The organism is Enhygromyxa salina (genome assembly GCF_002994615.1).
GTDB lineage: Bacteria > Myxococcota_A > Polyangia > Nannocystales > Nannocystaceae > Plesiocystis > Plesiocystis salina_A.
In genome coordinates this window covers 113,953-160,519 of record NZ_PVNK01000108.1, presented here as the reverse complement: position 1 = coordinate 160,519, position 46,567 = coordinate 113,953, and the positions used below count along the sequence as shown (strand labels likewise).

Genomic DNA, 46,567 nt, shown 5'->3' with positions numbered 1-46,567 from the left:
CTCGAGGCTGGCCTCCGCCGCCACCCGCTCGACCATCGCGTCGATGAACACCCGCGTCTTGGCCGGCAAATAGCGCCGCCCTCGATACAGCGCCTGGACCGGATACGCGTCAAAGCGATGGTCGCTCAACAACGCCCGAACCCGACCCGCAGCGATCGAGTCCGCAAACGCCCACAGCGGACCCAGGAGCACCCCTTGGCCCGACTCGACCAGGCGCACCAAGGTCACGACGCTGTTGACCGTAAAGCGCGGGCGAAGCTCGACCTCGCGCGCCTGACCGTCGGGGGTCTTCATCCGCAAGATGTTGACGCCGGTCGAGCTCCGGTAACCCAAGAAGCAATGCGCCGGCAGCTCGGCGGCGGTGCTCGGCTCGCCGTGGTCACGCAGGTAGCCCGGTGACGCGACCAACACCCGAGGCACCCGCCCGAGTCGACGCGAGCGCAGGGCCGAGTCGCGCAGGGTTCCGATCCGAATCGCGACGTCGATGTCCTCGGACGCGAGGTCGTAAAACCCGGTGCCGAGCGCGAGCTCGACGCTCAGCTTCGAGTGCTCGCGCTGCAGCGACTCGAGCACGGGGACCACGAAACGAACGCCAAACTCGGGCGGCGCGGTCACGCGCAAACGCCCCTGAGCTTCGTCGGTCGCCGACGCGAGCGCGGCCTCGAGCGCGTCCTGCTGCGCGACGATCTGCGCGAGCCCTTCGTAGTAGCGCGCGCCCACCTCGGTCGGCCGCGAGCCCCGGGTCGAGCGACGCAATAACTGCTGACCGAGGCGAGCCTCGAGCGCGGCGAGCCGTCGGCTGACGGCAGAGGGATCGGTGCCGAGCTGCTCGGCCGCCGCCTTGAGGCTGCCCGCCTCCACGATGCGCAGAAACAGGCGTTCGTCCGAATCAGGCGGGTCGAAGACCATTACTTGCGATTTTTGCATGTACGACTTGATAAATCGATGGATACCGTGCCTATGGCGCACGAAATAGGGTCTCCACACCATGCAGGCCAGCACGACAGCCCCCAGCACCAACCTTCGCCACAAGACCGCGCTCGTCACCGGCGGCAGCCGGGGCATCGGGCGGGACATCGCCCTGCGCCTGGCAGAGGCCGGCGCCGACGTGATCCTGACCTACCGCGATCGCTCGGACGCCGCCGCCGAGGTCGTCGAGCAGCTCCGCGGGTCGGACCGGCGAGCCGAGGCCGTCGCGGTCGACCTGACCGGCACCAGCCAGATCGCCAGCCTGGTCGAGCGCGTCACGAGCGTGCTCGCCAGCTGGAAGGTCAACGCCCTCGACATCCTCGTCAACAACGCGGGTGTGTCCTCGCACCAGGCCTTCGCCTCGATCACCGAGGCCGAGTTCGATCGCGTGATCGACATCAACTTCAAGAGCGTCGTGTTCTTGACCCAGGCCTTGGTGCCTCAACTCGCGGACGGGGGACGCATCATCGCTATCGGCTCCGGGCTGAGTCGGTTCTCGATGCCCGGGAGGAGCCTGTACGGCTCGCTCAAGGCCGCGGTCGAGCGCTACATGGCCTACCTCGCGACCGAGCTCGGCCCCCGCGGGATCACGGCCAACGCGATCTCCCCGGGTGCGCTCGACACCGACTTCAACGCCGCGGCGCTAAAAGACAACCCGCAGATGCGCGGCTACCTCGAGTCGGTCACGGCCCTGGGGAGGCTCGGGGTCGCCGAGGATGTCGGCGGCGTGGTTGCGATGCTGTGCTCCCCGGCGGCGCGCTGGATCACCGGTCAGCGCATCGAGGTCTCGGGCGGGATGTTCTTGTAGCGTCGAGATCCACCTCGTGCTCGGCGCCCCCACGCGTCGCCTCCCTCGGCGCGGGGCCGCTCAGCCAGGCCCCGGTCGTCGGGTCGAGGTCGAGCTCGGCTTCAGGCCAGCCGCGCGTCGGCCAGGGCCCGCGCGGCCTCCGACAGCAACTCGCGCGGGGTCCCGCTCGCGTCGATCGTGTTGAAGCGACACAGCAGCGGGTCGATCGGCGACCACTTGTCCCGCAGCCCCTGATAGATCGCCCAGGTCGCGTCCGAGGGGTCCCCCTTGCGCGCCGCGAGCCGCTCTTTGATCAGCTCCGGCCGCGCGCTCACGACCAACATGTGGACCGGCACCCCCCACGCGATCGCGGCGTTGACAAAGGCCTCGCGCCGCGAGCCATCGACGAAGGTCGCGTCGACCAGCGCCCGCCCGCCGCCAAGGCAGACCTCGGCGGCCCGCTCGAGGCACGCGGCGTAGGTCTTGTCGCTCCACTCCCGCGTGTAGATGCCCTCGTCGAGATCGCCGCGCTGGCTCGTGAAGGGGTTGATCCCGGCGAGCCGCTTGCGAACCTCGTCGGCCCGGATCCACGTGAACCCGGCGGTCTCCCGCAGGCCCCGGGCGAGCATCGACTTGCCCGTGCCGGGCAGCCCGGCGACCAGGATCATGCACGGGCGCTCGCGCGGCGTGGACAGCTCGACGAGCGCGAGGCGGGCCCGGGCCTCGGCCTTGGCCCGGGCCTTGGCGCAGGCCTCGTCGCCGAGCGCGGCCTCCGACGCCGCCATCGCGGCGACCTTGGCCCGGACCGTCGCGCGGTAGCCCGTGTAAAAGGGCAGCAGGCGATCGACGTCGGGGTCGTCGCTGGCCGAGATGAAGTCGTCGGCGAAGCAGCGCGCGAGCTGCCACGCGCCGCGGGCCTCGAGATCCATCACGAGAAACGCGATGTCGGCGATCGGATCGGACCAGCGAAAGCGGTCCGCGAACTCGATCCGATCGATGATCAACAGCTCGCGCCGCCCGGTCGCGTCGAGCAGCTCCTCATCGACGAGGTCCGCGTCCTCGCTGCTGGTGTAGCCGAGGTTGTAGACGTGATCGAGGCGCAGGTCCCCGTGGGTGTCGCGGACCTGCCCGGCCTCGAAGCGCGCGCGGATCAGCCCCCGGACCCGCTCGAACTCGGCCTCGCTCACCTCGCGCAGGCGCGTGAGCAGGTCGCGATCGATCGGCTCGGGTCGACCGAACTCCCGGGCGACGTCGACGATCGCGTCGAGCTGGGCGAAGTTCTCGCGCATGTTCTCCTCGACCGTGGCGAGGTCACCGAGGCGCGCGAGCTCGGGGTTGGCGGCCGCGCGCTCGGCCCCGTCGCGGTAGAAGGCGACCAGAGTCGCCGCCAGGCCCCACAGCTGCGGGCGCCCGAGCTGGCCGCGCGCGAGCAAGCCACTGAAGGTCGCCGAGTCCGGCAGCCGCCGCATCCACACGGCCCACTCGAGGACCTGGCCGCTGTCGTCGACAGGCTCACGATCGATCTGGACCACTCCATCGCGCTCGACGACCGCGACCACGCCCCGGTAGACCCCCGAGGCGAGCTCGCGGTTGACCTCGACCTCGGCCTCGCAGTCGATCCGGCGATCCTCGAGGGTCGTGAAGTCCAAGAACCCAAAGTCGACGGGCTTGTGGATCTTGAACACCTCGCGGCCGATCAGAAACACGACCGAGATATGGGTCTGGATGACCTCGACCTCGGCCGCGCCGGGGTCGTGCCACGGGTAGGCGGCGGGGCTGCTCAGGGCCTCGATCAGCGCTTCGAGTTCCACGCGCTCCCCCTAGCGGCTGAGCAAGACGTCGATCACGCTCGGGCCCTCGGTCTCGGGCCCCGCGAATGACGCGCTGCGAAACCCGAGCTGACCGGCGCTGAGGCGCTGGCCAACGAGCTCGGGCAGGTTGTGCTCGCCAGAGGCAAAGCTGTTGAGCCGCGCGTGGACGTCGTTGGAGGCCTCGGCCCACAGGACCTCGTCGGGCGTGTCGACGCTGGTCAAGACCAACATCCCGGGGCCCGGTCGCGCGAGCCGGTCGATGTTCTCGACGGTCAGAGGCAGGGTCGGCGTCCAGCTGAGCCCGCTCTCGGGCTCCTGGTGGGGGAAGGCCGGGGGGTGCGAGGCCGGGAGCCCGACGAGGCCGCGGACGACGTCGAGCAAGGACACGAAGCCGGTCACGCAGCCGCGCGCGTCGACGACGACGAGGTGGTGGTACCCGAGCTGGCCCATCTCGCGCCCGGCCTCTTCGACCGTGGTCTCGCTCGTGACCGTGGCCGCAGGCGTGGTCATGTGCTTGGACACGGGCTCGTCGCGCTTGGCCCTCGCGAGGTTGCGGAGCGAGACCAGGCCCAGGGGCACGCCTTGGTCGTCGACGACGGGCGCCGCGGTGATTCCGAGGGTGAGGATCATACCCAGCACCTCGCCCGACGGCTCGTGGGCGCGCACGGTGTAGACCTCATGGTTCATGATCGTCTCGACGGTGTCACTCATGCCGGCCGCCGCAGCGTAGCGCATCTGCACGATCCGCGGCACCACCAGCGCTTTGCGCCGGGCCGCGCGAGGGGGTAAGGACTCGCTCATGCAAGGTCAGCCAAAGGCGATCGCAGTGCTCACGAGCGGCGGCGACGCGGCGGGAATGAACATGGCCATTCGCGCCGTCACCCGCAGCGCCCTCGCCCGCGGGTGGGCCGTCTATGGGGTCCAAGAGGGCTTCGCGGGCCTGATCGCCCCGCCCGAGGAGGGCAAGATCAGCCGGCTCGAGGCCCGCGACGTCGGCGGGATCCTCGGGCGAGGCGGGACGGTGTTGGGCAGCGCCCGCTGCAAAGATTTCCACGACGAAAAGGCGCGGGCCCGCGGGATCGACAACCTCGCCGCGCTCGGCGTCGACGCGCTCGTCGTCATCGGCGGCAACGGCTCACAGACCGGGGCCCACGCGCTTCACGAGCAGGGCCTGGCCGTCATCGGGATCGCCTCGACGATCGACAACGACCTCGAGGGCAGCGACATCACGCTCGGGGCCGACACCGCGCTCAACGTCGCGGTCGACGCGGTCGACAAGCTCCGCGTGACCGCGAGCTCGCATCGGCGCGCGTCGATCGTCGAGGTCATGGGCCGGCACTGCGGCTACATCGGGCTCGCGGTTGGGCTCGCGACTGGGGCCGAGGCGATCGTCTTGCCCGAGAACGACGTCAGCCCCGACGAGGTCGCGCAGCGGATCGTCAACGCCTACGAACGCGGCAAGCACCACGCGATCGTGATCGTGGCCGAGGGCGCGCGCCACAACGCTCAGGCCCTCGCGGCGATCCTCGAGCGGGACCATCGCGAGCGGGTCCGCTTCGACATGCGTGTGACGGTGCTCGGCCACATCCAGCGCGGAGGCACGCCGACGGTCCAGGATCGTCTGCTCGGGGCCCGCTTTGGGGCTCACGCGATCGAGTGCCTCGCCCGGGGTGAGCATGGCGTGCTGGTCGGGCTGCGCGGATCCGAGGTCGTGACCACGCCGCTCGCGGAGGTCATCGGCAAGCAAAAGCCCCTCGACCTCGACCTCGTCGAGCTCGCCCACGTGCTCGCGCAGTGAACGAACCCCGGCCCCGCCGCCCGGGTCACTGCTTGTCGCGGAAGCGGGCGTTGACCTTCTCGTTGGTCCGGGCCGCGCTCTCGATGATCGCCTCATAGATCGCGTCGCCCTCGAGGCCCTGCTGGCGGTTCTTCTCGACCAAATACTCGAAGCTCGGCCCGTCCGGATCGCCGTATTTCGCCCGATCCCGGGCGCGCAGCTGGGCGACCTCGAGCTTGCTCGACATCATGGCCCGGGCCTCCAACCGAGCCTCATGCCGGATCGTGTATGCGCGATGCGCTCGCTCCTCGGCGCTGAGTCCCTCGAGCAGCCATATCTGGTTCTGGTCGGGGATTGTGGAGACTTGTGCGTTGTACCACGCGCGGACGTCGGGGGTGGTCCTGGTCAGGCCCTGGCCAGACCCGCCGACACAGCCGCCGCTGCAGCCCGGGCCGCCGAAGCTCAACAGCGCGACGAAGACCAGGGCGCAGACCGACGCGAAGCGCGAGCGAGCTCGGACCGGAGGCATCGCGCGAAGTATACTGGGATCCTTTGAGCCCCCGCAGGCGTCAGCGACTCAGCCACGCACGGCCGCACGCGGCTGGTCGGTCGGTCGCTGCACTCCCTCCCTCGGTGGGCTGGTATGAGCTTCGCCCTGGTCTGCGTGGCCCCCTAGAAGGGGACTCATCTCAGGGGAGGGGTCATAGGTACCAAAAAACGGGCTCTCAGAGCCCGCGCAACGACTGCGCTTAGGGCGGCCTCCCTGTGGCCTCCAAAAGTCACAGGTCCATCAGCTCAGCCCAGCGCAGGCGGTCAGGGACGACCAGGTGAACATACGCCATCGTAATGTCCAGCTTGGCGCGGCCCATCCACTCCTCGATGGTGAGGGCCGGCACTCCGCGCCGAACGCACTCCGAACCAAACATGTGCCTCAGCATGTGCGTGTGCTGTTCGACGGCGAGGCCACCGAATTCGAGTCCGCGACCAAGCCTGCGCCCCGTCCCCCCTGGGCTTGGTTGCTTCAGCGAGTGTTCGCGGCCGAGGTCATGATCTGCCAGCGCTGCCGTGGGCGAATGCGCTTGGTGAAGATCGCTAACGAGCCCGACGACATCGCCAAGGCGCTCGCCGACGTCGGGCTCGGACCCCGCCCCCGCCGCGACCGAGGCCCGCCCTGCCCGGCCAGCTCGAGGTCGACCTCGCTGCCTGATCGACGCGCCCGCCTGCGGCCGCAATGACTTCGGCGTGCCGGGCGTTGTTCTGCGTGGCGGTGACCCGGGCGAAGCCGGGGGCGCTGTTCACGACCCACGGGGAGCGTTCGAGGCTGCTTGGTTGATCCCCCGACGATGTATGGGGCTGGGACTCCCGTATAGTTTGCCCACATGTTCACCCTGACCCAAGCGCTGCCCTACATCGACGAGTTGCTCCCCGGCGTTGTCGAGCAGCTCCGGGGCGCCACGGCCGCTGAACTCGCCGAGTTGGAAGAGCTCGCCGAGCGTCCCCTCGTCGCCCCCCATCGTGAGCTGCTCGAGATCATGGGCAACGACACCGGGCCGCTGTTCGCGTCCATGATCGCCGGTGATGTCCGGGTCGCGCGGCTAGTTCGCTACTACCGGGAGGTCGGATGGCGCCCGTCCGAGCGCTTCTCGTTGATCGGGCGTGAAAAGACCCTGCCTCACTCCTTGTTCCTCGACGCCGACAGCACGCCGGCCTTCGCGGTGGCGGGCTTCGACATTCCCCTGAAGCCCCAAGCTCATCGCACCCAACCGTGGGTCCACGCGAAGACCTACGCCGCGTCCTTGCCGGAGCTAGTGGCTTGCAACGCCTTCGAGGCGTTCAGCTGGCTCAACTTCGAGCTCGAAGCCTACGCCACCATTGAGCCGCAGCCGGAGTTGCTCGGTCGCCTCGACGCGGCCCTGATCGAGCTCGGATACGGCCGACACCCCCTCAGCGGCGGCTTCACGGGGATGTACGGGCGAGAAAGTGTCGCAACCGCCGTGACCTCGCACGCCGATCCTCACGGCGTCGGCCTGCTTCACATGAGCACCGACGACCGGGCCGAGGTCGAGCGGGTCATTGCAGCCCTCGAGCAGCAGCTGACGATTCAGCTGCACTGGCTCGAGAACCCGGATCACCTCCGCCCCTATGTTCGCGAGCTGCGCGCCACATATGGTTGAGCGCCATGCTCACCGGTTCCGATGAACCAACCCGACATGGTGATCGAGCAGCGCATACAACCGCTCGACTCCTGTTCCATCTCGACCACTGATGCGAACCCCCAGTCCGTAGCCTGGCGGCTGAGAGATGGCGGCGGACAACTCAGGCGTGTAAAAGTAGGCGTATCCTCCGCTCGAACGAGGGTGTTCCGGTAGCCCATATCGGCGGACGACATCTACGGCGCGCTCGAATGATCCATCGAGGTGTGTCACCTTGCTGGCTTGTACGACTGCAGGGCAATTCGAAAGATGTCGAACCATGAAAAACATGGAGAAGATGTAGTCGGGAAGGGATGCCGATTCGAACTCAAAGTCATTCGGATCGGCATCCGGCGCCGTCGGGTCAGTTCCGAGCGGGAAACTCACCACAGCTTCACGGCTACCTCGACCGTCGAGAAAGTAATCCTGGCTGTTCCCGAAGTTGTCCATCCCGATCATCGTGAACGGCTCGGGAGGGCGCCACGCAATTTTTTCATAGTAAGAAACGATGCGACAGGCCGTGAAATCCGTACGCGGAAGTTCAATTCCCCACGACTCCCCCATGTGTCGCAAAAAGTCCCGGTAGACTGCAGGAAGAGGCCGCCCATGAAGCTGCTCGAGACGCTCGATCAACGCCCTGTCCACGCCACGAATGTCCTCTCGAAATTCGGGCTCGATCTGGCAGATTTCGTCGATGATCGCGGAGATGGGATTTTCGGTGGTCATTGTTCCTCCCCAGGGGGCTCGGGGCAGAGCATCGCAGGAAGCATATCTTTGCAGGTCTCGCATGACTCAGCATGGTTGCCGTGGCTAAAGGGGGCTCCACTCGGGGGCGAGCGACCATGCCATGACTCCGTCAACGCCACGGGTGTGAGGCCCTTGACGCGGGCATGAAAGATGAGCTTGGGCGCGGCGCAGTTCCCGGGCCGTGAACTCCCGTCGACCTTCTCGGCTTTGTATTTTCGACCGCCCAGGCTCTTGCCAAATCGCCCGGGGTTTTGGAGGCTGGGGATCTTTGCTCCAACGGGCTTGCCCGAATGTGCGGTCAGCATCACAACCCGGCCTTTGCTGTCCTTGCACTTCATCGCCCCGATCATGTATCCGTACTCGTCCCCCGGGCGCGAGACTGGCTCGGTCTCGTGAAGCCTGGCGATCTCGGCCTCCGTGTCTTCGTCGGAAGGCAGCGGGTGCCCCTGCGGGGCGCCGCACAGTGGGCAGGGCGCGTCACCACCGTAGCTAAGCCCCGGCGAGCCCGTGTTGGGCTGCCCGCCGGTGTTGTCCGTGTTCCCGTTGTGCAGGCAGACATCGAGGAAGCGGACGACCCCCTTGCCCTCGAACTTGACGTCGGCGCTGGCGCTCGCCCACTTCATCTTGCCCTTGGTCTTCGACGAGACCAGCCCACCGCCGGCGGTGCCCGCCTCGTTGCCGGTGCTGGTCTTGATGTGGGCGCCCTTGATCGCAACGGACTTGCCCTCGATCTTGACCTTCTTCGTGCCCTTGGCGAGGTCGCTCGACTTGGCGACGTTGACGTAGGGCACCGTCACGGGCGGGCCTCCGGGCGAGGGGGTCTTGCACACGTCAGGGACCGGACAGGTCTGGACTCCGCCGTCACCTGCGTGGACGATCGAGCGTCCGTTCGCAAAGGACTTGGTCACGGCGCCGCGCCTCCGTCGAGCTGGGCGCGGGCCTGGCGGAGCACGTCGAGTTGCTCGACGACGGGCCAGGTCATGCCGAGCCTGAGGGGAAGCGAGGCTCGGATCCGCAGATCGAGGAGCGTGTGCCTCCGCGTGGCCGGGGAAAGTCGGGGATCGAGGAGCTCGTCGACGAGCGCGAGGGGGCCGGCGATCCGACCACGGCGATAGCATCGGCCCGCATCGAAGCGGGCCTGGTGCTCGTGCCACCACGCCGCCCAGCGCTCGGGATCGACGCTCACCCGCTCGACGAGCTCCGGGGGCTCGTCGGGATCGACCAGGACCTCGACCTCCTCGTACAAGCCCGCGCCGCAGACTCGCTCGAGGGCCTCGGCGAGTGTGCTTGCAACATCGGGCTCGGCCGACTGCCCCAGGGCCGAGAGCAACACGGGGACGCTCCGCCCGAGGCCGATGCGACCGAGCGCCTCGAACTCTTCGGCCCGCAGATCCTCCGCGGCGCGACTCTGGATGAGCTCGGTGTCTCCAGCACCTCCAAGGACAGCGAGGTAAGGGGCGAGGGCCCGGGCGAACTCGTGGCCCTGACGCAGATAGGCACGCAACGCCTGCAGAGGCTCAAGGTGGCCGATCCACAGCGCGGCTTCGATGGTCGGGCCGCGCATGGTGAGCGTCGCCAGCCGCTCACGCACGACCTCGGGCTGCTCGCCCCAGCGCGCGACGTGTAGCAGGGCGAAGTCATGATCGACAGAGCCCGGCTCGAGCTGGTCGAGCCAGCGAAGCGTTCGGCCGCTGTCGCACTGGCAGCATCGGTCGAGCAGACGCATCCCGGCCAACGCCACGGTCGCGTCGGTGGTGTCGAGCATAGCCGCGAACTGGTGCAGGGTCTCGACCGACCATCGTCCACCCCAGACGAGCGCGTCGGTCCACCGCGGGCGCTCGTCGGGCTCGATCTCGCCGAGGGCAGCGACGAGCCGGGCGCTGTCCTCGACACTCGACGAGTTGCTCGCCGCCAGCGCTGCACCGGCAGCGAGCTCGGCATCGGAGCCTGCCAACGCAGCGTTTGCCACGCCGCGGGCGAGCTCACCGTAGTGGGCGAGGGCGCGCCTGCGCGCGACCATGCGCTGCTCGAGCTCCTCGACCCCACGCCAGCCCATGTCGGGATCGCGCAGCAGGTCGCTGCGCAGCTCAAGCAAGATGCCGAGCTCTTCGAGGTGCTCCTCGCAGCGCTCGCGTAGAAACGACGGTACCTCCGGGTGCTCGCGCAAGGACAGACGCGCGCTCGCACGACGCCCCTCGTTGGGACTGCGCTCGAGACGGGCCGGCTCCCCAGAGCCGAGCACACAAGCTCCCGACTCGCCGCCATCACCAACCCCGAGCACGAGGGTGACACCGTCCGCACGCGAGGCCAGAGCCAGGGCGAGCGCTCCTGCAGCCGCCCCCGTGTCACCAAGACTCTCGGCGATGGACTGGGGCTCGAAGGGCTCGGGACACAACGACGCGTTGCGTAGGTAGGCCCACGCCAGCTGCGTCGCCCAGCGCGTCTGGTTTGGCTGGCACGAGAGCAAGCGGTCCACGCGCACGCCTTGCAGGTGAGGCGCGAGTCGGAGCTGGCGCAACGCCGCCGCGAGGCCTTCGGCCCGGTCGGGTTCGCGGCTGAATCCCGATCCGTCGTGGTCAGCGACATCCAGGATGCGAGGGGGAGCCGCCGCTACCGGAGCGCCTGACTTGGCGGCCAGCCAGACGAAGCCCGCCCCCTCCCCGGCGATTCGACCGTCGATGTTGTCGAATCCCAACAGTTGTCCTCCGATGCTCGCGTCGACGAGCGAAGTCGTGTCACACGAGCAGTCGATACCTCCGACGAGAACATCCCCTGCCCCGCGGCTAACGTGGGCCACGGCATCTCGCAGGGCCATGAAGACTGCGGCACGCCCGTAGGCGTAGACGCCGCCCTCAGGCAGGGCCAGCTCCAACGGCGCCACCGCCTGACGCAGGGTCTCGAGCACGTGGCCGACGTCGTTGGCCGGGAGCTCGCTCGTCGGGGGCAGCCCGAGGTAGAGCGTGATGCGTCGTTGTCCGGCGCGCTGTATCGCCGCGGCGAGCGCCGTCAGGGCCGTCGCTCCCAGCAGTCCCATCCGTCGCCTTCGACTCGCACCGGGGAGCAGCAGCGGCATCCGAGCCGCGCGCACGCCAACCCCGTCTGCTGCCAGCACCGGCGTCTCCTCGAAGGGGCAGACCCCCGCCTCAAGTTCGACCGCTGTGGCCTCGAGCTCAAGCCCCACCGAAGTGCAGACGTCGGCGGCGAGCACGAACACCGGCGCAGTGCTCACGGCTCGACCTCCCAGGCCTCAAGCTCGCGAATGCTCGTCGATTCGTGGTCCGTCGGCGTGACCGGAATCGTCGCGCGCCAGATCATCATCAGCGTCCCCTCTCCGAAGTGCAGATCGACGACATCGAGGATCATGCGCTGGCGAACGAGCCCGGCGCGGGAAGTCGTTCGAGCGAGCATGCGAGCGCTCGGGAGCTCGAAGCGATAGTCGCCGTCCGGCGACCAACCACTGGCGACGACCGGCTGGCCTCCGCGCAATTCTCCGGGAGCGATCAATCCCTCAGACGCGGCCGAGAAGGAGCGAAGGTCCAGATCTTCGGGCCAAAGCGGCGCCTGGGTCTCGACCCAGCTCTGGTCGTAGGTGCCCGACCAACCGACGCGGGGCTGCCAGTGGCGCGGGATCGGCCCGAAGCCCACAGGGGGCGGCCGACTCGCCAGGCCCGTCACGCGGGCGTCGACAGCCTCGATGTTGGGCAAGAGCTGCCCCACGGCCTCGGCTGCGCTGGCGTGGAGCCCCCGACCGACGGGATTGCGCGCGCAGGCTTCGCTAGCCGTCGTTCCACCGAAGGCCCGCTCGTAGACGACGGGCAGCAACTCGAAGGGCGCCGGCTTCGAGATGCGCAGACCGACGGCGCCCTGCTGCCACACGCGCTCACCGGTGACCACGGCCGCCTGCGTGCACGGGCCGACGCGCAGGCCGAGGGCGAGTGACTCGACGGCCCGCCCCCGAGGGGCCCATGCGTCGCCCGAGGCCCAGATCTCCGTTCCCAGGCGCGTGTAGGCCGACATTCCCTCGGCGCGCAAGCTCGACACACCCGGCTCGCCCCAATGCAGATCCTCTCGAGGTGGAAGCGGCTGCTCGACATGGGCACGCAGGGGCCCTGCCGCGGGACGACCCGCTGCAGGCAGCACGAAGGTCTTGGCCGCGAACACCACGACCAGCGGTCGGCCGTGACGATCGAAGCTGGGCAGCCCGAACGCCCCGAGCTCTCCAAGCACTGCGACCTGCATAACCAGCTCAGTTGATGTCCACGCTGCCGCCGGTGATGCGCTGGCGCCGGCGAGCGAGGCTCTTGATGTCCCGGCCGCGCAGCTTGATCGTCCCGTCGGCGCACAGCTCGATGGCCGCGCCGCCGCAGCGCAGCTCGATACGCTCGTGGCCCTCGAGGACCACACGGCGCCCGTCGAGCCGCGCCTCGAGGGGTGCGTTGTTCGATGCGAGCGCGGGCGGTCGCTCTGCGGCGGGGGTCGAGCACAGCGAGAGCACCAGCGGCAGGGAGGGATCGCCGTCCTCGAACACCAGCACGACGCCCGACGGCCGGCCAGCTGCCTGACACAGCGCTTCGTCGGGGATGACGCCGATGCGACGGGCGCGGGTGGGACCCCTGCGATTGCCGGGGAAGTCGACGAGGATCTCGCCGTCGGTGCCTACACAGACCACTCGGCCGAGGATCGCCGCCGGGCGAAGCTCGGTTGGCTCGGTGTTGGCCGGCGGTGGCAGAGGGGGGATGCTCTTCGCAGCAGCTCTCGACATCGGAGAATGATGGCACAGGCGTCCGGGCGTGCATAGCGCCTGGTCGATACGGCACTGGCCCGGTGAACCTCGATGCCATGGTCGTACTCGATCTCGCTGCCGTCTTTCTCGAAGTCGAAGACGAGAGCGCTTCGAGTGAACACGAGGCGGTACCCGTCCTCGACCGAGCGGAGCAAAAAGCGTGCCTCCTCATGGCTTGGAGCTCAGAGCTCGGAGCTCGATGCGGGCGGCTCAGCTCAGCGCCTTGACGGCCACGCTCGCGCAGGCAAACCCGAAGCTGCCAGTCACGAAGCCCGCTGTCCCGTAAATCAAGTTGCGTTGGTCACAGGTGTGCTTGCCGTTGTCGCCTTGCGGGCACACGCAGCGAAAGCCCTGGCCCTCGTCGTAGGCGAGCTCGATGGGAGCCGACGGGGGCTCGAGCGAGTGGACCGTAGGCAGGTCCCAGCCCCGGGCGCTCGGGAAGTCGTGACGCTGACGAAGCAGCTTGCGCAGCGACGCCAGGAAGGGATCACCCGCGACACGGCTCAGATCACTCACGCGGATCTGGGTCGGATCCATGCGCCCCGACGCGCCGCCAGACACGACCACCGGGACCCCGCGGGCGCGGCAGCTTGCGATCAGGTGCGCCTTGGCCGTGAGGTTGTCGATCGCGTCGATGATCATGTCGGGGGCGCGCGCGAACAGGGCCTCGCTGGTCTCGGCCTCGTAGAAGCTGCGCACGGCCTCGATCTCACAGGTCGGGTGGATCGCCTGGAGCCGCTCGGCCATGACCTCGGCCTTGGGCTTGCCGGTTGTCCCGCGCATCGCGTGGAGCTGGCGGTTGGCGTTGGTCACACACACGAGGTCGAAGTCGACCAGGCTCAGGCGCCCGACCCCCGAGCGGGCCAGGGCCTCGGCCGCCCAGCTGCCGACGCCGCCGAGACCGATGACCATCACATGGCTCCCGAGCAGCTTGCGCATCGCGGCGTCGCCGACGAGGCGACCCATTCGATCGAAGCGACGGTGGAGTCGGTAGCTGCCCTCGACATCGCTCGTTGGCGCGGGCTCGGGCTCGGGCGCTCGCTCGCGACGAAGCGTGAGCAGCCCGGGCGGCTCGGATGTCGCGAGAGGCTCGCTCAGCCACGGCAGGCGCGGGGGCGTCGGAAGATCGGCCATCGGCGCGGCAGTATAGCCACGAGCCAGCGCGCGGCTCGAATCACGGCAAAGCATCGGTTGGGGGCGCGCTCGGGCGCGCTTCGGCGTAGAATCCGCTAAGCGCGCCGCAGCGCCCGGCCCAACGAGACCGCCCGTGAGTGATCCAAGCCCCGAGTCCCCCGCCGCCCCCCAACCTCCCGCACGCCCGACCCGATCGCGCAGGTCCAGGTCCAAAGCGGGCGTGATCGTGCTCGCCAGCGTGCTCGGCCTGCTCGGCGTGGTGTCGAGCTCGTGCCAGACCGAGGAGATCCCGAGCGAGGCCCCGAGCCTCGGCGCCAGCCTCGAGCTCGCGTCGGGCGAGGTCGAGCTGATCGGCGACGAGGGTGAGACGACCCTGCTGTCGAACACGCCGCTGCCGCTCGGCGCCACGCTGCGCACGGGCACGGGGGCGCGCGCGCTGGTCCGGCTCGGCGACGGGACCCGCGTGTTCCTGCGCGACGAGACCACGGTGACGCTGACCGACGGGCTCGAGCTCACCAGCGGCCAAGCCTGGATCGAGGCGCCCCCGATCGAGCAGGGCCAGCGCGGGGTCTCGCACACCCTGGGCGCCGTCCAGGTCTCGGTCAGCGACGGGGGCGCCAGCCTCACGCGCAGCGGGGACGAGGTCGAGATCTACGTGGCCGAGGGCCTCGCAATCGTGACCGCGCCGGGCGGCCGAACCGAGGTCGACCCGGGCGAGCGCGCGACGATCTCCGGCGCGGGCGCGCCCGTGGTCGAGCCCGTCAAGTTCTGGGACGACTGGACCGGCGGCATGGGCGATCACAGCGCGACCGCCACGTCCCCGTGGGTCGGGACCGGGAGCGTCTACGCGATCGATCACATGGCCGGGTTCGGAGCCGAGGCGCTGCCCCTCGCTATCCAGCGCCAGACCGTCGAGGTTGCGATCGACGAGCAGGTCGCCGAGACCGAGGTCGACCAGGTGTTCTTCAACCCGTCCGGGAGCGAGGTCGAGGGCTGGTACTGGTTCACGGTCCCCGAGGGCGCGATGATCGTCGGGTTCGCGCTCGAGACCGACGGCGAGCTCGTCGAGGCCGAGGTCGTCGAGCGCACCCGCGCCACCCAGACCTACGAGGCCACGATCCGCCGCCGCGTGGACCCGGCCCTGCTCGAGTGGATCGACGCCCGGACCGTGCGCGCGCGGATCTACCCGATCCCCGGCGCCGGGACCCGGCGGATCGTGCTGCGCTACCAGCAGCTGCTCAGCGAGACCGAGGGCAAGCTGCGCTACCGCTACCCGATGGCCGCGCCGGTCGGACGCGACGCCACGACGATCGAAGATTTCGCCCTCGAGCTCTCGCTGCGCGGCGAGATGATCGAGCGCTACGGCCTCGCAACCCGGACCGACGCGCGGATCGAAGGTCGCGACCGCAGCCGCGTGACCATGCGCCGCAGCGGGTTCACGCCGCGCGCCGACTTCGAGCTCGAGCTGACCCGCAAGCGCCCGAGCGGCAAACAAGACGACGCCGCCAGCGAGGCCCTGCGCGTCAACGTGTTCGAGCCCGGCAAGGACCAGGCCGACTACGTGATGCTGCGCTGGACGCCGGACATCGAGTTTGGCGAGGCCGCGGCGCCCAAGGGCGAGGTCGTGGTCGTGGTCGACACCTCGGCGGGCAGCGATCCGGCCGAGCACCAGGCCAAGCTCGCCGTCGCCGAGGCGCTGCTGCGCTCGCTCAGCGCGGCCGACAGCTTCGCGCTCGTCGGGGCAGATCTCGGCGCCGAGGTCCTCTACCCCGACGCGGGCATGGCCGAGGCCACGCCCGAGGGGATCTCCGAGGCGCTCGAGCGCCTCGCCCAGCGCGGCGCGGGCGGGGCCACGGATCTCGGCGCGATCTTCGAGCAGTCGCTCGAGCGCGTCCACGGTCTCGAGCAGCCCGCGATCGTCTACATCGGTGACGGCGTCGCGACCTCGGGCGAGATCGAGGGCGACGCGCTGGCCGAGCGCCTCCGCCGGACCCTGGCCGGCTCGCCCGCGCGGCTGTTCACGGTCGCGGTCGGGCGCGAGGTCGACGAGGCCCTGCTGACCAAGCTGGCCCGGGCGGGCGGCGGCAAGGCCCTGCGCGTGGCCGAGCCCAGCGAGGCGGTCATGCGCGCGCTCGAGCTCTCGGGCGCGCTCAAGACCCCAACGCTGACCGAGGTCAAGGTCGACGCGGGCGAGGGCCTCGACGACCTCTTCCTCAGCTCCGAGGGCAAGCTGTCGCGCGGCGAGGAGCTCCGGGTCCTCGCGCGGACCCATCACGACCTGCCCGAGAAGGTCACGATCAGCTACCGCTTCGCGGGCGAGGACTACGAGCGCGAGTACGAGCTCGGTCGGGAGAAGAGCGCGGTCCTGAGCCGCGTGGTCCCGCGGCTGTGGGCCCGCGCCTACGTCGATCGGCTCCTGACCGAGTCGCGCGGGCCCGAGGGGGTCCGCGGCAAGATCTTGACCCTCGGCCTCGAGTACGGGCTGATGACCCCCTTCAGCTCGTTCCTGGCGCTCGAGGACGACAGCGCCTATCGCCGCGCGGGCATCGAGCGACGCTCGCGGGCGTTCCCGATCTTGACGGCCGACGCCGGCGACTCGCGTGTCGAGGCCGCGCCGACGAGCGAGTCCCCGACCGTGCTCTCGATGATCGGCGCCGCCGCCTCGGCGCCGCTGGGCTGCATGCCCGGGCCGGCCAATCAAGACCGCAAGCCGGACGAGGACCGCGAGGCCGGGAACGCGCGGGCCGAGGAGGGCGAGCTCCGCTCACGCTCGGCCCAGACCCGCGGCCCCGCGCCCTCGGCCTCGCCGCTGGTCGACGCCCGGCTCGAGCCCGCGCCCGACGCCGTCGCGGGCGAGGAGCTCGACTCGAAGAGCGAGCCCGCTCAGGATCGCTGGGCCGGCGCCGGGGGCCTGGGCGTGATCGAGCTCGACGCCGAGACCGCCGACCGCCCCGGTCGCCCCGCCGCCGCCAGTCGGGCGGCGCGCCTGCTCGCCGCGGGCTACAGCGTGCCCGCGCCCCCAGCTTGGGTTGACGAGGTCACCGAGTCCGAGCTCGCGCGCGGATCGATGAGCGGGCGCTCGCGCGTGATGCCCTCGCCGGTCCCCCACGAGCAGACCCTGAGCTGCAGCGACGCGTCGACCCGCGGGCTCGTCCACCGCCGCCTCCTGTGGGCCCAACGCCTCGATCGCCAGACCACCATGGCCGGCAAGCTCCGGGTCTACGAGGCCTCGCTCGCGGCCTGCGAGCTGCGTCGCTGGCGAGACCAGCACGCGTTCTTGGACCTCTTGCAGCTCGGCGCCCGAACCGAGGCCGAGGTCCAGCTGCTCCTCGGTCACTTCGCGTCCGACGTCGACGCCAAGACCTTTCTCGTACAGGCGCTGCTGCGTCGGCTGATCGAGCCCGAGCTGATCGCCGCGGTCAACTATGCGGTCTACGGCGGGATCGAGTCGTGGTGGGAGATCGATCGCCGCGTCGACACGACCGACGACCCCGACGCCCGCCTCCGGCTCCTCGACGCCGCCCTGGCCAACGCGCCCGGCGACCCCGACGGCGAGCGGCGCATGATCGCCGAGCTCATCGCCCAAGATCGCGTCGACGAGGCCATCGCCCGGGGCCTGCGCCTGCGCGACCAGGGCCAGATGACCCCGGAGCTGGCCCAGATCGTCGGCGAGCTGCTGACCCGCCGCGAGCGCGACGACGCGGCCAAGCGCCTGTTCTCGGAGCTCGTCGAGTTCGCGCCCCGCTCGCTCGTCAGCCGCCGCCTGCTCGGTGACATCTTCTTGCGCCACGGCTGGTACGCCGACGCCTACCGCCAATACGAGCTGCTCTTCGGCCTGGCCGAGAGCCCCGACGCGGCGATCCGTCTGGCCCGGGCGGCCGCTGGCACCGGGCGCACCGACGAAGCCCTGCGCCTGCTCGGGCGCGTGCAGTCCGGCGGGGGTCGGCCCGGCGAAGATGACCCGCGTCGCTTCGCGCGCCTTCACATGGCGGCGATCCTCGCGGGCTTGCTCGACAGCGATCTCGACCTGCCCAAGGACAAGCTCGGCGCCGAGCTCAAGTCCCTCGGCCTGTTCGAGGGGCCCGCGACCTGGGAGCTGCTGCTGTGGGAGGACCTCGGCGCTCAGCTGACCCTCGCAACGAGCGCCGCCGGGCACCCGAGCCCCCAGGCCGACGGCGTCGACGCAGGCGGGACCGGGCTGTTCGCGCGCCAGTACAGCGGCGCCGCTCCGACCCTCGAGGTTCGTCACAGCGGCCTCGTCCCCGACCGCGAGGTCGCCTGGCGGCGGATCACCCTGCGCTGGGACGGCGAGAGCTTCAGCGTCGACCAGCGCGCGGGCACCATCGCGGCTCGCGTAGCCAAGGCCGAGCCCGAGCCCGAGCCCGAGCCCGAGCCCGATGGCACCCCGGCCGAGGGCGAGCCGACCGAGCAGTAAGCGCGACAGCGAGACCCAGATGAGCGCCAAAAGCAGCTGGGGGGTCTAAACCAGCTCCAAAAGCCCCCGGAGGACCTAAACGAGCCCCGAAAGCCCCCGGAGGATCTAAACCAGCCCCCTTCCAGGGGGCCACGCACCCAGATAGCGAAGCTCATACCAGCCCATCGAGCGAAGGAGCGAAGCGACGTAGCGACCGGCCGCGCAGCGGCCGTGCATGGCAAGGTGCGAAAACGCCTGTGGGGGTCTAAACCAGCTAAGCCCATACCAGCCCATCGAGCGAAGGAGCGAAGCGACGTAGCGACCGGCCGCGCAGCGGCCGTGCATGGCAAGGTCCGAAAGCGCCTGCGGGGGTCTAAACCAGCTAAGCTCATACCAGCCCCATCGAGCGAAGGAGCGAAGCGACGTAGCGACCGGCCGCGCAGCGGCCGTGCATGGCAAGGTCCGAAAGCGCCTGCGGGGGTCTAAACGAGCTCCGAAAGCGCCTGCGGGGGTCTAAAGACAACCGCCGAGACCACGGCGCCAGCGCCTCGCTGGCGGGCCGCTGGGCGGAGACTTTGTTACACTCGCGCTGTGGCAGCGACCGATCCGAGCGACAGCCCGTCCACCGACACTTCTGACGGACCCTCGGACGGGATCCAGCGAGACCTCGACGAGCTGACGATCTTGCTCGTCGAGGACGACCCGCGCGCGGCCAAGTGGGTCCGCCTCGCGCTGGAAGAGCGCGGCGCCAAGATCCTCTGGGCGACCCGCATCGACCAGGCCCGGCTGCTCGTCGAGCGCCACGAGCCCGAGCTCGCGCTCCTCGACGTCTCGCTGCCCGACGGCAACGGCCTCGATCTGATCGTCGAGCTGCGGACCCGCGAGCACCCATGCGCCTGCGTGGTCCTGACCGGCAACCCCGAGTCCAACGTCGCCCGGATCGCCGCGGGTCTCGGTGTCAGCGAGTTCCTGGCCAAGCCCGTCGAGCTCGAGCGCCTCCATGTGGCCGTGACCCAGGCCCGCGAGCGAACCTTGCAGATGCGCCGGATCCTCGCCGAGCACAAGGGCTCGGCCGTCCAGAACGAGATCGAGGACGGCGTCGGCAAGCGCCTCGCCCGAGCCCGCGAGCAGGCGCCCGGCAAGCCCGTCGACTCCAGCGAACGCCTGGCCTCGCTCGCCGCCGAGTTTGGCCTCAGCGCCCGCCAGGCCCAGGCCGTGGCCGGGGTCGCCGAGGGCCTGTCCGACGCCGACATCGCCCGGGCGATGAAGGTGTCCTACAGCCGCACCCGACAGCTGCTCGCGGCCGCGTTCTCCAAGCTGGGGTTGAAGTCGCGCAACGACTTCATCCGCTTCTTGTGGGAACGCAGCGGCCAGCGCTAGCAGCGGCCTTGGACTCCCCACAGCGGTCGCTCGCTGCGCTTCGCCGAGCGGCTCGCGCCTCGCCCACACCGATCTGAAGGCCTCGCATCCGAGCGAGCTGCGCGGCGAGCTGTACGGGCTCCGCGTGGCTCCGGGCTCGCCCTGACACCAGCCTTGCTTGCGCTCGCTCGGCACCGCGCACTACCGTGCGGCGGTGATCATCACGGACCGCCGCGCATGGCTCAACCAGCTGGTGATGATCCGCGGGACCTCGCTCTCGGTCAGCTGGAAGCGGATGTTGGTCGCGACCGTGACCGCGACCGCGGTCACCCTCGCCCAGGTCTACTTCGAGGTCTTCGACACCAACCTCACGCCCTTGCCGTTCACGCTGATCGGCCTGGCGCTGTCGATCTTCCTCGGGTTTCGCAACACCACCAGCTACGACCGCTTCTGGGAGGGGCGCAAGCTGTGGGGGCGGATGGTCAACGTCTCGCGCTCGTTCACCCGCCAGCTGCTGACCTTGATCGGCCCCCAAGCCCAGACGAGCACACGAGCCCCCGCGCCCGAAGAGGTGGCCGAGCTCGCGCGCGTGCGTCGCGAGCTCGTCTACGGCCAGATCGCCTACGTTCACGCCTTTCGTCAGCACCTGCGCGGTCAGCACGACCCCGACGAATACCTCAACCTGCTGCCCGACGCGCTCGCGGGCACCCTCGAAGCTGAGCTCAACCGCCCGCTGGCGATCAGCCAGTGGCTCGGCGATCGCTTGCGGGCGCTCTACGACCGCGGCTGGGTCCACCCGCTGCACCTGAGCGTGCTCGAGGGCAGCCTGACCGAGATCACCGCCGTGCAGGGCGCCTGCGAGCGCATCAAGTCGACGCCGATCCCCTACAGCTACACGGTGTTGATGCACCGCATCGTCGCGGTCTACTGCCTCGGCCTGCCCTTCGGCATCGTCTCCACCGTCGGCATGCTGACGCCCGTGGTCGTGGCCATCGTCGCCTACGCCTTCTATGGCCTCGACGCGGTCGGGACCGAGATCGAAGATCCCTTCGGCACCGACCCCAACGACCTCCCGCTGTCGACGCTATCGCGCATGATCGAGATCAACCTGCGCCAGCGCTTGGGCGAGGGCGAGTTGCCGCCCGTGCTCGAGCCCGTCGACGGCATCTTGCAGTGAGACGCTCCGCCGAGCGCGGCCCTTCGCTCGGATCGCGCGCTCATGTCACGCCCGTCCTTGCTGCGGCGGCTCGGCACACGGTTTGGCGCCAACCACTAAACACCCCCCTTCTGGCATGATCTCGCCATGACCCCCCGCGTCCTGCCTGCCGCGCTCGCGCTCGCGCTGCTCCTCCCCGCCTGCAAGCACGACCAGGACACCGAAACCACCGCCAAGTCCGAGACCAAGCTCGACGCCCAGGGCCTCCCCGAGGGCCCCTACGCGGACCGCGACCCGGCCCTCGCCAAGCAGCTCGTCGACGCGGACGCCCTGCTCCTCGACGTGCGCACGCCCAAGGAGTTCGCGCGCGGGCACATCGAGGGAGCGATCAACATCAACCACTCCGACGTCCCCGCGCGCCTCGACGAGATCCGCGAGCTCGTCGGCGGCGACGTACACAAACCTGTGGTGCTCTACTGTAAATCCGGCCGCCGGGCGGGCATCGTCAAGGACCAACTCATCGACGCGGGCTTCGATCGCGTGACCAACCTCGGCCGCCTGAGCGACTGGCCCGATTGACCTCGCACATCTGGCGCTGAAGCTTCCTCGCTGATCGGTGCAAGCTCGAGCCAGTCGAAGGACAGCTCGCGGCCCGCCCGTCTTCAGCCCTCACCCTCCCCGACCGCGGTGAAGCCATGCTCGCGCAGCACCGCCTGGCCCTTCGCCCCGGTCACAAACGCCGCGAACGCCAGCCCCTGCGCGGGCGTCGGCCCGTCAGCCAGGACCGCGAGCTCGTAGCGCGCGCGCACGTCCACGCTCGCGGGCAGCTCGATCCCCCGCAGGCTCGGCGACCGCCTCAGATCCGTCGCGTAGGCGAGCCCCGCGTCGGCCTCGCCGAGCTCGAGCTTGGCGAGCACGCCGTTGACGCTGTCCTCGTTCGACACGAGGTTGGCCTCGACGGCCTCGCTGAGGCCGAGCTGGTCGAGGGCCGCCCGCGCGTAGCGACCGACGGGCACCTCGGGTCCGGCGAGCACGACCTTGAGCCCGGGCTCGCGCAGATCTTCGAGCTCGTCGAAGTCGGCGTCGGCGGGCACGACCACGACCAGGCGATTGGCCGCGAAGGCCCGGCGCGACCCGGGCTCGAGCGAGCGCTCGGCGGCGACCCGCTCGAGCGTGGCGACGTCGGCCGAGGCGAACACGTCGGCCGGCGCGCCCTCGACCAGCTGACTGGCGAGGAGCTGCGATCCGGCGAGGTTGAGCACGACGTCGACCCCGGGGTGCTCGGCCTCGTAGGCGCGCTCGAGCGCGTGAAAGGGCTCGCTCAGCGACGCCGCGGCGAACACGATCACGGTGGTCTGCGCGCGCGCGCGGCAGCCCAACGCTGCCACGCACATCAGCGTGAGCGCGAGTGAAACGTGGACCCGAAGTCGAGACACGGGCGCCATGGTGGTTCCCCTCGGTGGCGCTGTCGAGCACCGCGGCGGTCAGCCTATTTCGGCGATTTCGGCTGCCGCGCGGGGATCAACATCAAGCCGACCACGCTCAGCAAGGCGAACAACGCGGCGATCGGCCAGCCGACGCGGACCAGATCGCGCAGCGAGCTCCGGGCGCGGGGCGAGGCGCCGAAGGGGATGTGCACGGTCGCTTGGCCAAGGTCGACGCCCTGCGCCGCGCACGGATCCGTGTCTGCAAACCAGCCGGCCCCGTCGGCCAGGTACGCGACGTCGACGGGGCCGCTGCGCCGAGTCATGGCCGCGTGGAAGCGGTGGCCGCCCTCGAGATCTCGATCGGCGATCCAAGCCCCCGCGATGCACAGCACGCGCGCGGCGGCCGGGTGCTCCTCAGGCAACAGCTCGGCGGCGTCCCAGGCGAGGTCAGCGGCGACCCAGCGATAGTGAAAGCGCGGCTCGGTCAGGCGCTGGGCCTCGACCCGCTCGCGCTCGGACTCCGAGGGGCCGGTCGGGCCGTCGACGAGCCCGCGCGTGGCCCAGATCGCCTCGGGTGCGAAGGCGCCCGCGTAGGTCGTCCAGTCCGGGTCGAGCTCGGTCCCGCGCAGCTCCATGCCGTGTTCGCGCGTGCGCTGGGCCATGCGCCACAGGATCCGGGCCCGACGGAGCTCGCTCAGATCCGGATCGCGCAGGGCTTGGAGGTCGGCAGCGTGGGCCTCGGCTTTGGCTCGCCATTGCTCGGGGTAGTAGGGCGCCGCGCGCTCCCACTGGCCGCTGCGCGCGAGCCGACGGGCCAACAACCAGCGCAGGTCCTCGACAGAGGGTGAGGGCTCGGACGCGAGCGCCTCGCTGACAAAGAGCTCGAGCTCGTCGATCGTCAGGACCTGCTCGGCGACGTAGGCCGCGTCGAGGTAGGCGTCGGCGCGCACGAAGGCGGCGAGCGCAGGCACGAATCGACCGCGGCGCAGCTCGAGCACGCCGAGCTCCGCGGCCGCGCTGCGATGGGCCCGAGCGTCGCTCATCCAGTCGCCGTAGCGCCACTCGCCGAGCTCGAGGGTCGCGCGCTCCGCCTCGCCGAGGTCCCGCTCGATCCGCGCGAGCGCGAGCGTCGCCCGATCGAGGTCGCCCCGGCGCAGCTCGAGCTTGGCGAGGACCCAGCGCGCGATCACGTCGCCGTGATCGAGGTCGCTCGCGCCGAGCCGGGCCCAGCGTGCGGCGGCGTCCATGTCCCCCACTCGGTAGGCCGTCCATGCCAGCGGCCCGGCCGCGACGGCCTGCTCGAGCCCCGCGACTTCCAGGGCCTCCAGCCACGCCGCGCTGTGCTCGGGCTCGCCGTCGGCGACCAGCCACGCGCCGACGAGCTCGCGCAGCGCGGGCTTGGCCACGAGCGCCCGCAGACGCGCGGGCGCGTCGATCGCGGCGTCAAACTCATCGGCGAGGACGAACTCGATCGAGGCCTGGGCCGAGCCATCGCCGGTCGCGACCTGGTCGAGGTAGAGCTCGAGCGCCCGGGTTGGATCGCGCCCGCGCTCGCACGCGGCCTCCTCGCCGTAGCTCGCGGCCGCGAGCCCGAGGCTGTCGACGAAGCCGGCGTCCGCGAGCGCCCGGACCCGCGGCCACGCACGGCAGCCAGGGCCCTCATCGAGCCTGGCGAGCATGTAGGCGGCCCACACGCTGCGGTAGCGGCGGCGATCCGCGGGCAGCTCGAGGATCGCCGCGAACGCAGACCGAGCCTGCCCGCGCTCGCGATGCCAGGCCCGAGCGCCCTCGAGGTAAAGGCGAAACTCCTCGGGCAGCTCGGGCAACTCCAGCGCGGGCTCTCCGTCGCGATCGGGATCTTCGAGCTGAGCTCGGTAGTCGCGGACCTGCACGAGGCGGGCCTCGAGCTCGGCCGCGTCGAGGCCGAGCCCGGCCAGGGCCACGCGCAGATCGAGCTGCTCGGCCTCGGCGGTCGTCGAGGTGTTGGCCCGGGCGCGGACCTTCGCAGGCGCGAGGCGGGCGAGCTGCGGACCCAGGCGCAGCGCGGGCGCCTGACACAGGGCGTCGTGATCGCGCTGCAGCATCGCGCGGGGCAGATCGGGCCCGCAGGCGTGGACCGGGCGATCGGCCAGGCTCAGGCCGAGGGTCAGCACGAAAACCGAGATCAACGAACGCGGTGAGATCATGGCGAGGGTGGCTCCGGGCAGACGGTGTCGGTGAGCGTGCGACCTTCGCTGAAGCGCAACCACGCGACCGGGCGGCGTTCGCCCGTGCCAACGCGGACCTGGGCGCGCGGCTCGAGCTCGAGCGCCGCGGCCCCCGAGCGGCCCAGCGCGAACCCGTCGAGCGCGTCGGCGGCGAGAGGCCGCTCGGGCAGGGGCACACGCAGCGGCGCGTCGACCCAAGCTCCGGCCTCGCCCTCGTTGACGAGGTGGAGCTCGACGACCCCCGGCTCGCCCGCGAGCGCGCAGGCGTCGAGGCGCAGCTGTCGGCTCGGCGCCCGACCGGCGATGACCGCCGACAGGGTCGGCCACGACCACGCGAGGCGATCCCCCGCCACAGGCAGACGAAACCACACGACGCCCTCGAGCGCCGCTGGGCGGTCGGCGGTCCAGCCAGCGATCAGCTCGGCGAGCGCGTCGGGATCGGCCTCGGCACGAACGAAGCGATCCCGATCGAGGCGCCGCGGCGCCTGCTCAGCCGCGATGCCCTCGACTCCGCCGTCGACGGGATCACGCACGACCAGATAGGTGTAGGTCGGCAGCGCGACCCGCAGCGGACGATCGACCTCCTCGGCGATCACGGCGGCCCGCTCGACGGCCTCGCGCGCCGCGTCGAGCTCGAAGATCTCGGCCGACTCCCCCCGCGTCATCGGGCGCAGGCCATGGACCTGCAAGACCCAGCCCTCGGTCTCGGACAGCAGCGCGGGCAGCTCGGGGCTGCCCAACCAGTCGGGCAGCGCGGTGATCGTCACGGGCGTCGGCGCGGCGAGCTCCGCGACCGCGGCGACCCAGCGGGCGTAGCCAGGCAGCGCGCGGGTGCCCGCGTCGAAGTCCAGCTGCAGCTCGCGGAGCTCGAGCCCGGCCCCGCGAGCGCGCGCGAGGGTCGAGCGCACGGCGTCGAGCAGGACGGGGAGCCGCGCGTCGTCGGGGCCGCCGAAGGGCCCCGACCACGGACCCACGCGGATCGTCAGTCCGAGCGCCCCCACGTCATCGAGCGCCGCTTCATCCCAGGCGATCATCGTCGCCGACGCGCCGTCGAGCTCGGCGGCGAGGATCAGCAGCTCGCCGAGCGCCGGGTCGGCCGCGTGGCGATCGATCGACGCGCGGACCTCGTCGGACCAGCCGCGCTGCCACAGATACGCGCCGTGCTCGAGGGGACCGCTGGCCCGCGCCCCCGAGCCGCTCACCTGCCCACGGGCGGGCCCATCGAAGCCGAGCACGATCAGGCTCAGCAAGATCGTGCCCAGGATCAGCCGGGCTCGCAGTCGGCGCTTGGGTGGCATCGCCCGCGGCGACGCGCGAGCGCAGCGCGGGATTCCCAAACCTTCAATTTGTTACGATGAGCCGTGCCTCGAGCGCTCGCCTCGATCCTGGTCGCCGCCCTCGCGCTGCCGCGGGTGGCGTCGGCGGCCCCGCCCGAGGGTCCCCCCGAGGCACCGCGTGAGCCCACGACCCACGCAAAGATCGGCGCCCGGTCCCAGCAAGGCACGCGGCGCGGGGTCCTCGAGCTCGGGATCGGCGTGCTCCTGACCGGGGCCGCGGCGAGCCTGGCCGCGTTCGGGACCATTCAATTCGTCCGCGCCCAGGAGCAGGTCGAGTTCTGCCGCGAGTCCTCGCTGATCATCACCGAGAACGAGGGGCAGGTCATGGGGATCGATCCGTGCACCTTCGATCCGCCACCGCTGGGCTTCGCCTCGGCGGGCCTCTCGTGGGGCTTCTCGCTGCCGCTACTGGTCGGGGCCGCGATGTTGTTCGTGCGTGGCGCTCAGATAGCTGGCGACGCCCGACGCTACCGGCGTACGCAGCTGTCCGTGAGCCCGTGGTGGCAGCGTCGGGGCGCAGGGGCGAGCGTGAGCCTGCGCTTTTGATTCGGACCGAGCCGCGCCGCCTCTCGGCTCGTACTCAGCTCAGCGCCGATGGCGGCGCGAGCCCAGGTAGGGCGCCGGATCGATCGGCCGCTGCCCGTGGCGGACCTCGACGTAGGCCGTGGTCCCGAGCCCGTCGGGCACGGCCTTGGGCCCGACGCGACCGAGCACGGTCCCGGCCTCGACCTCCTCGCCCTCGCTGACGGTGATCGTCAACAGCCGCGCCGTGAGCGAGAGGTAGCCGCCGCCGTGGTCGATCACGACCACGCGCTCGAAGCCCGGCAGCGCGCCGACGAGCACGACCTCGCCAGGTCCGATCGCCCGCACGCGGTCGTTGGGCTTGGCCGCGAACTCGACCCCGTTGCGGTGCATGGGCACGTCGAGCAGGCGGTCTTCGTAGGCGCCGAAGCGACCGACGACGCGACCCGGGACCGGGCGCACGAGCGTGTGGGGGTCGAGCAGATCGAGGCCGCGGTGGCGGACCAGATCCCGACGCTCACGCCCGATCTCGGCTAGGAGCTGACGATCTTCACGCTTGGCCTGGCTGCCGAGGCGCCGTTGCAGGGTCCCGCGGCGCCGGTGGGCCGCGCGCAAGGCCGGGTCGACCTGCGCGCGGGTCAGGTCGAGGGCCTCGGCCTGGAGGCGGGAGACCGAGTCGAGCGCCGCGAGCACGCTGAGCTCACGCGTGGCCGCGAGCAGCTCGTCGCGGGCCTTCTTCTCGGCCTCGCCGTGCACGCGCAGGAGCTCGAGATCGTGGTCGACGAGGCGGCGGACGCTGCGACCCCGGACGACGCGCTGCTGCGGCGTCAGGCGGCCGTCGGAGCCGTCCTCGAACATCAGCTCGAGCAGCCCGCCGCCGCGGGCGAGCTTGTAGAGCTTGCGCGCCCGGACCTGGCCCATGGTCTCGCGCTCGACCCGGTGGCCGCGATAGATGTCGAGCTTGCGCAGGCTCTCGCGACCGCGGCGAGCGAGCAGCTCCCCGGCCCAGTCGATGCTCTCGCGCTCGCGCTCGAGCGCCGCCTGACCCCGGGCGATCGCGTTGGCGGCCTCGGTCAGCGCGAGCTCGCGCTCGGCCACGCTGCGCAGGCTCTCGTCGCGATCGGGCTTGCGAGCCTGGGCGTCGCCGAGCGCGGTGAGCAGGCCGAGCGACACGACCAGCGCGAAGAGCTTGGCCCCCTTCATCACCCCTCCGCGTGGCGCGAGACGGCCGCGCGCGAGCCGATGATCCCGAGCAGCGCGCCGAAGGCCAGCGCGACGCTCATCTCGATGACCGAGAAGAAGTGCAGCGACCCGGCCGCGAACATCAGCGACATGCCGCGCTCGAGGAAGGGCCGGATCAGCTCGAAGCACAGCCACAGCGACGCCAGCGCCAACGCGGTCCCGAGCACGCCCTGGAGCACGCCCTCGACCACGAAGGGCCCGCGGACGAAGCGAGCGGTGCCGCCGACGAGGCGCAGGATCTGGATCTCGGACCGGCGCGCGAACACACCCAGGCGGATCGTGCTCCACACGATCGCGAGGCACGCGAGGCTGACCAGCCCGGCGACGCCGAACGCGAGCCAGCGCAGCGTGGTCAACATCCGCTCGACCTCCTGAACCCAGGGCCCGAGCACCGCGACCTCCTCGACCCCGTCCATGTCCTCGACGCGCGCGGCGAGGGCGTCGGCGAAGCCCGGCTCGACCCCGGGGATGAGCGCGATCTCGATGCTGTCGGGCAAGTTGCCCGGGTCGACCCCGGCGAGCAGCTCGACGCGCTCGGCCTGCTCGATCTCCGCGACCTCGGAGTCCTGGCCGAGCCCGTCCTGCAGCCGCGCGAGCGCCATCTCGGGCGTGACTCGCTCGGCGTGCTCGACCTCCGGGAGGTCGGCGATCCGCTCGCGCAGCTCGACCGCGGCGGCCGGATCGGTGCCGGGCAACATGTAGACGGTGACCGGCGTGTCGACGCCGAGGTCACGGACGACCCGCTGCGCGTTCTGGAAGATCAGCGTGGTCGTGCCCAGGAGCAGCATGCACACCGCCATGGTCCCAATTGCGAGCAGCTGCACGAGCGGGCTCTGGCCCATGCCGCGCAGGCCACGGTTGAACGCGTAGGCGAAGGCGTTGGCGCCGCTCCACATCGGTACGTGGATCGGGTCGCCCGCGACGGGGGCCGACTCGGCGTCCGGCTCGGTGTCGGACTCGGACTCGGACTCGGCTTCGGTGTCGGACTCGGACTCGGACTCGGCTTCGGTGTCGGACTCGGCTTTGGCCTCGGACTCGGCTTCGGCCTCGGACTCGGCTTCGCGCTCAGACTCGACTTCGACTTCGACCTCGGCTTCGGCTTCGGCGCCAGCCCATGTCGTCTCCTCGAACTCGGCGTCCAGGTCCGCGTCCGCGTGGGGCTCGAGCTCGGGCTCGCCACCGCGGGCCAGCTCGAGCAGCCGCTCCTCGTCGAATTCTTCCGCGGTGGCCTGGAGCTCGGGCAAGGAGGTGCGCGCCTCGTCACCGAACTGCGCGTCGCCGAGCGCCTCGATCCCGGCGCGAGCGGCCTCGACGTCGAGCACGTCGCTGGCCTCGAGCAGCAGGTCCTCGCCGTCGAGCCAGTCCTCGGCGTGCTCATACTCGTCGCCGAGCTCGTCCTCGCCCTCGGCGTGCAGGACCAGGGGAAGCAGCGCGAGCGTCGTCTCGCGCTCGGCCTCGGGCGGCGGCGCGACGTCCGAGACCGCGATCTCGAGGTCTTCGCCGATTCGAAGCTGACGCTCGCTCGCCTGCATCACGCGACCTCGGCGACCTCGGCACTGCGTTGATCGTCTTGATGGTCGGCGGCGCCGCCGACCTCGATCTCGAGCGAGATCGACAGCTGCTCCCGCTCCCCCCCACCGGGCACGAGCATCTCGTCGACGAGCTCATCGACGAGCAGCAGCAGCGCGTGGCTCTCGCCGGGCGGCGTCGGCTCGATCGTGCGAGCGAGCTCTTCGAAGATCCGATCGAGGTCGGCGAGCAGCGTGTCGTCGTGAAGTTCGAGGTGCTCGGAAATGATCAGTGCGGTCGTCATCAGGCCACCTCTCCTAGGGGGGTGTCGACGAGCAGCGGCTCGTCGGAGAATTCGTCGTCGTCGATCGCGGCGAGCAGATCGATCGGCTCGCCCTGCGCGTCGAGCTCGGCCACGAAGCTGGGCGCGCGCTCGAGCACCCGATCCTCGGTCAGCCGGCCCATCTCGAGGTGCAGCACCCGACTCGCGCCCGCGTGGTGGTAGACCACCGGATCGTGGGTCGCGAGCAAGATCGTCGTTCCGGCAGCGCGGACCAGCGAAAGCGCGCGAAGGATGTCTCGGGTCAGGGCCGGATCGAGGTTGCCCGTGGGCTCGTCGGCCAAGAGGATCGGCGGGCGCCCGGCCAGCGCGCGGGCCAGGGCCACGCGCTGCTGCTCGCCGCCGGACATGCACCGAACCGGCTTGCGGCTGCGCGGATCGATGCCGACGCGGGCGAGGGCCTCCCGGGCACGCGCGAGCACGTCGCGGCGGCGCAGGCCGAGGACGGCGAGGGTCAGGCGCACGTTCTCGAGCGGCGTCGCCTCGGGCAGCAGCTTGAAGTCCTGGAACACCGCGCCGAGGTTGCGGCGCAGGTAGGGGATCGACGCCCGGGTCAGGCGGTGGACGTCGCGCCCGGCGACGCGGATCGTCCCGCGGTCGGGCTGCTCCATGGCCATGATCAGCGACAGCAGCGTGCTCTTGCCGGCCCCCGAGGGGCCCATGAGGAGGGCAAACTCGCCCTGCTCGATGCGCAGGCTGACGTCGGCCAGGGCCGGCTGGGGGGCGCGACCGTAGGTCTTGGTCACGCGGGAGAGCTCGATGATCGCTGCCATGGGCTCTCTCGCCGGTAGCACGGGCGAAAGAGGCCAAGAAATTTTGGGCTATCTCGACCTTGGCCGCGCCGCACCCGAGCGACTCGATGCGGACCGACCGAACCGAGCTCGGTCCCGCCGCCCTCGTCGGGCCACGCGCCGAGCGCGAGCGTGAGCTAGCAGCCCGGGGTGCAATGCATCGTGTCGCCTCGCGCCGGAATGTTCGCCGAGGGCGCGAAGCCAAGACGCCGCTGTACCGGGCGTACTGCAAGTTTTGGCGACAAAGCCCTCGGCGAAGAGGCCAAGCGAGGCGGCGCGAGGCATTGCACCCCGGGCTGCTAGCGCGAGACAGCGAGCCATGGGCCCTCCAAGCGGCCAAGCGCGACGGCGCTTGCCCAAAAACCCGCGGGCGTGTGACATCCCCCGGATGTCGGAGGCCGAACGCCGCGCGCGCTGGACCGTGCGAGAGCTGCTCGCGTGGACCAGCGAGCGCTTCGCGGCGCTCGGGATCGACGAGGCCCGCGTCGACGCCGAGCACCTGCTCGCCCGCTCGCTCGGCTGCGCGCGGATCGATCTTTATGTCCAGCACGATCGCCTGCTCGACGAGGACGACCGCGCGGGCTTCCGCGAGCTCGTCCGCCGTCGCCTCGCCCGCGAGCCGGTCGCCTACATCGAGGGCAGCAAGGGCTTCCACGCCCTCGACCTCGACCTCGTCGTCGACCGCCGCGTGCTCGTCCCGCGACCCGAGACCGAGCACCTCGTCGACTGGCTGCTCGAGTCGCTGCGCCCGGCCCCGGCGCCGCTGATGCACATCCTCGACGTCGGGACCGGCTCCGGCGCGATCGCCCTCGCCGTCGCCAAGGCCCGCTACGAGGTCCAGGTCACCGCGGTCGACGCCTCCGAAGAGGCCCTGGCCGTCGCGCGCCACAACGCCGAGCGCCTCGGGCTCGACGATCGCGTGACCTGCGTGCGCGGCGACCTGCTCGACGGGGTCGCGCTACCGCCCGCCGGCTTCGACGCGATCGCGGCCAACCTTCCCTACATCCCGAGCGCCGAGCTCGACCGGCTTCAGCCCGAAGTGCGCGATTGGGAGCCGCGCGCAGCCCTCGACGGCGGGCCCGACGGCCTCGTCTACGTCCGGCGGCTGATCGACGCGGTCGCCGAGGGTGAGGCGCTGCGACCCGGCGGCCGCCTGTTTCTGGAGATCGGCGTCGACCAGGCGCAGGCCGTGGAGCAGCTCCTGCGTGACCGGGCCTTCGCCGATGTTCAGTCACGCCTCGACTACGCCCGGATCCCCCGCGTGGTCTCCGGCGCCCGACCCGAATAGCCGAAAACTCGCTCGCAGGCCCCTGCTCGGCCTAGCCTCTGCGCATGTCCCGTCTCCTCGCGTGGTTTCGCAGCTCCCTCCCCGGCTCCGGAGCCCTGACTGCTGCGCTAGTGCTCAGTGGCGTCGTCACCGGTCCAGGCTGCGCGTCCACCGACGGAATGGTCGACAAGCTCTACGACTCGACCCGCGCCTACAACCGCTCGCTGCGCTGGGGTGACTGGGACCGGGCCGCCGAGTACCTGCCGAGCGCATCCGCCGACGCCTTCATGGACTCGCATCAGGCCGTGGAGGACCGCCTCGTGGTCCTGGACTACCAAATGACCCGGCTCGAGGTCGACAAGGTCAACGGCGTGGCCGCCTCGCAGGTCGAGATCAGCTGGCACACAGCCGACCACCTGGTCGTGCGGACCACGAACGTCAACCACCTGTGGCAGTGGTACGAGGGTCGCTGGGTCCTCGTCGACGAGCGCCGCAGCGGTGGCAAGCCGCTGTCGATCTTCGCCGAAGTGGCCGAGGACCAGCCGCACCCCTACCTCCCGGGCCTCGAGGCCTTCCGTGACGAATACGCGATCGGGATGGATGTCGACGAGAAGCGCAAGCGCGAGCGTGCTCAACGCAAGGCCGAGAGGGCCCGCAAGGCCGATCCCGACCAAAAATACTCGCTCGACGACCTCGACAGCATGCCGATCGACCAGCGGCCCGCGAGCTTCAACTGATCGCGGTGTATCGGTCGTGACCCAAACCCCCCCGGACGTTCACAGTGCAAGCGGCGCTGGTCCGGGATAGGATTTCCCCCCCGCGATGCCGCCACTCATGGATCCCACCGTGTCTTCCCAACCTGCGCTTTGCTGGTCTCGGAGTCGGTCCTACGGACACTGTGATCGTGGATCGTGCAACGCGTCGACCATCCATCCAGTGTTCGTGTGCTCAACTACCGGATCGGCGGCCACCGGGGGAGCAGCCTGAGGCCCGTGGTCGACCCTCTCCTCAACCAGCCCCGAGACCTCATCGGGGACATCCACGCCCAGCAACGGCGCAAGCTGTTCAGGCGCGTCGCCCTTGGCGTGGCCCTGTTCGTGGTCCTGCTGCTGATCGCCGTCGCGCTCAAGTTCCTCGCCGACCGCCGCGACCGCGACACCTGCCTGAGCGACGCGACCGAAGGCTTCGCGCTCGGGACCTCGGCCGAGCTCGCAAGCGTGGCGACCGAGCTCGAAGGCTGCATCACCACGCACCCCGATGACCCGCTCCTGATCGGCGCGCTCGCCCTGACCCGCGCCCAGCTGCTGGCCGAATTCGGCGAGTTCGAGGTCGAGACCCGCGACGCCGTCGCCGCGCTCGACGGGCTCGAGGCCCCGGTCCACGACGGCGAGCTCGCCCGGGTCATGCTCGACCTCGACGACGGTGAGCTGGCCGCGGCCCGCGAGCGGCTCCCGGCGGTCGAGAGCATGGACGACTCGCGCAGCATCGCGCCGAACCACGAGGTCTGGGTCGGCGGCATGCTCGCGATCGCCGACCCCGAGGCCGACCTCGACAAGGCGATCGACACGATCGCCGCGACGCTGCCCGAAGACAGCTCGATCTCGATCCGCCGCCTGCTCGCGACCTTGCACATGCACGCTGGCGACCCCTCGGCCGCGCTCGCCCAGCTCGACGACGCGCGCTCGCGCAGCCAGACCCACCTCGGGCTCGCCGCCGACGAGGCCCTCTACAACGCGCTCCTGCGCCAGAAGCTGGCCGGGGTCGCCGACGTCGCCGACCAGCTGCTCGGCGACGACTTCGAGCTCGCCCAGCGCGACCGGGCCCACGCGCTCCTCGCCCGCGGCGTCGTCCGCGTGCAGTCCGGCGAGATCGAAGCGGGCATGAAGCTGGTCGATCAAGCCTGGGCCGCGCTCCCGGGCTGGGACAAGCTCTCGCGCACGCTCGCGCTCGAGATGGCCATGGAGGCCAGCGATGGCGAGCGCGCCCGGACCTGGATCGACGAGGCCGGGCTCCGCGCCTCGGAGTCCGAGATCTACGAGGCCTGGGTCAAGCTCGTCGAGGGCGACGTGATGGCCGCGCTCGCCGATCTCGCCAAGCTGCCCCAAGAGCACCCCCGCGTGGCCCTGCTGCAGGGCCTCGCGCTGGTCGAGCAAAACCGCTTCGCCGAGGCCCAGCCCTGGCTCGAGCGGGCCGACAAGCTGATCCCCGGGCGCGTCGACGTCGAGGTCGCGCGGGCCCGCGTCGAGGTCCACACCGGTGACACCGAGGCCGCGCGGCGCAAGCTCGAGGCCCTCGCCGAAGAAGAGCCCTTCGCCCCGCGCGCGTGGACGGGGCTCGGTGAGGCCAACCTCGCGGTCGCCTACCGCGACGTCGAGGCTGACGGCGCCAACGCCAACCCCGGCAACAAATCGGCCAAGGCCAAGCCCGACGCGGGCGCCCTGCGCGAGGCCCGGCGCGCCTTCAAGCAGGCGACCGAGCGCGAGCGCATGCCGGCCGAGGCCTACCTCCACCTCGCGGAGCTGACCGACGCCAAGCGCCGCGAAGATCCCAAGCTCGTGCCCGAGGTCCTCGAGCTCCTCGCCAAGGCCGTGGCCGCCAACCCCAAGCTGCCGCGCTACGCCGAGCGCGAGGCCCTGTACCTCGCCGAGCTCAGCTTCCGCGCGCCCGCGATCGCCAAGCTCGAGGTCGTGCTCGAGCTGCCCGGGACCAGCGCGAAGGTGCCCCTGGCCCTGGCCGAGCTGGCCCTGGACCAGATCGAGTTCGACGAGCGCGACGCCCTGCCCGAAGCCTTCGACGCCTGGCTCGAAGAGGCCAAGGAGCGCGGCGCCCCCGCGCGCGAGCTCGACGTGCTCGCGGCCCGCGCGCTGCTCGAGCGCGACCAACCCAAAGACGCCCTCGCCAAGCTCGAGCCGCTGCTCAACGCCAACGAAAAAGACATCGAGGTCCGCGTGTACGTCGTCTCGGCCCACATGGACCTGCGCGACCGCGACACCGCGCTGGCGACCGTCAAGCGCGGGCTCGGGATCCTCGACAACGAGCGCAAGGGCCGGATCTACTTCGAGTGGGCCAACATCATGTCGCGCGGCGGCAAGCGCCGGCCCGCGGCGAACTACGCCAACAGCGGGTGGAAGAAGCTCTCGAGCCAGCCCGACACGAGCGTCGCCGAGCTGCTGATCTACGCCGCAGAGGCGATCCGCCTGCTCAACCGTGACAAGCAGCCCAAGCCGGCCGCGAGCATCGGCCGCGACGTGACCGGCCTCGTGCCCTTCCACAGCGACGCCTGGGTCATCCGCGCCAACGCCGAGATCCGGACCAACCGGGGCTCCGACGCCAAGGCCAGCGCCGAGAAGGCCGTCGAGCTCGACGAGAACAACCCCCGGGCCCACGAGGTCCTCGGCCAGGTCTGGCTCCGCTTTGGGCGCAAAGATCGGGCCAAGGACTCGTTCGAGCGCGCGCTCGAGCTCGGCGAGGGCACGCCGGCCGAGAAGGACTACAAGAAGAGCCTCAACGGGCTCGGGACGCTGTAGTCGCGCCGCCTGGCGTCAAGCACGAGGCCCTCCGGCCCGACAACCTCGGCGAGGCGACCGACGGCCCCCACTCCCACGGAGCCGAGTCCGATGCCTTTGTCGCCAAGAGCTCGCGGCATACCCGACACAGCCTCGTTCTGGCTGCGCAGCCGCGAACGCCAGTGACGCACTCTGGACCGCGCGGGGTTGGGTCGCCCCCTCGAGCACGCGCACCTCACGGGCAATCGAGTCATCGCGCGACGGGCCACGCGGTGTCAAATGTCGAGATGTCGAATCCTCCAATTGGCACGATCTGCAAACATCAATAGATCGCCACATTGTGCAATTGGCCTCTCATTGCCAATTGTCACGACCCGCACGGTGCGGATCAATTGGCGATCGGTGCAATCAACCATTGCCCGGTCCATACATCGTATCCGCGGATACTATGACGACATGGTGCCTCGCCCGCTCGTCCCCGTAGTCGTGATCACGCTCTTGACCCTCGCGCCCTCCGCTCACGCGAGCGAATTGCGCTTTTCGACCACCACCAAGGGCGGGATCGTCAGCACCGGGAACACCCTCGGCCTGGCCATGCAAGCCGGCGCCAACGGCCCGGGCACCCGCGACTCGATCGGCACCTTCCTCAGCCCCGATGACCAGCTCGTCGATGATCTGCCCCAAAACCTCGGCAACCCGTGGTTCGCGGGCACGACCGCAGACTGGACCCTCAATGGCTCGTCGGCGGTGCTCGACCTGCCCGAGACCTCGAGCGGGATCGAGATCCTCTACGCCGAGCTGGTCTGGGGCGGCAGCTACCTCTATGGCGAAGAGGACGTCAGCGCCGCGCTCAACGTCCCGGTCACCCTCGCGAGCGACGGCGAGAGCTACGAGGCCGTGCCCGCGCTCGCGACCGCGGTCACCCTCGCCGAGCCCGGCGAGGGCTTCCCCCTCCACTACTACATGCGCTCGGCCGAGGTCACCGAGTTCATCGCTGCGCAGCTGTCGGGGACCTACACGGTGACCGGCGTCCCCGCGACTCAGGACGAGTCGGTCGAGACCCTCAACGCGGCCGGCTGGTCGCTGGTCGTCGTCTACGGCTCGTCCGAGGCCTCGACCCGCAACCTGAGCGTGTTCGTCGGCGGGCAGTTCGTCGACGAGGACGCGACCGAGGACTACGCGGTCTCGGGCTTCTGCACGCCGCCCCAGGGCACGGTCGAGGGCGCGGTTGTGATCAGCGCGCTCGAGGGCGACGCCCACCGCGACGGCGACACCTTGCAGATCGCCCCGACCGCCGACGACCCCTTCGCGCCCCTGTCGGGCCCGAACAACCCGGTCGACAATTTTTTTGCCTCGCAGATCAACGGCAGCGAGGGGACCCTCGACACGCTCGGATCCGCCGGCGATCTCAACCACGACGCGTTCTCGGGCACCAACGTGGTCGGCGGCCGCCAGGGCTGGGACGTGACCACGCTGGCGCTGTCGTCGGCCGCGGGCCAGCTCGACAACGGGCAGCAGTCCGCGGTCCTGCGCGCGGTCACCAGCGACGACTCGTTCATGCCCGTGCTCGCGGCCTTCGAGATCGACGTCAGCTCGCCCGACTTCGAGAGCAGCACCGCCGTCGAGGTCGCGCCGATGTCGATCGGGCTCGGCGAGCACAGCAGCTTGACCTTCAAGCTGCTCAACGACGGAGAGGTCAGCGCGAGCGCGCTGAGCTTGACGGCCCCCCTCGGCCAGGGCCTCGAGCTGATCTCCTTTGCGATCGACGAGGTCCCGGGTGACGCCAACCAGCAGCCGGTCAACGCGATCGATCTCGCCAGCGGCGTCGAGATCGGCGACATCGCGGCCGGAACCGGGCTCGAGGTCACGATGGTCGTCGAGGCCGTCGGTCCGCCCCCGGCGCCCGATGGGTGGTTCGTGGGCGCGACCTGGGCCTACGACTACGTGACCTGCCTCGGCGAGGACCCCCTGAGCGCATACAGCTTCGCGTTCGCCAACGTCGGCTTCGTCGGCGGCGACGAGGGTGGCGACGACGACGGCGACGACGACGGCGACGAGGGTGGCGACGGCAGCGGCGACGGCGACGATGACGGCAGCGGCGACGGCGACGACAGCGGCGAGGGCGACGGCGGCGGCGACAGCGGTGACGACGACGGTGGCACCGACGGAGGCGAGAGCGCGGACGGGGGCGGCACGGAGGGAGGCTTCGGAGGCGACGGCTTCGGCGCCGGGCGCGGCGAAGTCGAGGGCTGCAGCTGCCAAAGCTCGGGTTCGGGGCCGCCCGCCGCGACCTTCGCGTTGCTCGGGTTGCTCGGGCTGTTGCGCCGCCGGTCGGGCAGCTGACGCCCCGGCTTCCCGCGGCTTCCCGCGGGTGACAGCGGCGTCTCGGCTCCGCGCCCTCGACCTAAATTCGGGCGCGAGCCGCCCCGACGCGCGCTACGACGACTTCGCGAGCGAGAGCCCGAGCGTCTCGCCGTCGATCTCGTCCTGACCACGGTGGTCCAACTCGCGACCCGAGTTGACCGCCAGCGAGCGCGCGAGGGTCTCGCCCTCGATCAGCCCGCGCAGATCCTCGCGCTCGAGCGCGCCGCTGAGCTTGCCGCCCGCCGCACACTCGACCGCGAGCTCGATCCGATCGCTCACATCCAGATCCGCGGCCTTGCGCAGGTTCTGGATCCGGTTGATCAGCTCGCGCGCGAGCCCCTCTTGCTCGAGCGCGGCGTCGATCGTGGTGTCGAGGACCACGGTGATCTCGCCGTCGCTGTCGGCCACGCGCCCGGGCAGGGGCTCGCGGCGCAGGACCAGGTCATCGGCGCCGAGGGTCTCGCCCTCGACCTCGACGCTGCCACCGTCGAGGACCGCGCGCAGGGTCGCGGCGTCGAGCTGCTCGACGGCCTTGGCGACGACCTTCATCTTCTTGCCGAGCTTGCGCCCGAGGACCTTGAAGTTGGCCTTGGCCGAGAGCGTGACGAGGTCGGCGTCGTCCTGCGCGAGCTCGATCGTCTTGACGTTGAGCTCGCCCTCGATGTCGGCGGCGAAGCGCTGGACGGCGGCGCGGACCTCGGGGTCGCGGCTCGCAACGGTCAGCGAGGGCAGCGGCCGACGCACGCCGATCCGCTCGCCCTCGCGCAGGGCCATGGCCAGGCCCACGACCTTGCGGACCTGCGCGACCTGGCCCTCGAGCACGGGGTCGATCAGCTCCTCGTCGACGACCGGGAAGCGCTGAAGGTGAACCGAGTCGCCGTTGTCACCCTCGGCGAGGCCAAGGTCGACGACCAGGCGCTGGTAGAGGTGCTCGCAAAAGAAGGGCAAGACCGGGGCCATGCAGTGGGCGATCGTGACCAGGACCCGGTAGAGGGTCGCGTAGGCCTCGGCCTTGTCGCCGTCGCCCTCGTCCGCGCCGCGCCAGTAGCGACGGCGGCCGCGGCGGATGTACCAATTGTTGAGCTCGTCGCACATCCCGAGCCACGCGGGCACGAGGTTGTCGAGGTTGTAGGCCTCGAACTCGCCGCGCAGCTCGGCGACGAAGCTCTGGACCCGCGAGAGGATCCAGCGATCGAGCTCGGCCTGTGGTCGCGTGGCCGGCCGCGCGGCCAGAGTCTCGGCGCTCGGCACCCAGCCGTCGGCGCGCGCGTAGGTGACGAGGAAGTTGAAGGCGTTTTGCAGCGGCAAGATCGCGGCCTTGACCATGTCGCGCACGACCAGGCCCTCGCTGTCGTTTGCGTCGCGACCAAAGCGCATCGGCTCGGCGCGCACGACCGGACCCGAGATCAGGTAGGCCCGGAGCGCGTCGGCCCCGAACGCCTCGACCACCTCCATCGGGTCGGGGTAGTTCTTGAGCCGCTTGGACATCTTCTTGCCGTCGGCGGCGAGGATCAGCCCGTTGACGACGACGTTCTTGAACGCGGGCCGGCCAAACAGGGCGCTCGCGAGCACGTGGAGCGTGTAGAACCACCCGCGGGTCTGATCGAGGCCCTCGGCGATGAAGTCGGCCGGGAGGTTGTCCTCTACGTATTGCTTCTTGGCCGGGTCGAAGGGGTAGTGGTTTTGGGCGTAGGGCATCGAGCCCGACTCGAACCAGCAGTCGAAGACCTCGGAGATCCGGCGCATGGTCCCGCCAGGGGTCTTGTCGGACGCGAAGGTGATGTCGTCGACCCGCTCGCGGTGAAGATCGTCGATCGACCCGGGCGAGAGGCCCGCGCGCCGCTCGAGCTCGGCGATCGAGCCGATGCAGACGATGTCGGAGGGATCTTCGTCGCAGCGCCACAGCGGCAGCGGCGTGCCCCAGTAGCGGTTGCGGCTGAGGTTCCAGTCCCGGGCCCCGGCCAGCCAGTTGCCAAAGCGCGCGCTGCCGACCCGCTCGGGCACCCAGTGGATCTGATCGTTGTTGGCCAGCAGCTCCTCGCGCATGTCCTCGACGCGCATGAACCAGGTCGAGATCGCCATGTACAAGAGCGGCTCGTCGGTCCGGTAGCAGTGCGGGTAGGCGTGGCGGTAGACGTCGTGGTCGACGACCTTGCCCGCGTCCTTGAGCAGCTTGATGATGGTCTTGTCGGCGTCCTTGGCCCGCATCCCGGCGACCTCGGGCACGCGCTCGTCGAACACGCCGTTGAGATCCATCGGCCGGATCAGCGGCAGGCCCTCGCGCTGGCCGATCTCGAAGTCGTCCTCACCGAAGGCCGGCGCCTGGTGGACGATGCCCGTGCCGGTCTCGGTCGTGACGTAGTCGGCCGACACGACCCGGAAGGCCCAGCGCGAGCCGTCCTCGCGCTCGCGGTACTCGGCGAAGTAGGGCAGCAGCGGCGCGTAGGCCAGCCCGACCAGCTCGCTGCCCTTGCAGCGGGCGAGCTCCTCGGTCTCGCCGACCCGATTGCGGGCCTGGTACTGGGCCAGGAGCCCGGGCTCGATCCACGCGAGCTCGCCGGTCTCGACGACCCGCACCTTGACGTACTCGACCTCGGGGTGGACGGCGAGCGCGAGGTTGCTCGGCAGCGTCCACGGCGTCGTGGTCCAGGCCCACAAGAAGGTCCCCGGCTCGTCCTCGAGCTCGAAGCGCAGGGTCAAGCTCGGGTCGTCGCGGAGCTTGTGGCCGTCCTTGCCGGTCTTGGGGTTGCGCTCCTGCGGGCCCTGGGCGACCTCGAAGTTCGACAGCGGGGTGCCGAGCAGCGGCGAGACCGGCTGGACCCGGTGGCCCTCGTAGATCCGGCCTTGCTCCCACAGCTGCGAGAACACCCACCACACGCTCTCCATGAACGTGGGGTCCATGGTCTTGTAGTCGTTGTCGAAGTCGACCCAGCGACCCATGCGCTGGACGACCGTGCGCCATTCTTGCGTGTAGCGCATGACGCCGGCCCGGCAGGCGGCGTTGAATTTGGGCACCCCGAGGGCCTCGATCTCGGCCCGGCCGTGGACGTCGAGCTCGTCCTCGACGAGGCTCTCGATCGGGAGGCCGTGGCAATCCCAGCCAAAGCGACGCTCGACCGCGTAGCCGTTCATGGCCCAGTAGCGCGGGATCACGTCCTTGATCGTGCCCGCGAGGAGGTGGCCAAAGTGCGGCAGACCGGTCGCAAAGGGCGGCCCGTCGTAGAACACAAACTGGGGCTGGCTGGCCTCGGCGCCCGCGGCTCCGGGCTCCTCGCTCGGTCGTCGGCCGTGTAAGCTCCGGGACTCGACCGCGTAGCTGGTCCACAGCTCGATGATGCCGTGCTCGATGCCCGGCAGATCGAACTGTGCAGGAGGCGCAGCAAACCCGGTCTCGCGTGCTTTGGTCATGATGAGCCTCCAAACCTACGCGGGCCGATGCAGCGCGGCAATGTCCCTCATGGTCGTGACCCAGGACACGCATTCAGGCCCGCGCGGGGCCTCGCCTCCCCCACATTGCCGGCCCCGTCACCTCCCGGTATCCTGCTCGTGGTTTTTCGCCGCGGGCAGGCGTCCTTCCTTTCCTCACCGCCCGCCACGGCCCACACACGGAGTCTCCGGATGATCAAGCGCCTGCTCCCCCCCGCCCTCCTCGTCGCGTCCTCAACGGCGTTCCTGATCGCCAGCCCTGGCTGCGGCGGCGCGCCAGAGGACCCCACCGAGATTCGCGAGCCTTACCTCGACTCGTGGGAAGAGGTCGCTCAGCTGCCGGCCGCGCAGTTCGGCAAGCTCAGCATCGGCGACCGCCTCACCTCGGACAACTTCGCCAACCGCGGCGACGTCGAGGTCCGCTACGTCAGCGGGACCGACGTGATCACCGTCGAGATGCAGCGCTTCACGGTCGCCTCGGATCAGGCCGCGGCCGACGAGGCCTTCGGCCGCATGCAGTACTGGGGCTACGACATCGCCACGCCCGAGCCCCCGTCCGACGCCAACATGGTCGACTCCTGCGAGAACCCCGACGGCGACGCGGTCGACGCCTGCTACATCCGCGCCTACTACGACGGCCTGTTCCAGCCGCTGCGCGACGGGGCCAACTTCCGGGTCACGATCCCCGCCGGCTGGGGCGGCGACCTCGATATCGTGACCTCCGACAACCTCGAAGAGGGCATCGACAGCTACCCCGACCGCAGCGACGTCATCGTCGACGGCGTCGCTGGCAACCTCACCATCGATCTCGACTCGGGCAACGCCCAGGTCAAGATGGACGCCAACACCCAACACTACGCGGGCTGCTCGGCCAACGACACCTGCGTGATGGAGGGCTACGCGATGGGCTGCGGCTGCACGACGCCGACCAACATCGCGATCGAGAACAGTAGCGGCCAGTCGTCGAACATCACCGTCGACGTCAACAACGCCGACAACTGGTACACGATGGTCCTCGAGAACCAAGGCACCTTCTCGGCCAGCGACGACTTCGTGTGCAACGCGACGATCGACTGCAGCTCGTTCGCCGACTGCGTGATCGACGATGCCTACGAGGCCCTCGCTTACCAGGAGCGGGCCGAGATCAACTACCCCGGCGATCCGGCGATCGAGGGCGCGGGCATGCGCGTCGCGTTGGTCAGCAAGTCTTGCGCCAACATCAAGTACGTCGACGGCCCCGAGGACTACGAGGCTGAGTCGCTGCCCGAAGAAAAGCGCGGCGAGCTCCGCGTCTGCGTCGGCTGCCTCGAAGACCTGTAGGGTCGCTAGTCGACCCGAGTCGACCCAAGTCGACTCAACCCACGCCCGCAAGAACACGAGCTCCCCAATTGGGGAGCTCGTTTCGCGAGCGCGCACTTTTTTGAGGCACACGTCTGCGCATCAGGCGCTAGCCGCACATGCTTGTGCGTGTAGGCTCACGGTGCGGGTGTTCTGCGCGCCTTGACCTCGCCGAGATCTCGGGTGTCGGCCGCGTTCCGCTCACCGATCGAGTGACTTGGCGCTGCGCCGTCGCTCGTCCCAAGGCGTCTCACTCGCCGCAGCGATCCCACGAAGCGAAGAGTTGCACCGGCTTCGAGAGGCTGCGACGCGCTCTGTTCGACCGCTCTCGAACCGAGCGAGAGCCGTCAGCTATTATTTCGTCATGAGAGCTCATAAAGTATCATGATATCTTAGAGTCATCTAATAATATTATAATATCATTCATACGCATTCTTTCGCGGCAGTGCGGTTGACAGGCTCCACGAGCCCGATTAGTAGTAGTGCGCTCGAAAACGACGACTCTGCCCCCGCCGAGAGCGGGGCAGAGTCCGCTGCCACATCGATCTCAGATTATGCCGTCCGAGTCCGACTCAGACCCAGATCCAGCCCCTTTTGCTTCAACTTCAACCTTTATCGTGCTCAAGTTCGGCGGCACGAGCGTCGCCAGCCCCCAGCGATGGCGCCACATCGCGTCTGTCGTGATGGACAACGTCCGTCGGGGCAAGCACCCGGTCGTGGTCTGCTCGGCGCTGGCCGGCGTCACCGACACCCTCACGGCCCTGGTCGACGCCGTCGAGCTCGGCGGCGCGCCGGACGAGCTGCTCGCTCGCGTTGGCGAGCTCCACCAGCGCCTCGCCGACGCGCTCGAGCTCGAGCTCGACGCGGTGCTCGGCGACGAGCTGTCCTCGCTCACGCAGCTGAGCGCCCGCGTCGGGCCGCCGTGCCCCGAAGCATGGCGAGCTCGCGTTTTGGCCTTTGGCGAGCTGCTGTCGACCAAGCTCGGGGCCGCGTGGCTGCGTGCTCAGGGTCTCAACGTCCACTGGGTCGACGCCCGCAGCCTGCTCGAGGCCACCCCCGAGCCGGCCGGCGGCGCCGCGCAGCGCTACCTCTCGGCCTGCTGTACCCACGAGCCCGATCCAGCCGCGCGAGGGCGGCTGGCCTCGGACACGATCGACGCGACGATCACCCAGGGCTTCATCGCCCGCAATCATCGCGGCGAGACCGTGGTCCTCGGTCGCGGCGGCTCCGACACCTCGGCGGCGTACCTGGCGGCCAAGCTTCAAGCCGAGCGCCTCGAGATCTGGACCGATGTCCCGGGCCTGTTCACCGCCGACCCGCGCTTCGCCGCCCAGGCCCGACTGCTGCCGCGGATCAGCTACGAAGAAGCCGCGGTGTTCGGGGCCCTGGGCGCGAAGGTCCTGCACCCGCGCTGCCTCGCGCCGGCCCACGCGGCGGGGATCTTGTTGGGTATTCGGTGGACCGATCGGCCCGAGGTCCCCGGCACCCTGATCGGCGCCGGGCCCGAGTTCACGCGCTCCGGAATCAAGATGATCAGCTCGCGCTCGAGCCTGTGCCTGATCCGCATGCGCCGGCCTCGCGACTGGCAGCCGGTCGGGTTCATGGCCGAGGTCTCGGCTTGTTTTCGCAACCGCGGCCTGTCCATGGATCTGATCTCGAGCTCCCCAGCCGAGATCCGCGCGACGATCGACCTCGCCGCGCTGCCCGGGGCCAGCGCACGCGTGAACGAGCTGCTCGAGGAGCTCGAGCAATTTTGCGTGCCCTCGATCATCCGCGACGTCGCCTGCGTCAGCATCGCGGGCACCAGCGTCAGCACCGAGCTGCCCCGCCTCGCCACCGCCCTGCTGCTGCTCGGTGAGCCCTCCGTCCACCTGTTCAGCCACGCCGCCGACGACACCCACGTCAGCTACGTCGTCGACGCGGCCGCGGCCCGAGACCTGGTCCGTGTGATGCACGCGGCGGTGTTCGACGAGGTCGACGGAGTCAAGCCACCCGGGCCGGCCTGGATCGAGCTCCAGGGCCAAAACGATCACGCGCGCCTGTCCACCCCGAGCCCGAGGGCGGCGCGCCGATGAGCGCCACCGCCCAAACCAGCTCGGGCTCCGCGAGCGAGCTCTCCCTGCGCCGGCCGAGGGTCGCAGACGGCGCGGCGATCTGGGCCCTGGTCCGCGAATCGGGCGTGCTCGAGCCCAACACCTGCTACGCCTACCTGCTGCTGTCCACGCACTTCGCCGGCACCTGTGTGGTCGCCGAGCGCGACGGCGAGCTGGTCGGCTTCGCGCTGGGCTACCGCCCGCCGACGCGGCCCGAGGCGGTGTTCGTGTGGCAGATCGGCGTGCGCGCGGACGCCCGCGGCGCGGGCCTCGGCAAGCGCCTGCTCCACCAACTCGTCGAGCTCCCGGACGCCGCAGACGCGACCTTCCTCGAGGCCACCGTCGGAACCTCCAACCAGGCCTCGGCGCGCCTGTTTCTCGGCTTCGCCCGCGAGCGCGGCGTCGCCTGCGAGCGCGCGCCAGGCTTCGAGTCCGCCGACTTCGGTCCGCTCGAGCACGAGCCCGAGCCGCTCTACCGCATTGGTCCCCTACGAAAGCAGACGACACCATGAATCGAACCATCGAAACCCTAGAGTCGGAGGTCCGCAGCTACAGCCGCTCGTTCCCCAAGGTGTTCGCCCGGGCCGAGGGCAGTGAGCTCTTCGACCGCCAAGGCCGGGCCTACCTCGACTTCTTCGCTGGCGCTGGCGCGCTCAACTACGGCCACAACAACCGCCACCTCCAGGCCCCGCTGCTCAACTACATCGAAGCTGGCGGCGTGACCCACAGCCTCGACATGGCGACCGAGGCCAAGTGCAACTTCCTCGAGCGCTTCGCCGCGCTCGTGCTCGGGCCGCGCGACCTCGACTACAAGACGATGTTCCCCGGCCCGACCGGGACCAACTCGGTCGAGGCGGCGCTCAAGCTGGCGCGCAAGGTCACCGGTCGAGCCAAGGTCGCGTCCTTCACCCGGGGCTTCCACGGCATGACGCTGGGCTCGCTCGCGACGACCGGCAACGCGGGCAAGCGCCACGGCGCAGGCCTGGCCCTCGGCGGCGTCGACCGCATGCCCTTCGACGGCTACCTCGGCGAAGACGTCGACACCCTCGACTACGTCGAGCGCCTGCTCGACGACCCCTCGAGCGGCGTCGACGCCCCGGCGGCCTTCATCGTCGAGACCGTCCAGGGTGAGGGTGGGGTCAACCTCGCCTCGCCCGCGTGGCTCCGGCGGCTCGCGGACCTCGCTCACCGCCACGCGGCCCTGCTGATCATCGATGACGTGCAGGTCGGCTGCGGACGGACCGGGCCCTTCTTCAGCTTCGAGACCCTCGGCGTCGAGCCCGACATCGTGTGCCTGTCGAAGTCGCTCTCGGGCTATGGCCTGCCCTTCGCGCTGACCTTGTTTCGCCCGCAGCTCGACGTGTGGAAGCCCGGCGAGCACAACGGCACCTTCCGCGGCAACAACCTCGCGTTCGTGACAGCGACAGCCGCCCTCGACCGCTATTGGCGAGACGACGCGTTGACGCGAGCGGTCGATCGCAAGGCCGAGCTGGTTCGCCAGCGACTCGGTGCGATCGCCGAGCGCTTCGACGCTGAGGTCCGTGGCCGCGGGCTGATCTGGGGCCTCGACTTCGGCTCGCGCGCGGCCGTGGCCGGCCTCGCGTCGCGCGAGGCCTTCGGGCGCGGGCTCCTGATCGAGACCTCCGGCGCCCACGACGAGGTCCTCAAGCTGCTGCCGCCGCTGACGATCACCGAGGCCGAGCTCGAGCGCGGCCTCGACATCATTGGCGAGGTCGTCGCGTCCGCCATCGCCCGGGGCGACGGGCGCACATCCAAGCGCAAGCCCGACCGCGAGCGGCGGCGGGTCGAGCAGCCCAAGCCCGAACTGGCGGTCCAACCATGATCGTCCGTCGCCTGAACGAGCTCCCCGACGACCGGGTGGTCTCGGGCGAGACCTGGATCAGCCGCCGGCTGCTGCTGCGCGACGAGGGCATGGGCTTCTCGCTCCACGATACGCTGATCAAGGCCGGGACCCGGACCGAGATGCACTACGCCAACCACCTCGAGTCGGTCTACTGCATCGAGGGCGAGGGTACGGTCACGGTCGTCGGCAGCGGCGAGGTCATCAA

General features: G+C 70.3%; 36 protein-coding genes (1 of these 36 cut by a window edge). 17 read left to right on the top strand and 19 right to left on the bottom strand.

Annotated features, from left to right (window positions below; translation table 11 throughout):
* Positions 1-927, bottom strand: a 927-nt coding sequence (locus ENSA5_RS10020) for a LysR family transcriptional regulator (protein WP_258182810.1), incomplete at its 3' end; no start/stop codon positions are given.
* A gap of 61 nt (positions 928-988) precedes the next feature.
* Here ENSA5_RS10020 and ENSA5_RS10015 point away from each other — a divergent pair.
* On the top strand, positions 989-1,777 hold the full coding sequence (locus ENSA5_RS10015; protein WP_106391404.1) for an SDR family NAD(P)-dependent oxidoreductase: 789 nt from the start codon (positions 989-991) through the stop codon (positions 1,775-1,777).
* A 101-nt stretch (positions 1,778-1,878) separates the two neighbouring features.
* On the opposite strand, the gene ENSA5_RS10010 is transcribed toward ENSA5_RS10015, so the two are convergent.
* Positions 1,879-3,567 (bottom strand): bifunctional aminoglycoside phosphotransferase/ATP-binding protein, encoded by a 1,689-nt coding sequence (locus ENSA5_RS10010; RefSeq protein WP_106391403.1) that lies wholly within the window; start codon positions 3,565-3,567, stop codon positions 1,879-1,881.
* Between the two features lie 9 nt (positions 3,568-3,576).
* Complete coding sequence (locus ENSA5_RS10005; protein WP_106391402.1) at positions 3,577-4,368, bottom strand: CBS domain-containing protein; 792 nt, start codon at positions 4,366-4,368, stop codon at positions 3,577-3,579.
* Between ENSA5_RS10005 and ENSA5_RS10000 the strand changes: the two genes are divergently transcribed.
* Positions 4,367-5,365, top strand: coding sequence for an ATP-dependent 6-phosphofructokinase (locus ENSA5_RS10000; protein ID WP_106391401.1), 999 nt, complete (start codon positions 4,367-4,369; stop codon positions 5,363-5,365). The two genes, ENSA5_RS10005 and ENSA5_RS10000, sit on opposite strands and share 2 nt — an antisense overlap.
* 25 nt (positions 5,366-5,390) lie before the next feature.
* On the opposite strand, the gene ENSA5_RS09995 is transcribed toward ENSA5_RS10000, so the two are convergent.
* A complete protein-coding gene (locus tag ENSA5_RS09995; RefSeq protein WP_258182809.1) occupies positions 5,391-5,873 on the bottom strand; it encodes a hypothetical protein in 483 nt (160 codons plus the stop codon).
* Positions 5,874-6,123: 250 nt separating this feature from the next.
* Positions 6,124-6,576, bottom strand: coding sequence for a tyrosine-type recombinase/integrase (locus ENSA5_RS39730; protein WP_373422433.1), 453 nt, complete (start codon positions 6,574-6,576; stop codon positions 6,124-6,126).
* Between the two features lie 147 nt (positions 6,577-6,723).
* Between ENSA5_RS39730 and ENSA5_RS09980 the strand changes: the two genes are divergently transcribed.
* On the top strand, positions 6,724-7,518 hold the full coding sequence (locus ENSA5_RS09980; protein ID WP_106391398.1) for a hypothetical protein: 795 nt from the start codon (positions 6,724-6,726) through the stop codon (positions 7,516-7,518).
* A 9-nt stretch (positions 7,519-7,527) separates the two neighbouring features.
* Here the strand turns inward: ENSA5_RS09980 and ENSA5_RS35795 are convergent, their stop codons facing one another.
* From ENSA5_RS35795 to ENSA5_RS09960, 6 genes are all read right to left on the bottom strand, one after another.
* Positions 7,528-8,262 carry an SMI1/KNR4 family protein gene (locus tag ENSA5_RS35795; RefSeq protein WP_146155529.1) on the bottom strand — a complete coding sequence of 245 codons (735 nt, stop codon included), beginning with the start codon at positions 8,260-8,262 and terminating at the stop codon, positions 7,528-7,530.
* Positions 8,259-9,191, bottom strand: coding sequence for a DUF4150 domain-containing protein (locus ENSA5_RS39145; RefSeq protein WP_258182808.1), 933 nt, complete (start codon positions 9,189-9,191; stop codon positions 8,259-8,261). Before ENSA5_RS39145 ends, ENSA5_RS35795 begins: the two co-directional genes overlap by 4 nt.
* Positions 9,188-11,317 (bottom strand): hypothetical protein, encoded by a 2,130-nt coding sequence (locus tag ENSA5_RS39140; protein WP_258182807.1) that lies wholly within the window; start codon positions 11,315-11,317, stop codon positions 9,188-9,190. The genes ENSA5_RS39145 and ENSA5_RS39140 overlap by 4 nt, the downstream gene beginning before the upstream one ends.
* Positions 11,318-11,508: 191 nt before the next feature.
* Positions 11,509-12,510: a DUF2169 family type VI secretion system accessory protein gene (locus ENSA5_RS09970; RefSeq protein ID WP_181197586.1), complete on the bottom strand. Its 1,002-nt coding sequence runs from the start codon at positions 12,508-12,510 to the stop codon at positions 11,509-11,511.
* 19 nt (positions 12,511-12,529) lie between these two features.
* Positions 12,530-13,045 carry a DUF6484 domain-containing protein gene (locus ENSA5_RS09965; protein WP_146155528.1) on the bottom strand — a complete coding sequence of 172 codons (516 nt, stop codon included), beginning with the start codon at positions 13,043-13,045 and terminating at the stop codon, positions 12,530-12,532.
* A 231-nt stretch (positions 13,046-13,276) separates the two neighbouring features.
* Complete coding sequence (locus tag ENSA5_RS09960) at positions 13,277-14,200, bottom strand: tRNA threonylcarbamoyladenosine dehydratase (RefSeq protein ID WP_106391394.1); 924 nt, start codon at positions 14,198-14,200, stop codon at positions 13,277-13,279.
* A 220-nt stretch (positions 14,201-14,420) separates the two neighbouring features.
* On the opposite strand from ENSA5_RS09960, the gene ENSA5_RS09955 reads away from it, so the two are divergent.
* The 4 genes from ENSA5_RS09955 to ENSA5_RS09940 all read left to right on the top strand — a co-directional run bounded on the left by ENSA5_RS09955 (position 14,421) and on the right by ENSA5_RS09940 (position 21,708).
* The gene (locus ENSA5_RS09955; RefSeq protein WP_106391393.1) at positions 14,421-18,635 is read left to right on the top strand and encodes a VIT domain-containing protein; all 4,215 of its coding nucleotides are present in this window, start codon (positions 14,421-14,423) and stop codon (positions 18,633-18,635) included.
* Between the two features lie 570 nt (positions 18,636-19,205).
* On the top strand, positions 19,206-19,994 hold the full coding sequence (locus ENSA5_RS09950; protein WP_258182806.1) for a response regulator: 789 nt from the start codon (positions 19,206-19,208) through the stop codon (positions 19,992-19,994).
* Positions 19,995-20,187: 193 nt separating this feature from the next.
* Positions 20,188-21,150 (top strand): bestrophin family protein, encoded by a 963-nt coding sequence (locus ENSA5_RS09945; protein ID WP_106391410.1) that lies wholly within the window; start codon positions 20,188-20,190, stop codon positions 21,148-21,150.
* A 126-nt stretch (positions 21,151-21,276) separates the two neighbouring features.
* Positions 21,277-21,708, top strand: coding sequence for a rhodanese-like domain-containing protein (locus ENSA5_RS09940; RefSeq protein ID WP_106391392.1), 432 nt, complete (start codon positions 21,277-21,279; stop codon positions 21,706-21,708).
* Positions 21,709-21,791: 83 nt separating this feature from the next.
* Here the strand turns inward: ENSA5_RS09940 and modA are convergent, their stop codons facing one another.
* From modA to ENSA5_RS09925, 3 genes are read right to left on the bottom strand one after another with little or no spacing between them, the layout of a single operon-like run.
* Complete coding sequence (gene modA / locus ENSA5_RS09935; protein WP_181197585.1) at positions 21,792-22,565, bottom strand: molybdate ABC transporter substrate-binding protein; 774 nt, start codon at positions 22,563-22,565, stop codon at positions 21,792-21,794.
* A gap of 53 nt (positions 22,566-22,618) precedes the next feature.
* The gene (locus ENSA5_RS09930) at positions 22,619-24,742 is read right to left on the bottom strand and encodes a hypothetical protein (protein ID WP_146155527.1); all 2,124 of its coding nucleotides are present in this window, start codon (positions 24,740-24,742) and stop codon (positions 22,619-22,621) included.
* Positions 24,739-26,061, bottom strand: coding sequence for a DUF3142 domain-containing protein (locus ENSA5_RS09925; protein WP_106391389.1), 1,323 nt, complete (start codon positions 26,059-26,061; stop codon positions 24,739-24,741). Before ENSA5_RS09925 ends, ENSA5_RS09930 begins: the two co-directional genes overlap by 4 nt.
* A gap of 63 nt (positions 26,062-26,124) precedes the next feature.
* On the opposite strand from ENSA5_RS09925, the gene ENSA5_RS09920 reads away from it, so the two are divergent.
* Positions 26,125-26,646 carry a hypothetical protein gene (locus ENSA5_RS09920; protein WP_106391388.1) on the top strand — a complete coding sequence of 174 codons (522 nt, stop codon included), beginning with the start codon at positions 26,125-26,127 and terminating at the stop codon, positions 26,644-26,646.
* Between the two features lie 39 nt (positions 26,647-26,685).
* Here ENSA5_RS09920 and ENSA5_RS09915 read toward each other — a convergent pair whose 3' ends face one another.
* The 4 genes from ENSA5_RS09915 to ENSA5_RS09895 are packed head-to-tail and all read right to left on the bottom strand — an operon-like array spanning position 26,686 to position 30,486.
* Positions 26,686-27,825 carry a murein hydrolase activator EnvC family protein gene (locus ENSA5_RS09915; protein ID WP_106391387.1) on the bottom strand — a complete coding sequence of 380 codons (1,140 nt, stop codon included), beginning with the start codon at positions 27,823-27,825 and terminating at the stop codon, positions 26,686-26,688.
* Positions 27,825-29,396, bottom strand: coding sequence for a cell division protein FtsX (locus ENSA5_RS37385; RefSeq protein WP_258182811.1), 1,572 nt, complete (start codon positions 29,394-29,396; stop codon positions 27,825-27,827). The genes ENSA5_RS09915 and ENSA5_RS37385 overlap by 1 nt, the downstream gene beginning before the upstream one ends.
* On the bottom strand, positions 29,396-29,677 hold the full coding sequence (locus ENSA5_RS09900) for a hypothetical protein (RefSeq protein ID WP_106391384.1): 282 nt from the start codon (positions 29,675-29,677) through the stop codon (positions 29,396-29,398). The genes ENSA5_RS37385 and ENSA5_RS09900 overlap by 1 nt, the downstream gene beginning before the upstream one ends.
* On the bottom strand, positions 29,677-30,486 hold the full coding sequence (locus tag ENSA5_RS09895; RefSeq protein WP_219906760.1) for a cell division ATP-binding protein FtsE: 810 nt from the start codon (positions 30,484-30,486) through the stop codon (positions 29,677-29,679). Before ENSA5_RS09895 ends, ENSA5_RS09900 begins: the two co-directional genes overlap by 1 nt.
* 406 nt (positions 30,487-30,892) lie before the next feature.
* On the opposite strand from ENSA5_RS09895, the gene prmC reads away from it, so the two are divergent.
* The 4 genes from prmC (at position 30,893) to ENSA5_RS37380 (ending at position 37,620) form a co-directional block, all read left to right on the top strand.
* The gene (gene prmC / locus ENSA5_RS09890) at positions 30,893-31,792 is read left to right on the top strand and encodes a peptide chain release factor N(5)-glutamine methyltransferase (RefSeq protein ID WP_181197583.1); all 900 of its coding nucleotides are present in this window, start codon (positions 30,893-30,895) and stop codon (positions 31,790-31,792) included.
* Between the two features lie 44 nt (positions 31,793-31,836).
* Positions 31,837-32,508: a hypothetical protein gene (locus ENSA5_RS09885; protein WP_146155526.1), complete on the top strand. Its 672-nt coding sequence runs from the start codon at positions 31,837-31,839 to the stop codon at positions 32,506-32,508.
* Positions 32,509-32,763: 255 nt separating this feature from the next.
* Complete coding sequence (locus ENSA5_RS09880; protein ID WP_146155525.1) at positions 32,764-35,298, top strand: tetratricopeptide repeat protein; 2,535 nt, start codon at positions 32,764-32,766, stop codon at positions 35,296-35,298.
* A gap of 435 nt (positions 35,299-35,733) precedes the next feature.
* On the top strand, positions 35,734-37,620 hold the full coding sequence (locus ENSA5_RS37380; protein WP_181197582.1) for an MYXO-CTERM sorting domain-containing protein: 1,887 nt from the start codon (positions 35,734-35,736) through the stop codon (positions 37,618-37,620).
* A gap of 93 nt (positions 37,621-37,713) precedes the next feature.
* Here the strand turns inward: ENSA5_RS37380 and ileS are convergent, their stop codons facing one another.
* Complete coding sequence (ileS, locus tag ENSA5_RS09870; protein ID WP_106391379.1) at positions 37,714-41,049, bottom strand: isoleucine--tRNA ligase; 3,336 nt, start codon at positions 41,047-41,049, stop codon at positions 37,714-37,716.
* Positions 41,050-41,259: 210 nt separating this feature from the next.
* Between ileS and ENSA5_RS09865 the strand changes: the two genes are divergently transcribed.
* From ENSA5_RS09865 to ENSA5_RS09845, 5 genes are all read left to right on the top strand, one after another.
* Entirely contained in the window at positions 41,260-42,387 is a 1,128-nt protein-coding gene (locus tag ENSA5_RS09865) for a purine-nucleoside phosphorylase (RefSeq protein WP_106391378.1), read from the top strand.
* Positions 42,388-43,022: 635 nt separating this feature from the next.
* Positions 43,023-44,480 (top strand): aspartate kinase, encoded by a 1,458-nt coding sequence (locus ENSA5_RS09860; protein ID WP_181197581.1) that lies wholly within the window; start codon positions 43,023-43,025, stop codon positions 44,478-44,480.
* On the top strand, positions 44,477-45,010 hold the full coding sequence (gene ectA / locus ENSA5_RS09855; RefSeq protein WP_106391376.1) for a diaminobutyrate acetyltransferase: 534 nt from the start codon (positions 44,477-44,479) through the stop codon (positions 45,008-45,010). The genes ENSA5_RS09860 and ectA overlap by 4 nt, the downstream gene beginning before the upstream one ends.
* A complete protein-coding gene (ectB, locus tag ENSA5_RS09850; RefSeq protein ID WP_106391375.1) occupies positions 45,007-46,341 on the top strand; it encodes a diaminobutyrate--2-oxoglutarate transaminase in 1,335 nt (444 codons plus the stop codon). Before ectA ends, ectB begins: the two co-directional genes overlap by 4 nt.
* Positions 46,338-46,567, top strand: the 5' portion of a protein-coding gene (locus tag ENSA5_RS09845) for an ectoine synthase (RefSeq protein ID WP_106391374.1). The gene runs 151 nt beyond the window's last position; the window shows 230 of its 381 coding nt (coding positions 1-230); the start codon lies at positions 46,338-46,340; its stop codon lies beyond the right edge, outside the window. Before ectB ends, ENSA5_RS09845 begins: the two co-directional genes overlap by 4 nt.

What these genes read in the sequence shown, in the direction of transcription:
- ENSA5_RS10015 (WP_106391404.1), top strand. Translation starts at nt 989, where the DNA reads ATGCAGGCCAGCACGACAGCCCCCAGCACCAACCTTCGCCACAAGACC.
- ENSA5_RS10000 (WP_106391401.1), top strand. Translation starts at nt 4,367, where the DNA reads ATGCAAGGTCAGCCAAAGGCGATCGCAGTGCTCACGAGCGGCGGCGAC.
- ENSA5_RS10005 (WP_106391402.1), bottom strand. Translation starts at nt 4,368, where the DNA reads ATGAGCGAGTCCTTACCCCCTCGCGCGGCCCGGCGCAAAGCGCTGGTG.
- ENSA5_RS09995 (WP_258182809.1), bottom strand. Translation starts at nt 5,873, where the DNA reads ATGCCTCCGGTCCGAGCTCGCTCGCGCTTCGCGTCGGTCTGCGCCCTG.
- ENSA5_RS09980 (WP_106391398.1), top strand. Translation starts at nt 6,724, where the DNA reads ATGTTCACCCTGACCCAAGCGCTGCCCTACATCGACGAGTTGCTCCCC.
- ENSA5_RS35795 (WP_146155529.1), bottom strand. Translation starts at nt 8,262, where the DNA reads ATGACCACCGAAAATCCCATCTCCGCGATCATCGACGAAATCTGCCAG.
- ENSA5_RS39140 (WP_258182807.1), bottom strand. Translation starts at nt 11,317, where the DNA reads ATGGGACTGCTGGGAGCGACGGCCCTGACGGCGCTCGCCGCGGCGATA.
- ENSA5_RS09965 (WP_146155528.1), bottom strand. Translation starts at nt 13,045, where the DNA reads ATGTCGAGAGCTGCTGCGAAGAGCATCCCCCCTCTGCCACCGCCGGCC.
- ENSA5_RS09960 (WP_106391394.1), bottom strand. Translation starts at nt 14,200, where the DNA reads ATGGCCGATCTTCCGACGCCCCCGCGCCTGCCGTGGCTGAGCGAGCCT.
- ENSA5_RS09940 (WP_106391392.1), top strand. Translation starts at nt 21,277, where the DNA reads ATGACCCCCCGCGTCCTGCCTGCCGCGCTCGCGCTCGCGCTGCTCCTC.
- ENSA5_RS09930 (WP_146155527.1), bottom strand. Translation starts at nt 24,742, where the DNA reads ATGATCTCACCGCGTTCGTTGATCTCGGTTTTCGTGCTGACCCTCGGC.
- ENSA5_RS09925 (WP_106391389.1), bottom strand. Translation starts at nt 26,061, where the DNA reads ATGCCACCCAAGCGCCGACTGCGAGCCCGGCTGATCCTGGGCACGATC.
- ENSA5_RS09915 (WP_106391387.1), bottom strand. Translation starts at nt 27,825, where the DNA reads ATGAAGGGGGCCAAGCTCTTCGCGCTGGTCGTGTCGCTCGGCCTGCTC.
- ENSA5_RS37385 (WP_258182811.1), bottom strand. Translation starts at nt 29,396, where the DNA reads ATGCAGGCGAGCGAGCGTCAGCTTCGAATCGGCGAAGACCTCGAGATC.
- ENSA5_RS09900 (WP_106391384.1), bottom strand. Translation starts at nt 29,677, where the DNA reads ATGACGACCGCACTGATCATTTCCGAGCACCTCGAACTTCACGACGAC.
- ENSA5_RS09895 (WP_219906760.1), bottom strand. Translation starts at nt 30,486, where the DNA reads ATGGCAGCGATCATCGAGCTCTCCCGCGTGACCAAGACCTACGGTCGC.
- prmC (WP_181197583.1), top strand. Translation starts at nt 30,893, where the DNA reads ATGTCGGAGGCCGAACGCCGCGCGCGCTGGACCGTGCGAGAGCTGCTC.
- ENSA5_RS09885 (WP_146155526.1), top strand. Translation starts at nt 31,837, where the DNA reads ATGTCCCGTCTCCTCGCGTGGTTTCGCAGCTCCCTCCCCGGCTCCGGA.
- ENSA5_RS37380 (WP_181197582.1), top strand. Translation starts at nt 35,734, where the DNA reads ATGGTGCCTCGCCCGCTCGTCCCCGTAGTCGTGATCACGCTCTTGACC.
- ileS (WP_106391379.1), bottom strand. Translation starts at nt 41,049, where the DNA reads ATGACCAAAGCACGCGAGACCGGGTTTGCTGCGCCTCCTGCACAGTTC.
- ENSA5_RS09865 (WP_106391378.1), top strand. Translation starts at nt 41,260, where the DNA reads ATGATCAAGCGCCTGCTCCCCCCCGCCCTCCTCGTCGCGTCCTCAACG.
- ectA (WP_106391376.1), top strand. Translation starts at nt 44,477, where the DNA reads ATGAGCGCCACCGCCCAAACCAGCTCGGGCTCCGCGAGCGAGCTCTCC.
- ectB (WP_106391375.1), top strand. Translation starts at nt 45,007, where the DNA reads ATGAATCGAACCATCGAAACCCTAGAGTCGGAGGTCCGCAGCTACAGC.